This window comes from Bradyrhizobium sediminis (genome assembly GCF_018736085.1).
Taxonomy (GTDB): Bacteria; Pseudomonadota; Alphaproteobacteria; order Rhizobiales; family Xanthobacteraceae; genus Bradyrhizobium; species Bradyrhizobium sediminis.
In genome coordinates, this window is record NZ_CP076134.1 from 2,013,534 (window position 1) to 2,070,800 (window position 57,267).

50 protein-coding genes and 1 pseudogene (2 of these 51 running past the window's edge) are annotated in these 57,267 nt (G+C 61.5%); 30 read left to right on the forward strand and 21 right to left on the reverse strand.

Going from position 1 to position 57,267, the window contains the following annotated elements:
- The 11 genes from KMZ29_RS09605 to wecB all read left to right on the forward strand — a co-directional run.
- Window positions 1-488, forward strand: partial view of a hypothetical protein gene (locus KMZ29_RS09605; RefSeq protein WP_215623474.1) — the 3' end only. It extends 1,096 nt beyond the left edge of the window; the window shows 488 of its 1,584 coding nt (coding positions 1,097-1,584); its start codon lies off the left edge, out of view; it ends in the stop codon at window positions 486-488.
- A gap of 127 nt (window positions 489-615) precedes the next feature.
- A complete protein-coding gene (locus tag KMZ29_RS09610; RefSeq protein ID WP_215623475.1) occupies window positions 616-1,401 on the forward strand; it encodes a class I SAM-dependent methyltransferase in 786 nt (261 codons plus the stop codon).
- Between the two features lie 87 nt (window positions 1,402-1,488).
- Window positions 1,489-2,622: a DegT/DnrJ/EryC1/StrS family aminotransferase gene (locus tag KMZ29_RS09615; protein ID WP_215623476.1), complete on the forward strand. Its 1,134-nt coding sequence runs from the start codon at window positions 1,489-1,491 to the stop codon at window positions 2,620-2,622.
- Window positions 2,612-3,688: a thiamine pyrophosphate-dependent dehydrogenase E1 component subunit alpha gene (locus KMZ29_RS09620; RefSeq protein WP_215623477.1), complete on the forward strand. Its 1,077-nt coding sequence runs from the start codon at window positions 2,612-2,614 to the stop codon at window positions 3,686-3,688. The genes KMZ29_RS09615 and KMZ29_RS09620 overlap by 11 nt, the downstream gene beginning before the upstream one ends.
- An 8-nt stretch (window positions 3,689-3,696) precedes the next feature.
- Window positions 3,697-4,665 (forward strand): alpha-ketoacid dehydrogenase subunit beta, encoded by a 969-nt coding sequence (locus KMZ29_RS09625; RefSeq protein ID WP_249779877.1) that lies wholly within the window; start codon window positions 3,697-3,699, stop codon window positions 4,663-4,665.
- Window positions 4,666-4,679: 14 nt separating this feature from the next.
- Window positions 4,680-5,420: a sugar transferase gene (locus KMZ29_RS09630; protein WP_215623479.1), complete on the forward strand. Its 741-nt coding sequence runs from the start codon at window positions 4,680-4,682 to the stop codon at window positions 5,418-5,420.
- A 247-nt stretch (window positions 5,421-5,667) separates the two neighbouring features.
- Entirely contained in the window at window positions 5,668-6,972 is a 1,305-nt protein-coding gene (locus KMZ29_RS09635; RefSeq protein ID WP_215623480.1) for a nucleotide sugar dehydrogenase, read from the forward strand.
- 2 nt (window positions 6,973-6,974) lie between these two features.
- Window positions 6,975-8,036, forward strand: coding sequence for a Gfo/Idh/MocA family protein (locus tag KMZ29_RS09640; protein ID WP_305855088.1), 1,062 nt, complete (start codon window positions 6,975-6,977; stop codon window positions 8,034-8,036).
- A 1-nt stretch (window position 8,037) separates the two neighbouring features.
- Window positions 8,038-8,619, forward strand: coding sequence for an acyltransferase (locus KMZ29_RS09645; RefSeq protein WP_215623482.1), 582 nt, complete (start codon window positions 8,038-8,040; stop codon window positions 8,617-8,619).
- Complete coding sequence (locus KMZ29_RS09650; protein ID WP_305855089.1) at window positions 8,616-9,725, forward strand: DegT/DnrJ/EryC1/StrS family aminotransferase; 1,110 nt, start codon at window positions 8,616-8,618, stop codon at window positions 9,723-9,725. The genes KMZ29_RS09645 and KMZ29_RS09650 overlap by 4 nt, the downstream gene beginning before the upstream one ends.
- A 305-nt stretch (window positions 9,726-10,030) precedes the next feature.
- A complete protein-coding gene (gene wecB / locus KMZ29_RS09655; RefSeq protein ID WP_215623483.1) occupies window positions 10,031-11,104 on the forward strand; it encodes a non-hydrolyzing UDP-N-acetylglucosamine 2-epimerase in 1,074 nt (357 codons plus the stop codon).
- A gap of 59 nt (window positions 11,105-11,163) precedes the next feature.
- Here the strand turns inward: wecB and KMZ29_RS09660 are convergent, their stop codons facing one another.
- Together KMZ29_RS09660 and hisH are read right to left on the reverse strand one after the other, a co-directional pair.
- Complete coding sequence (locus KMZ29_RS09660; RefSeq protein WP_215623484.1) at window positions 11,164-11,925, reverse strand: AglZ/HisF2 family acetamidino modification protein; 762 nt, start codon at window positions 11,923-11,925, stop codon at window positions 11,164-11,166.
- The gene (hisH, locus tag KMZ29_RS09665) at window positions 11,919-12,557 is read right to left on the reverse strand and encodes an imidazole glycerol phosphate synthase subunit HisH (RefSeq protein WP_249779878.1); all 639 of its coding nucleotides are present in this window, start codon (window positions 12,555-12,557) and stop codon (window positions 11,919-11,921) included. The genes KMZ29_RS09660 and hisH overlap by 7 nt, the downstream gene beginning before the upstream one ends.
- A 196-nt stretch (window positions 12,558-12,753) precedes the next feature.
- Here hisH and KMZ29_RS09670 point away from each other — a divergent pair, with 196 nt between their 5' ends.
- Window positions 12,754-14,004 (forward strand): O-antigen ligase family protein, encoded by a 1,251-nt coding sequence (locus tag KMZ29_RS09670; protein WP_215623485.1) that lies wholly within the window; start codon window positions 12,754-12,756, stop codon window positions 14,002-14,004.
- A 129-nt stretch (window positions 14,005-14,133) separates the two neighbouring features.
- Here the strand turns inward: KMZ29_RS09670 and KMZ29_RS09675 are convergent, their stop codons facing one another.
- From KMZ29_RS09675 to KMZ29_RS09710, 8 genes are all read right to left on the reverse strand, one after another.
- Window positions 14,134-15,762, reverse strand: coding sequence for a glycosyltransferase family protein (locus KMZ29_RS09675; RefSeq protein ID WP_215623486.1), 1,629 nt, complete (start codon window positions 15,760-15,762; stop codon window positions 14,134-14,136).
- Between the two features lie 313 nt (window positions 15,763-16,075).
- Complete coding sequence (locus KMZ29_RS09680; protein WP_215623487.1) at window positions 16,076-17,305, reverse strand: phenylacetate--CoA ligase family protein; 1,230 nt, start codon at window positions 17,303-17,305, stop codon at window positions 16,076-16,078.
- 61 nt (window positions 17,306-17,366) lie between these two features.
- The gene (locus tag KMZ29_RS09685) at window positions 17,367-18,209 is read right to left on the reverse strand and encodes an ABC transporter ATP-binding protein (protein ID WP_215623488.1); all 843 of its coding nucleotides are present in this window, start codon (window positions 18,207-18,209) and stop codon (window positions 17,367-17,369) included.
- Window positions 18,210-18,326: 117 nt separating this feature from the next.
- Complete coding sequence (locus tag KMZ29_RS09690) at window positions 18,327-19,619, reverse strand: ABC transporter substrate-binding protein (RefSeq protein ID WP_215623489.1); 1,293 nt, start codon at window positions 19,617-19,619, stop codon at window positions 18,327-18,329.
- 57 nt (window positions 19,620-19,676) lie between these two features.
- Window positions 19,677-20,750: a branched-chain amino acid ABC transporter permease gene (locus tag KMZ29_RS09695; protein ID WP_215623490.1), complete on the reverse strand. Its 1,074-nt coding sequence runs from the start codon at window positions 20,748-20,750 to the stop codon at window positions 19,677-19,679.
- 6 nt (window positions 20,751-20,756) lie between these two features.
- Window positions 20,757-21,650, reverse strand: coding sequence for a branched-chain amino acid ABC transporter permease (locus KMZ29_RS09700; protein ID WP_215605790.1), 894 nt, complete (start codon window positions 21,648-21,650; stop codon window positions 20,757-20,759).
- Window positions 21,647-23,578, reverse strand: coding sequence for a long-chain fatty acid--CoA ligase (locus KMZ29_RS09705; RefSeq protein WP_215623491.1), 1,932 nt, complete (start codon window positions 23,576-23,578; stop codon window positions 21,647-21,649). Before KMZ29_RS09705 ends, KMZ29_RS09700 begins: the two co-directional genes overlap by 4 nt.
- Window positions 23,575-24,396 (reverse strand): ABC transporter ATP-binding protein, encoded by an 822-nt coding sequence (locus KMZ29_RS09710; protein WP_215623492.1) that lies wholly within the window; start codon window positions 24,394-24,396, stop codon window positions 23,575-23,577. The genes KMZ29_RS09705 and KMZ29_RS09710 overlap by 4 nt, the downstream gene beginning before the upstream one ends.
- Window positions 24,397-24,794: 398 nt before the next feature.
- On the opposite strand from KMZ29_RS09710, the gene KMZ29_RS09715 reads away from it, so the two are divergent.
- The 4 genes from KMZ29_RS09715 (at window position 24,795) to KMZ29_RS09730 (ending at window position 28,845) form a co-directional block, all read left to right on the forward strand.
- Entirely contained in the window at window positions 24,795-25,469 is a 675-nt protein-coding gene (locus tag KMZ29_RS09715; protein WP_215623493.1) for a Crp/Fnr family transcriptional regulator, read from the forward strand.
- A gap of 226 nt (window positions 25,470-25,695) precedes the next feature.
- Complete coding sequence (gene gmd / locus KMZ29_RS09720) at window positions 25,696-26,796, forward strand: GDP-mannose 4,6-dehydratase (protein WP_215623494.1); 1,101 nt, start codon at window positions 25,696-25,698, stop codon at window positions 26,794-26,796.
- A complete protein-coding gene (gene fcl / locus KMZ29_RS09725) occupies window positions 26,777-27,721 on the forward strand; it encodes a GDP-L-fucose synthase (protein ID WP_305855091.1) in 945 nt (314 codons plus the stop codon). The genes gmd and fcl overlap by 20 nt, the downstream gene beginning before the upstream one ends.
- A gap of 146 nt (window positions 27,722-27,867) precedes the next feature.
- Complete coding sequence (locus KMZ29_RS09730) at window positions 27,868-28,845, forward strand: Bug family tripartite tricarboxylate transporter substrate binding protein (RefSeq protein WP_215623495.1); 978 nt, start codon at window positions 27,868-27,870, stop codon at window positions 28,843-28,845.
- A 15-nt stretch (window positions 28,846-28,860) separates the two neighbouring features.
- Here the strand turns inward: KMZ29_RS09730 and KMZ29_RS09735 are convergent, their stop codons facing one another.
- On the reverse strand, window positions 28,861-29,709 hold the full coding sequence (locus KMZ29_RS09735) for a uroporphyrinogen-III synthase (RefSeq protein ID WP_215623496.1): 849 nt from the start codon (window positions 29,707-29,709) through the stop codon (window positions 28,861-28,863).
- A 139-nt stretch (window positions 29,710-29,848) separates the two neighbouring features.
- On the opposite strand from KMZ29_RS09735, the gene purU reads away from it, so the two are divergent.
- Window positions 29,849-30,712, forward strand: a complete 864-nt coding sequence (gene purU, locus KMZ29_RS09740; protein ID WP_215623497.1) for a formyltetrahydrofolate deformylase — start codon at window positions 29,849-29,851, stop codon at window positions 30,710-30,712.
- Between the two features lie 104 nt (window positions 30,713-30,816).
- Here the strand turns inward: purU and KMZ29_RS09745 are convergent, their stop codons facing one another.
- Together KMZ29_RS09745 and KMZ29_RS09750 are read right to left on the reverse strand one after the other, a co-directional pair.
- Entirely contained in the window at window positions 30,817-31,296 is a 480-nt protein-coding gene (locus KMZ29_RS09745) for an NAD-dependent epimerase/dehydratase family protein (RefSeq protein WP_215623498.1), read from the reverse strand.
- 825 nt (window positions 31,297-32,121) lie between these two features.
- A protein-coding gene (locus KMZ29_RS09750; RefSeq protein WP_215620298.1) for an IS3 family transposase occupies window positions 32,122-33,290 on the reverse strand; the annotation gives its coding sequence in 2 pieces (ribosomal slippage) (window positions 32,122-33,002 and window positions 33,002-33,290; 1,170 coding nt in all).
- 214 nt (window positions 33,291-33,504) lie between these two features.
- Here KMZ29_RS09750 and KMZ29_RS09755 point away from each other — a divergent pair.
- Window positions 33,505-33,939, forward strand: coding sequence for an arsenate reductase/protein-tyrosine-phosphatase family protein (locus KMZ29_RS09755; RefSeq protein WP_215623499.1), 435 nt, complete (start codon window positions 33,505-33,507; stop codon window positions 33,937-33,939).
- 449 nt (window positions 33,940-34,388) lie between these two features.
- Here KMZ29_RS09755 and KMZ29_RS26695 read toward each other — a convergent pair whose 3' ends face one another.
- Entirely contained in the window at window positions 34,389-34,670 is a 282-nt protein-coding gene (locus KMZ29_RS26695; RefSeq protein WP_249779879.1) for a hypothetical protein, read from the reverse strand.
- Between the two features lie 377 nt (window positions 34,671-35,047).
- Here KMZ29_RS26695 and KMZ29_RS09760 point away from each other — a divergent pair, with 377 nt between their 5' ends.
- The 6 genes from KMZ29_RS09760 (at window position 35,048) to KMZ29_RS09785 (ending at window position 40,934) form a co-directional block, all read left to right on the forward strand.
- The gene (locus KMZ29_RS09760; protein ID WP_215623500.1) at window positions 35,048-36,241 is read left to right on the forward strand and encodes an ABC transporter substrate-binding protein; all 1,194 of its coding nucleotides are present in this window, start codon (window positions 35,048-35,050) and stop codon (window positions 36,239-36,241) included.
- Between the two features lie 127 nt (window positions 36,242-36,368).
- Window positions 36,369-37,238: a branched-chain amino acid ABC transporter permease gene (locus tag KMZ29_RS09765; RefSeq protein WP_215623501.1), complete on the forward strand. Its 870-nt coding sequence runs from the start codon at window positions 36,369-36,371 to the stop codon at window positions 37,236-37,238.
- 7 nt (window positions 37,239-37,245) lie between these two features.
- On the forward strand, window positions 37,246-38,277 hold the full coding sequence (locus tag KMZ29_RS09770; protein ID WP_215623502.1) for a branched-chain amino acid ABC transporter permease: 1,032 nt from the start codon (window positions 37,246-37,248) through the stop codon (window positions 38,275-38,277).
- Window positions 38,274-39,026: an ABC transporter ATP-binding protein gene (locus KMZ29_RS09775; RefSeq protein WP_215623503.1), complete on the forward strand. Its 753-nt coding sequence runs from the start codon at window positions 38,274-38,276 to the stop codon at window positions 39,024-39,026. The genes KMZ29_RS09770 and KMZ29_RS09775 overlap by 4 nt, the downstream gene beginning before the upstream one ends.
- Window positions 39,019-39,735, forward strand: coding sequence for an ABC transporter ATP-binding protein (locus KMZ29_RS09780; RefSeq protein ID WP_215623504.1), 717 nt, complete (start codon window positions 39,019-39,021; stop codon window positions 39,733-39,735). The genes KMZ29_RS09775 and KMZ29_RS09780 overlap by 8 nt, the downstream gene beginning before the upstream one ends.
- Window positions 39,736-39,815: 80 nt before the next feature.
- Window positions 39,816-40,934, forward strand: a complete 1,119-nt coding sequence (locus tag KMZ29_RS09785) for a cobalamin-independent methionine synthase II family protein (protein WP_215623505.1) — start codon at window positions 39,816-39,818, stop codon at window positions 40,932-40,934.
- Between the two features lie 74 nt (window positions 40,935-41,008).
- On the opposite strand, the gene KMZ29_RS09790 is transcribed toward KMZ29_RS09785, so the two are convergent.
- Both KMZ29_RS09790 and KMZ29_RS09795 read right to left on the reverse strand, forming a co-directional pair.
- Window positions 41,009-42,478, reverse strand: coding sequence for a glycosyltransferase (locus KMZ29_RS09790; RefSeq protein ID WP_215623506.1), 1,470 nt, complete (start codon window positions 42,476-42,478; stop codon window positions 41,009-41,011).
- 195 nt (window positions 42,479-42,673) lie between these two features.
- Complete coding sequence (locus KMZ29_RS09795) at window positions 42,674-44,389, reverse strand: caspase family protein (protein ID WP_215623507.1); 1,716 nt, start codon at window positions 44,387-44,389, stop codon at window positions 42,674-42,676.
- 161 nt (window positions 44,390-44,550) lie between these two features.
- Between KMZ29_RS09795 and KMZ29_RS09800 the strand changes: the two genes are divergently transcribed.
- The 3 genes from KMZ29_RS09800 to ahcY all read left to right on the forward strand — a co-directional run bounded on the left by KMZ29_RS09800 (window position 44,551) and on the right by ahcY (window position 48,736).
- The gene (locus KMZ29_RS09800; protein ID WP_215623508.1) at window positions 44,551-45,906 is read left to right on the forward strand and encodes a hypothetical protein; all 1,356 of its coding nucleotides are present in this window, start codon (window positions 44,551-44,553) and stop codon (window positions 45,904-45,906) included.
- A 59-nt stretch (window positions 45,907-45,965) separates the two neighbouring features.
- A complete protein-coding gene (gene metK, locus KMZ29_RS09805; RefSeq protein WP_215623509.1) occupies window positions 45,966-47,228 on the forward strand; it encodes a methionine adenosyltransferase in 1,263 nt (420 codons plus the stop codon).
- Between the two features lie 77 nt (window positions 47,229-47,305).
- Complete coding sequence (ahcY, locus tag KMZ29_RS09810; protein WP_215623510.1) at window positions 47,306-48,736, forward strand: adenosylhomocysteinase; 1,431 nt, start codon at window positions 47,306-47,308, stop codon at window positions 48,734-48,736.
- Between the two features lie 220 nt (window positions 48,737-48,956).
- On the opposite strand, the pseudogene KMZ29_RS09815 reads toward ahcY, so the two are convergent.
- A pseudogene (locus KMZ29_RS09815) lies at window positions 48,957-50,069 on the reverse strand (IS4 family transposase); the annotation flags it as partial.
- Window positions 50,070-50,221: 152 nt separating this feature from the next.
- Here KMZ29_RS09815 and KMZ29_RS09820 point away from each other — a divergent pair.
- Window positions 50,222-51,682 carry a flavin-containing monooxygenase gene (locus tag KMZ29_RS09820; RefSeq protein WP_215623511.1) on the forward strand — a complete coding sequence of 487 codons (1,461 nt, stop codon included), beginning with the start codon at window positions 50,222-50,224 and terminating at the stop codon, window positions 51,680-51,682.
- Window positions 51,683-51,845: 163 nt separating this feature from the next.
- Window positions 51,846-52,001, forward strand: coding sequence for a hypothetical protein (locus KMZ29_RS09825; protein ID WP_215605812.1), 156 nt, complete (start codon window positions 51,846-51,848; stop codon window positions 51,999-52,001).
- A gap of 113 nt (window positions 52,002-52,114) precedes the next feature.
- On the opposite strand, the gene KMZ29_RS09830 is transcribed toward KMZ29_RS09825, so the two are convergent.
- The 3 genes from KMZ29_RS09830 to galE form a co-directional block, all read right to left on the reverse strand.
- Window positions 52,115-52,819 carry a fumarylacetoacetate hydrolase family protein gene (locus KMZ29_RS09830; RefSeq protein WP_215623512.1) on the reverse strand — a complete coding sequence of 235 codons (705 nt, stop codon included), beginning with the start codon at window positions 52,817-52,819 and terminating at the stop codon, window positions 52,115-52,117.
- A gap of 45 nt (window positions 52,820-52,864) precedes the next feature.
- Window positions 52,865-54,673, reverse strand: coding sequence for an ABC transporter ATP-binding protein (locus KMZ29_RS09835; protein WP_215623513.1), 1,809 nt, complete (start codon window positions 54,671-54,673; stop codon window positions 52,865-52,867).
- 127 nt (window positions 54,674-54,800) lie between these two features.
- The gene (galE, locus tag KMZ29_RS09840; protein ID WP_215623514.1) at window positions 54,801-55,814 is read right to left on the reverse strand and encodes a UDP-glucose 4-epimerase GalE; all 1,014 of its coding nucleotides are present in this window, start codon (window positions 55,812-55,814) and stop codon (window positions 54,801-54,803) included.
- An 85-nt stretch (window positions 55,815-55,899) separates the two neighbouring features.
- Here galE and KMZ29_RS09845 point away from each other — a divergent pair, with 85 nt between their 5' ends.
- A complete protein-coding gene (locus tag KMZ29_RS09845; protein WP_215623515.1) occupies window positions 55,900-56,991 on the forward strand; it encodes a glycosyltransferase family 4 protein in 1,092 nt (363 codons plus the stop codon).
- Here KMZ29_RS09845 and KMZ29_RS09850 read toward each other — a convergent pair.
- Window positions 56,973-57,267: the 3' portion of an HAD family hydrolase gene (locus KMZ29_RS09850; protein WP_215623516.1), read on the reverse strand. It continues 248 nt past the right edge of the window; the window shows 295 of its 543 coding nt (coding positions 249-543); its start codon lies beyond the right edge, outside the window; the stop codon is at window positions 56,973-56,975. The genes KMZ29_RS09845 and KMZ29_RS09850 overlap by 19 nt on opposite strands.

Below are 57,267 nucleotides of genomic sequence, written 5' to 3' on the forward strand. Positions count from 1 at the left end.
GCGCGGCGGTGGTGCCTCTGCAAACAGGCGGATGGTTCGTCCATCACGAACAGATGCAGGGGCCGATCGGAATTGGAGGAATTCCGCGGATCGCAAGGCTGCTAGGTGTGCCGGTCGTTGACGCGCCCAATCTGATCGGACGAACCTATGGTCCAGTTTACTACGGTCATGAGGTGTCGCCGACCATCAGCGCGTCGACCAGCTTTATATTTGCGAATTATGCATATTTTGGTCCGCTGGCGATTGCGATGAATATCGCTCTGATACTTCTGCTCGACATAGCCTTGTTTGCCTTCGTGAGGGTCAATGCGTTCCTGCTGGTCCCCCTGCTGGGAGCACTTACGCCGGTTTCCTTCAAGTTTCTTGAGGCGGAGTACCTGACTGTTTGGCTGACGCACGGATATGGCGTAATGATCCTACTCGCACTTGCGCTCACTTTTTTTCTCAAGTATTGCCCGCACAATGCGGCGGTGGAGGCAAAAGCATAGCGTCGCTTCAGCAGGAGCGTCCAAGTGATCTGTAGCTGACGGCTTCCTGGTTAATGTATATGCTAATCTGCCTTGCAGGTCCCTGCAAAGGCTTTCTAGTACCTTGATCAAGCCAAAGGCAGTCATCTTGTCCGACACCGCGACCGAGCATTTTCTCAAAGTGACCGAACTGCCCGGGGAAGAGGTTTCCCAGGAGCAACTCGAGCGGCTTTGTCATCGATACTATTGGGCCGCCGAATATGTGCGCGGTCGGGATGTCCTGGAGGTGGCGTGCGGCGCAGGGCCGGGCCTGCGTTACCTCGCCGGGCGTGCGCGAAGCCTCAAGGCGGGCGACTTTTCTCCAGAGGTGCTTGCGCGCGCGCAGCGTCACATTGGGGCAGACGTCGAGCTGCGCGTTTTCGACGCGCAGGACATACCGTATCCGGACGCAAGCGTTGATACGGTAATCATCTTCGAGGCACTGTATTATGTACCGTCCGCGGAAAAGTTCATCGCGGAAGCTAAGCGGGTTCTGCGGCCGGGCGGTGTGCTGCTGATCTCGAACGCAAACAAGGATCTGTACGATTTCAATCCCAGCCCGCACAGTACCGTCTACCATGGGGTCGTGGAGCTGCGGCAATTGCTCGAACAAGCGGGATTTAAGCCTGCGTTTTTCGGATATCTCAAGGTCGATCAGGTGTCATTACGGCAGCGAATCCTGCGGCCGATCAAGAAAATCGCCGTCGATCTTAACCTGATGCCGAAAACGATGGCGGGCAAGAAGCTGCTGAAGCGGCTGGTCTTCGGCCAGATGGTTCCAATGCCGGACACTGTTACTGAAGGTCTCGTTTCATATGCGCCCCCAGAGCCGATCGAGGCCAGCGCCCCGGACCATATTCATAAGGTTTTCTATTGCGCCGCCAGGCTGCCCTGACTAAAACCTACCCGCGCCATAGCGCGGGATTTTGCAGGTTTTTTCTGATTTTGGGCTCACCTTGAATTGGAATAGACGGAGACAATGATGGTTACGCCGGCCCCGGCAATCGCCACGCGACAGGTTCCTTTCTTCAATTATCCGGCGCTGTTCGAACAGGATCGCACCAAGCTGACGCAAATCTTCCTCGATGTGTGCGGCCGCGGCGCCTACATCATGCAGCGGGACCTGAAGGAATTCGAGGCGGCGCTGGCCGCCTTTACCGGCGCCAGGCATGCCATCGGTGTGGCCGACGGCACCAATGCCATCCTGCTCGGGCTGCGCGCGCTGGAGTTGCCGGCGGGGTCCGAGGTGATCATGGCCTCGCATACCTATGTGGCCACCGCCAACGCCGCGTATTTTGCTGGCCTCGTTCCGGTGCCGGTCGATTGTGGTCCCGACCACATGATCGATCCGGCCTCGATCCGGGAAGCGATCACGCCGCGGACGCGCGTCATTATGCCGACCCAGCTCAATGGACGTTGCGCGGATATGGACGCTATTCGCGCCATTGCCAACGAGCACAAGCTGATCGTCGCGGAAGACGCGGCGCAGGCCCTCGGCGCACGCTTCAACGGCACCCATGCCGGCCTGTTCGGCGCGTTCGGAACGATCAGTTTCTATCCCGCCAAGGTGCTGGGCTGCTTCGGCGATGGCGGCGCGGTCCTGACCAATGACGACAAGATCGCAGCCTACGTCCGAATGGCCGCCGATCACGGCCGCAACGAGGACGGCGAATTCGTGATGTGGGGCACCAACTCGCGGCTCGACAATCTTCAGGCCGCGATCCTCAACCATAAGCTGGCGTCGTATGGCGACGTAATGAAGCGCCGCCGCTGGATCGCCGCGCGATACGATGCACTGTTGAAGGGCCTTCCGGAATTGCAGCTTCCCCCGGCGCCCGATTCCGACAGCCGGCATTTCGACATCTACCAGAATTACGAAATCGAGGCGGACCGCCGTGACGCGCTGAAGAACTATCTCAAGGATCAGGGAATAGGGTCGATCATCCAGTGGGCCGGGCAGCCGCTGCATCGGATCAAGGCGCTGGGGCTCTCTCGCTCGCTGCCAAAAACCGATCGGATGTTTGAGCGCTGCCTCATGATTCCGATTCATGTCGCGATGAGTGATGCGGATGTCGATCACGTCGCCAACTCGATCCGCTCGTTTTATGGCCACTGAAGAGTGCGGCTACGCGACTGGCTTTCGCGACACACTTGGCGCTCTCGCCAATCCGAAAGCCTTCACCGGCGCGATCGACCTTGCCCAGGTCGAAAGCGGCTGGGCGGTCTCCAAATTGCGCGAAATGATCCGCATTCGTGTCGCAGAGGAATTTGTCGGTGAGTTGTCCGAAAGCGGGGAGGCGCGTTGTCCATGCCACCTCGGCATCGGCCAGGAAGCCGTCGCGGTCGGCGTCTCCGCGCATCTCAAATCTTCCGACCGGGTGTTCGGCGCGCACCGCAGCCACTCGCATTATCTCGCACTGGGCGGTGGGCTGACCGAATTGTTCGGGGAGGTTCTCGGCAAGGAAATCGGTTCGTCTAAGGGAATGGGCGGGTCGATGCATCTGTACGGACCCGAGGTCGGCTTTCATGGGTCGGTGCCGATCGTCGGTGCGACGATACCTATCGCCACCGGTGCCGGTCTGGCCTGCAAGATGGATGGCGCAGGCGGTATCGCAGTAAGCTACTTTGGCGATGGCGCGGCGGAAGAGGGTCTTCTGCACGAATCCCTCAACATGGCCTCCATCCTCAAGCTCCCGGTCATCTTCGTCTGCGAAAATAATTTGTTCTCGAGCCATCTCGATATTCACCTGCGCCAGCCTCAGAATACCATCGCGCGCTTCGCCACGGCGCATGCCATGCCGTCGCATACGGTCGATGGAAACGACGTCGTCGCGGTCGCGCGGGCGACCGAGCAGCTGGTCGCGCGAGCCCGGAAAGGCGAGGGACCGGGCTTCCTCGAAGCCGTCACCTATCGCTGGAGAGGGCATGTCGGCGCCAAGGAAGATATAGACGTCGGGGTCCGGCGCCATCCCGAGGAGCTTGTGGCGTGGAAGCATCGCGATCCCGTTCGCCGGCTTGCCGACTCGCTGATCGCACGCGGCGCGATGGCCGTCGACGGCGTTGCGAAGATCACCGAGGAGATGAGCGCGGACTGCACCGAAGCCATCGATCGCGCGCGAAAGGCGCCATATCCGCCGGTCTCGAATCTGCTCGATTTCGTTTACCAGCGGGGCGGCAAATGAACGCCCGGATGACTTACGCGGAAGGCATCCGCGCCGGATTTGGGTATCTGTTCAAGACCTATCCGAACGTGTTCGCGATTGGCCAGGGACTGTGGAGTCCCTGGTATGTCGGGGCCTCAATGACCGATCTCGACAAGGAGTTCGGCCGCGAGCGCGTCATCGACAGCCAGGTCAGCGAGCTCTCGACGACGGGCGCGGCGGTCGGCGCCTCGCTGTTCGGCTACCGCCCGATCGTGATTCATCCCAGGATCGACTTCATGCTGCTGGCGGTCGACCAGATCGTCAATCAGGCGGCTAAATGGCACCACATGCTGGGCGGGCAGGTCAGCCCGTCGCTCGTGATCCGCGCCATCATCAATCGCGGCGGCGAGCAGGGGGCCCAGCATAGCCAGGCGCTGCATTCCTGGTTTGCCCATATTCCAGGACTGCGGGTTGTGATGCCGGCCACCGCAACGGACGCACGCGACCTGCTGATCGCGGCGACGCTGAGCAACGACCCGGTACTCTATATCGACGATCGCTGGCTCTACGACTGGGACGACGAGGCCACACCGATTGTCGAACTCGATCTCGCCCGACAGGGGCCGCTGGTGCGGCGGCAGGGTACCGACCTGACGATCGCTGCGGCAAGCTTCTCCGTGCGCCTTGCCATGCAGGCCGCCGAAGAACTGGCGAAGCAGGGCATCTCCGCGGAGGTCGTGGACGTGCGCGTGCTAAACCCAATAGATCCTGCGCCGATCGTCGAATCCGTCCGCAAGACCGGACGTCTTCTCGCCGTCGATGGTGGCTGGCGAACCTGCGGCTTCGCGGGAGAACTGCTGGCGCTGGCGTCTGAAAGTCTGCCGAGCTCGACCTGGAAATCGCCGCCGCGGCGCGTGACGCTGGTCGATGCGCCTGCGCCGACATCGAAGCCGCTCGAAGACGCTTACTACACCAAAGCGTCCGATGTCGTCGCCGCCGCCCAATCCCTGATCTGATGAGGCGGAACGGCATGAAGCGCATCTTTGATATCGTGGTCTCCGCCGTCGGTTTGCTCGGCACCAGCGTGGTCCTTTTGCCGACGATGTTCCTGATCTGGCGGCAGGACGGGTTCTCGCCGTTTTATATTGCGCCGCGGACTGGCATGAACGAACGTCCGTTCCGGATGGTCAAGCTGCGATCGATGATCAAGAACGCCGACAAGTCCGGCGTCGATTCCACCTCAGCCGGCGATAACCGCATTACCGCCGTCGGCCGCTTCGTTCGCAAGTACAAGCTCGACGAGATGACGCAGCTGTGGAATGTGCTGAAGGGCGACATGAGTCTTGTCGGTCCGCGCCCCAACGTCAAGCGCGAGACCGATCTCTATACGCGGGAAGAAAAGAAGCTGCTCAGTGTTCGTCCCGGCATCACCGATTTCGCGTCGATCGTGTTTTCCGACGAAGCCAATATCCTGGATGGCAAGCCGGACCCCGACATCGCGTACAATCAGCTGATCCGGCCCGGCAAGTCGCGGCTGGGCCTGTTCTATGTCGAGAATTCCAGCATCTGGGTGGATATTCAATTGATCTGGCTGACGGCCGTATCGTCGGCCTCGCGCAGCTCAGCGTTGCGCGGCGTCGCGCGAATTCTCCAACGGATGAACGCGCCTGCGGATCTTGTCGATCTCGCCCGGCGCGACAAGCCATTGATTCCGGCGCCACCGCCGGGCGCGACGCAGATCGTCACCAGCCGGGACGCGGTCGCGATCTAGAGAAAAGCAGACGTGAGACCGCAACCGTTCCGATCCTTTGGCTGGCCGATCCGCGCCTGAATCCGGCAGCGGTCGGTCCCTGGCATATTAACCCGGCCAAGGCCGGTATATTTGTTGACCTCTGCGCTTCGGTCCATATACAGAACGTCACGGTCTGACCTCCGAACCCGGCTGTGCAAGGAAATATATTCGTGCGATCAAGCTTTTGGATGGCATCAGCGTCCGTCAGAACATCACGAGCCGGCATATGAAATCGAACTTGATTGACAAGCTTAAGTCCAGAAAGGCCGTCATCGGTATCGTCGGCCTGGGCTATGTCGGACTGCCGCTGACGCTCAGATATTGCGAGATCGGATACAAGGTCATCGGCTTCGACATCGATCAAAACAAGATCGACATTCTCAAGCGCGGCGAGTCCTACATCGAACATATTCCGGCCGGTAGCATCAAGAAGGCGGTCGCCGCCAGCTTTGAACCGACCGCCGACTTTTCGCGAGCGGCCGAGGTCGATGCCCTGATCCTTTGCGTGCCGACGCCGCTCAATAAATACCGCGAACCGGACTTGAGTTTCGTGCTCGACACGGTCGAATCGCTGGTTCCATATCTGCATTCGGACATGGTGGTTTCGTTGGAAAGCACCACCTATCCTGGCACCACGGACGAAGAGTTGAAGCCGCGCATCGAAGCGCGAGGGCTCACAGTCGGCCGCGACATCTTTCTGGTGTTTTCGCCCGAGCGCGAGGACCCAGGAAACCAGAAGTTTTCCACGCAGACAATTCCAAAGGTGTGCGGCGGACATACTCCGGATTGCCTGCAAGCCGGTCTTGCGCTTTATGGAAACGTCATCGACAAGGTTGTTCCGGTCAGTTCGACGCGCGCGGCCGAGCTGACTAAGCTTCTCGAGAACATTCACCGGTCAGTGAATATCGGCCTCGTCAACGAGATGAAAATCGTCGCCGACAAGATGGGCATCGACATCCATGAAGTCATCCGGGCCGCGGCGACCAAGCCGTTCGGCTTCGTCCCGTATTATCCGGGACCAGGGATCGGCGGCCACTGCATTCCGATCGACCCGTTTTATCTCACGTGGAAAGCGCGCGAATACGGAATGCACACGCGGTTTATCGAGCTTGCCGGCGAGATCAATTCGTCGATGCCCGACTACGTAGTCTCCAAGGTCGCGGACGGATTGAACTCAAGGAAGAAGTCAATCAACGGCAGCAAGATCCTCATTCTAGGGATCGCGTACAAGAAGAATGTTGACGACATGCGGGAGTCTCCGTCGGTATTTCTGATGGAGCGCCTGCGCGATCTCGGAGCATCAATCTCCTACAGCGATCCGCATATTCCGGTGTTTCCAAAAATGCGGCAGCATCAATTCTCACTGTCCAGCGTCCCACTCACTGCCGAAAACATCGCCGGCTTCGATTGCGTGTTGCTGGCAACCGATCATGACAAGTTTGATTACGAAATCATCAGGACAAGCGCGCAATTGCTGGTCGATTGCCGCGGCAAATTCCAGGAAACCGCCAGCCACATTGTCAAGGCATGAATATGCGCCAGTATCCCCCGAACATCACCTCACGGAAAATACGCTTTGCGCTCGTCGGGTGTGGGCGGATTGCGCAGAACCATTTTATGGCTCTCAAGAAGCATGAAGATCGCGCCGAGTTAGTGAGCGTTTGCGACATCGATGCCAAGGCGCTGGCCACCGCCGCTGAAACGACCGGCGCGAAGCCTTACCACAATTTGCGAGAGCTCCTTGAGAAGTCAGATGCTGACATAGTCGCGTTGACGACGCCGAGCGGTCTGCACGCCGAGCACACCGTGGAAATCGCGGCGACCGGTCGTCATGTCATGACCGAAAAGCCGATGGCGACGCGATGGCATGACGCCCTGCGGATGGTGAAAGCTTGCGACGAGGCCGGCGTTCGGCTGTTTGTGGTCAAGCAGAACCGTCGCAATTCGACGCTTCAGCTTCTGAAGCGGGCGATGGACAGGGGACGCTTTGGCCGCATTTACATGGTCAACATCAACGTGTTCTGGACCCGCCCGCAGGACTACTATGACAGCGCGAAATGGCGCGGGACATGGGAATTCGACGGCGGGGCTTTGATGAATCAGGCCAGCCATTACATTGATTTGTTGGATTGGCTGATCGGCCCGATCGAGAGCGTGCAGGCCTATACCGCGACCCTGGCCCGCAACATCGAGGTCGAGGATTCCGGTGTCGTTGGTGTGCGATGGCGCTCCGGCGCGCTTGGATCGGTCAACGTTACGATGCTTTCCTATCCGAAGAACTTCGAAGGCAGCATCACGATCCTAGGCGAGAAGGGCACTGTTCGAGTCGGCGGGGTTGCGGTGAACGAGATTCAGCATTGGGAATTCGCCGAGTCCGATGCTGATGACGAAAAGGTCAAATCGGCGAGCTATGAAACTACGTCGGTGTACGGACACGGGCACCCGCTCTATTATGATAACGTCATCGAGGTGCTTCGCGGTGAAGCAGAGCCAGCCACTGATGGCCGCGACGGCCTTAAATCGCTCGAGGTCCTGATCGCAGCCTACCTATCGGCCCGCGACGGCCGGCGCGTGCCTTTGCCGTTGGAATACTGACATGGCCGTCAGCATTCACCCCACAGCTATCGTTGACGAAGGTGCCCGAATTGGGGACGGAAGCCGGATCTGGCACTGGGTTCATGTTTGCGGGAAAGCTCAGATTGGCAAGGGCTGCTCGCTCGGACAGAATGTCTTTGTTGGCAACGACGTTATCATCGGCAACAACGTCAAGATCCAGAACAATGTGTCTGTCTATGATGCGGTCCGCATCGAGGACGACGTGTTTTGCGGCCCGAGCATGGTTTTCACCAACGTCTATAATCCGCGGTCTGCAATCACCCGCAAGGACGAGTACCGGGAAACGTTCGTTCGCAAGGGTGCGACGCTGGGTGCGAATTGCACGATAATCTGCGGCTGCACCATCGGGGAGAATGCGTTTGTCGCCGCAGGCGCGGTAATTAATCGTGATGTGATGCCGTTCGCCTTGATGGCTGGAGTACCGGCGCGCCGGCTCGGATGGATGTGTAGCTGTGGCCGTCAGCTTCCGAAAATCACGGGTGACGTGGCCTGTGACGCATGCGGTCGCTGCTACACGATCAGCAAGCAAAGCTGCACCCTTCTGTCCGAGGCAACGAGATGACGATCCAATTCATCGATCTCAAGTCGCAGTACCGCGCCATGCGGGAGCCGATTGACGATCGGATCCAGAAGGTCCTGAATCACGCTCAATTCATCATGGGGCCGGAAGTTCGGGAGATGGAGGGCCGGCTCGAGGCCTATGTCAGTGCGCGTCACTGCATCAGTGTCGCCTCGGGTACCGAAGCCTTGCTCATCGCACTCATGGCCATCGGCATCGGTCAAGGCGACGAAGTGGTCACGACACCCTTTACCTTTGCCGCTACAGCTGAGGTGATCGCGCTTCTCGGCGCCGTGCCGGTATTCGTCGATATCGAGGATGACACCTGCAATATCGATCCGAAGCTAATCGAAGCCGCTATCACGCCACGTACCAGGGCGATAATGCCCGTCTCACTGTACGGTCAGGCTGCCGACATGGATGAGATTAATGCCATCGCGCTTCGGCACAATATTCCGGTGATCGAGGATGCCGCGCAGAGTTTTGGCGCTGAGTATAAGGGCCGCAAGAGTGGCAACCTGTCCACGATTGGCTGTACGAGCTTTTTCCCGAGCAAACCGCTGGGATGTTACGGCGATGGCGGTGCCATCTTCGTGTCTGATGATGCTCTCGGCAAAGCGATGCGTGAAATTCGCGTTCACGGCCAAGAAAAGCGGTACCACCATACGCGCATCGGCGTGGGTGGTCGGATGGACACCCTGCAGTGTGCGGTCGTGCTGGCGAAGCTCGACAACTTCGCTTGGGAAGTTGAACAGCGGATAGTGCTCGGCGAACGGTACAGGACGATGCTGTCAGGAATCCCTGGCGTTCAGCTGCCGGTGGTGCGCAGAGATCGCAACTGCGTCTGGGCGCAATTCACAATTCAGACCGATCAACGTGATCAGCTGATATCGTCACTCGGCAAGGCCGGTGTTCCGACTGCGGTTCACTATCCCGTCCCGCTGCATCAGCAGCCGGTTTACGGTCCGCTTTGCCGCATTGTGGGATCACTGGAGATTTCGGAACGTATAGCAAAGCGGGTCGTCAGTCTTCCCATGCATCCCTATATGGACAATGACACCATGCAGCTGATCGTAAGCGCGCTCAAAAGCGCGGTGAGTGGTAGCTGAATCTGCCGGTGACAAAAGACACCAACGCGATCAGGGGACGGCGATGTGGGATCTGGTCGGGCAAACCTTTACCGATCCAGGCGTGCTACATACTTGTGGACCTCGCGTTGATGCTCGGGATACTCGGCCGCCGCGTGTATTGATGTGTATTTGCGGTGTGAGCTTGCCGAAATCGACGGGCAAGATGAGCTGCACGACCCGTAATCGAAATTAGGAGGTCGATCATCCTACCTCCGCGCTTGCTTCCAGCGGTTGATCGGCCGCTGCATGGTCCGGCATGTGGTTTCTGAGTTTTTGGAGTTTCGATGAAGATCGTTACAATCATTGGAGCGAGGCCGCAATTCATCAAGGCGGCGGCGCTGTCGCGCGCAATAAAAGATCGCTTTGCCGGTCGCGTCGAAGAAATCCTGATTCACACAGGGCAGCATCACGACGATAACATGTCGAAGGTGTTCTTCGACGAACTTGATATCCCCGATCCTCGCCATCATCTTGGAATCTCCGGCGGTCGACACGGAGAAATGACCGGCCGAATGCTGGGGGCGATCGAGGCCAAGCTGATCGAGGAAAAGCCGGACTGGGTTCTGATCTACGGCGACACCAATAGCACGCTGGCCGGCGCACTAGCGGCAGTTAAACTTCATATTCCGCTCGCGCACGTCGAAGCGGGGCTGCGCTCCTTCAATATGCGGATGCCGGAAGAGGTCAATCGTATCGTTTCCGACCGGTTTTCTACGCTGTTGTTCTGTCCGACCGCTACAGCGGTCGTCAATCTGGCTGCCGAAGGCATCACGAAGGGCGTTCACAATGTTGGTGACGTCATGTACGATGTTGCCCTGTTTTACAAGACGCTGGCCCGCCAGCAGACGAACATTCTTGCCAGACTTGGGCTTGAAGAAGGGCGCTACCTGCTCGCTACTTGCCATAGGGCTGAAAATACTGACGATCCACAAAGGCTGTCGCAGATCATGCAGGTGATGGTCGAGCTTGCGCGGGACTTTCCGGTTGTTTTTCCGCTCCATCCGCGGACGCGTGATTTGCTGGTGACGCACGGCCTGTCTGACAAGCTCGCATCGCTTAAGGTCACGTTGCCTCTGCCATTCCTCGATATGGTAGCGCTCGAGCAGTCGGCGCACCTTATCTTGACCGACTCCGGCGGCGTTCAGAAGGAGGCATACTTCTTCGGCGTTCCCTGCGTAACGATGCGCGACGAGACGGAATGGATCGAAACCGTTTCACTCGGTTGGAATAAGATCGCCGGCGCAGACAAGAATAAAATTCTGGCTGCCGTCCGAAATTTTGTCAGGCCTGCCGTGGCTCAAGAGACGCTGTACGGTACCGGCGACGCCAGCGGTGCTATCATTCAGGCTATGCTCTGAAGCTACGTCGCTTCCGACTGCTGTAGTAATGCAGGCTGAAGCGACGAATGTAGCGTCATTCACGGCAGAAATTTGGTAAGTTCTTCCTGTGACGGATAGCTGATGAGCACGGCGCGATGTTTTCCGTGAAACACGAACATGCTTCCCGCGGCAACTGCGGATACCCCGGCTTCTAATACGACACGCCGCATGTCTTCGATCGAACCTGCGCCACCGCATGCGATGATTGGGACGTCAACCGACGCCGCTATTCTCTTGAGCAGTTCGATGTCATATCCGCTCGCCGTGCCATCCCGGTCGATCGAATTTATAAGAATTTCACCGACGCCGAGCTTCGCGAGTTCCGCCGCATAGCGGACTGGATCTTCCTTAGTGTTCGACCGGCCGCCGTCGATCCAGACTTCATGCCTGCCAAGAAGCGTGCGCCGGGTATCGATGGCGGCGACGATGCTTGAGCTTCCGAATTTGTCGCAGCTTTCTGCTACCAGCCGCCGGTCGAGGAATGCGGCACTGTTCAGTGAGATTTTCTCGACGCCAAGTCGGTGGAGGCGCTTTATTTGGTCGATCGATCTGATGCCGCCGCCGTAGGTCAGCGGCATGAAACATTCGCCAGCGATATCGCCGATCAGTTCAAAATTGGGCTCACGCTTGTCCGGGGTTGCGCCGATGTCGAGCAGCAGAATTTCGTCGACTTCCTTGTCGTTGAAGATCCGGACCGCGTTAACGGGATCACCCACGTATTTGGGCGTCTTGAACTTGACTGTCTTATAGAGGCCATACTCGCGCAGCAGCAGGCACGGAATGACGCGGGTCTTCAGCATGAGACGAAGTGCTCGCTGAAATTCTTGTAGATCTGAAGGCCAAATTTGTGACTCTTCTCAGGATGAAATTGCATGGCGAGCACGTTTTGGTGGCCCATGACGCTGACAAACGGATAGCCGTAGTCAGTCGTCGCCAGCGCATCGGCCGGTGACGACGGCAGCATATGGTAGGAATGAACGAAATAGAACCGCATCGGCTCGGGCAGATCTGCGAAGATGCCAATGCCGGGGCGCGTCGGCTTGATCGTGTTCCAGCCCATATGCGGAATGCGCAACTTCTGATCCTTTGCGGTCTTGAACCGAACGATCTGGGCGTCGATCCAGCCGAAACCAGCGAGCTTGCCTTCTTCGCTCGATTTCGCGACCAATTGTGCGCCGAGGCATACGCCAAGGATCGGCTTGTGTTGTTCGGTCACCAGTTCGTTGAGCAGGTCGAAAAGCTCCAACCGATGCAAATTCGAGATCGCCTCGTCGAATGAGCCGACCCCGGGCAACACCAGCTTGTCGGCCGCGCGCAAAATGTCAGGTGCGCGCGTGATCACCGCCTTGGCACCGACCTTGCGAAGCATGTTGAACACGGATCCGACTGTGCCGATATCGTAATCAACAACAGCGATCATCTTGAGTAGCACATCTTGGTCACCATCACCTTATGGATACCGTAATATTCCAGATCTCACACGGTATCGATCGGCTGATCCTAATACATGGGACACTTGGCGATTGCCATCCAGAATTTACGACTCCAGATCAAAATTGATGCTGTATCGCCAATAGGTTACTTGCTATTTCGATGGCACTTGCTACCCTTCGAGAAATGATGAAGAAATGAATGAAACCAGGCTGTCATTCCATATCCCAGCAAAATGGCGCGACGTCGAACGCTGGCGGACGACCGCTGACGTTTTTGCGACATTAGCTGCAGTCACGCTGCCATGGTCTACTTCGCTCCCCGCCATTTTTATTGTGCTCTGGCTCGTGGCTCTGACCCCTACACTAGAAGTTCCTCATGTCCTGGAAATGCTTAGGCGGCCGGTTTGCGCGTTACCTATCGCCTTCGCAGCACTGGCCCTGATTGGAACCTTATGGTCGGAAGTAGCATGGGCGGCGCGGATACATTCGGCGAGTTCAAGTGTGAAATTTTTCGTTTTGCCGCTTCTTTTTTACCACTTCGAGAGGTCAACGCGTGGGGCATGGCTTCTGGCAGGTTTCATTGGGTCCTGTTTTTTGCTGGAGATATTGTCTTGGATAGTCACTGTTAAACCCAACCTCAGCTTGAAGCGAGACGCCGTGTATGGCGTACCGGTCAAAAATTGGATTGATCAAGGTCAGGAGTTTGTGTTTTGCGCCGTTGTGCTTGTTTGGGCCGCTCTTCGCTTGCTCAGAAGCCGGAAACCCATCTTGGCGATTGGATTCATGGCGCTGGCGACAAGTTTTTTTCTCAACATGGCCTTTGTAAACGTTTCGCGCACAGCCTTGGTTTGTTTGCCAATTATGCTCCTGATGTTAATTCTGCTTGAGTTGAATCTTCGAGAAATGCTTCTTACGATAACTGCTTCGATCGTTCTTGTTGCCGTGGTATGGATTTCGTCACCTCTTGTGCGTACAAAGGCCGAGGCAATTTTTACGGATTTTATCAGTTATCGGGATTCCCGCGCGTCAACTTCAGGAGGGCAGCGGCTTGAATTTTGGCGAAAATCTTTGGGATTCGTTGCCATCGCTCCAATCATCGGTCACGGGACGGGTTCTACTTTGTCCCTATTTGAGCAAGCTGCAGTCAATCAAACGGGCGTTTCAGCTGAAGTGGTTGCAAACCCACACAATCAAACATTGTATTCCGCAATACAATGGGGCTCGGTCGGAGTTTTGATTCTCTTTGCCATGTGGCTCGCGCATTTGCTGCTATTTCGTGGCGAGGAATTTGCCGCACGGGTGGGATTTTTGGTCGTTTTACAGAATATTGTAGGTTCGTTATTCAATTCACACCTTTTAGACTTTCATGAGGGATGGATGTACGTCTTGGGCGTTGGTGTCGCTGGTGGCATCCTGATGAAAAAACGGCACGATGAGACCCGATGAATCGACCGCTGCATCTGAGCCGCCGTTGAAGGAGCGGCGCTCAATTTTGTTAGGATAGGAAATTTACTATTGGCGAGCGCGGCTCATCTGACTAAGCCCACACGCAAGGCATGATCTCGCGCGTCTCGGTTAGCCGGGCGTTTTGCACCACGGCAGAGGCAAGAGTGGGAGGTCGGAAAGATTCCATTCGCATATCCGTTCCGGGCCGCTGCGCTTGAGTACCAACTTCACCGGCTCGGCTTGGCCGACCACGAGGTGCAGACCCACCAGCGTTGCAATGATTGGATAAGCCCGCTTGTGAAACCGCAAGTCGCTCATGCGATCAAGCAGAATTGCGCCCGCGAGAATGATCAAGGGGTCGGTGAAAACGAAATATTCCGATTTGAGGTTGCGGCGTACGCCGAGCGCGTCGATGCCAACGGCGGCCAACAGAAGCACGAGGGCCTGTAACGCGGTCTGTCGTTCACCGCGGCGCCACGCGAAGACGATGCCGGGAGCAACTAGCCAGATCAGAAATACCGTGGGTCGCGGCGAGGAATGCAGCACGAACGTATAGCGTGCGAGAACGGATGCTACGCTCTTGAACAGCAACACCAATTTTCCAGAAAAGCCGGAATCGTTTGCGATATGGGCCGTCTCGGCATCCGCAAAAATCAGCATCTTTTCCAAGGGATTTACGACCGCGATGACGTTGCTGGTATTGTATTCAAGCTTGAGCACGAGACATGCAATGAGCGCCCCCGCGGCAACGGCAAACATAGAGGCGAGTGTTTCAGCTGCGCTGACACGCCAGATCGTCGCGAATATAACCATGCATGCGCCGACCAGGGTTAGTAGCGCCGCCTGATACATGCCGAACTTGCCGAGAAACAACGGATGGAATTGGGCCGCGTCGAGCAGAATGCGATCGAACCCGATGGCAATGAGCGGAAAGGCGGCCCACGCCGCCACGGCTGCTGCAAGTGCGGCGACGGCAGCGGAAAGCCATGCCGATGCCGGGTCGCGCCAGAATGCGATGCTGGCGCTGCTTACGGTGCCAAATGGCAGGATAAGGAGCGGCAGCGTGGCTACGAGTAGGAAAGCTTGCACCTTGTTCTCCAGCCCGAGAACGCAGAGGCCAGCGGCGAGCGCCATCCCGAACGGGCGCACGACGTTGGCGCGTCGCCCAATCACGATCAGGATCAGGAGCGCAAACAACACCGGACAGGCTGCGAGAAGCTCGCTACGCAGAATGCGCGAGTGAACCGCGATGCCGCCGGAAAACGCAAATGCGAATGTCGCGATCAGCGCTATGCGCCAGTCTCGAATTATCAGGCGAATGAGGCCAGCAAAGATCAGAACGCACCCTGTCGCTGTTAGCCAGGCGAGCACGCGTCCGGCGCGAACGGCGCTGGTCATTGCGACATCAAACGCGGCGGGGCTGGAGGCTGGTGGAATGTTTGAAAGCGTGTAGGCATCGAGCAGATCGAGCCCATGCAGCAACTTGAACCAAAGCTGTACTGAAAGAATGGTGATGTAGGCCGTGTGATCGAAATATTGTTGCGGCTTGCCGTCGTTCAAAATGAAGGCATTATAGATCACCATGAAATCCATGTCGGCGTTGCGCCAGTAGACCAACGCGTAGCCAAACATGACAAATGATGCCGCAAGACCGGCAACGATGGTCGCTAATCCTTTTCGCCAGCCAAGATACGTAACCCGGTCGAACGCGTCCGGCGCTGGCTCAGGCGTAGAATTTGTGGTGCGAAGCTGGTCCATGCTGGCTATATTTTAGCCCAGCCCGGGGTTCAAAGCGACCGGCGCCTGTCGAAAGATGCGTACAGATTGGCTTAGGAGGCAGCGAATTGTGTAGTTCCGCCGCGGTCTACCGGCTGCAATCTCGCAAGTGGAGCGAATTATTAGCCAGGATGTGACGGAGACTTGAGGGCGCATAGCGTCCGCCGTTTGCCGCGAACACGGGACGGACGTTTGGTGTAAGGGAAATCAAACCGGATCGTGACTTTCAACAAGGGGAGCGGAGAGAGTGTTGCGTGGGAGATCGGGCAAGTCATTTGGAATCGTACGCTGTTCGTCACAACCGGCGTTCGTCTGAGATGATCTTGCCATCGTTAGGAAGCGACCCCGGAGAGACCAGGTCGACAACCCCGCTGAGTTTGGCGATGGTGCGCAATGTCGAAGCTATGGCCTGGCGCAGGTCGCGGTTTGCGTTCCTTGCCTCGGCCTTGAGCGTCATCACATCGGTCTCACCCTCGCGCGTCACGACGAGACGCAGCCGCCCCAACTCGGGATGACGCTTGCCGATCTCCGCGACCTGCTCGGGCCGCACGAACATGCCCTTGATCTTGGTGGTCTGGTCGGCGCGGCCCATCCAGCCCTTGATGCGCATGTTGCTTCGTCCACACGGGCTCAGGCCGGGCAGCGCCGCCGTGAGGTCGCCGATGGCCAGACGAATCCAGGGGTGATGCGGATCGAGCGAGGTGACGACGATTTCCCCGACCTCGCCCTCGGCGACCGGATCGCCGGTGCCGGGCCGCACGATTTCCATGATCAGGTCCTCGTTGACCACCATGCCGTCATGGGATGAGGTCTCGAACGCAATCAGGCCGAGATCGGCGGTGCCGAACGCCTGGTAGGCATCGATCCCGCGGGATTTGATCTCGTCCTGGAGCGACTTCGGAAACGCCGCGCCCGACACCAGCGCGCGCTTGATCGAGGAGACGTCGCGCCCGGCGCTGTCGGCCGCGTCGAGCAGGATCTTGAGGAAATCCGGGGTGCCGCTGTAGCCGACCGGGCGATAGGCCTCGATCAGCTCGAATTGCGCTTCGGTGTTGCCGGGACCGGCTGGAATCACGGCGCAGCCGAGGGCGCGCGCCGAGGCGTCGAAGATGAAACCGCCGGGCGTCAGGTGATAGCTGAAGGTGTTGAGCACGATGTCGCCCGGCCGGAAGCCCGCGGCGAACAGCGCCCGGGCGCCGCGCCAGGGGTCGGCTTGGGTACCCTCGGGCTCGAAAATCGGACCGGGCGATGTAAACAGCCTCCCAAACGAGCCAGGAAGGCCCGGGACAAGGCCGCCGAACGGCGGGGCGGATTTGTGCAGGGCAGGGAGGTCGGCTTTGCGCAGCAGCGGCAGGCGGGCCAGCGCCGCACGGCTGGTGATCCCGGCCGGATCGATGCCCCGGAGGCGTTCGGCATAGGCCGGCGCCGCCATTGCCTTGCGCAGCACCTCCGGCAGCCGCGCAAACAGGTCAGCCTCGCGCGCGGCGGGCGGCCGGGTTTCGAGGGCGTCGTAGTGGTCGGTCATGTACCGTCTCGCCTTGTCTCGCTTGCCTCGCCCCGCTTGCGGGGAGGGGAAGAAGAGGTCCTTACAGCCACCGCTTCCGCCGCTTGAAGCTTTTCAGGTTCTTGAAACTCTTGCGCTGGTCGCCGGCGCCGCCGAGGTAGAATTCCTTGACGTCCTCATTGTCGCGCAATTCGGTGGCCGAGCCGTCGAGCACCACCTTGCCCTGTTCCATGATGTAGCCGTGGCTTGCCACCGACAGCGCGGCGCGCGCGTTCTGCTCCACCAGCAGGATGGTGACGCCGAGATCGCGATTGATCTTGCCGATGATGCCGAACACTTCCTTGACCAGCAGCGGCGACAGTCCCATCGACGGCTCGTCCATCAAGATCATCTTCGGGCGCGCCATGAGTGCGCGGCCGATCGCCAGCATCTGCTGCTCGCCGCCGGAGAGATAACCGGCCAGCCCGGTGCGCTCCTTCAGGCGCGGAAAATAGTCGAACACCCTGTCGATGTCGGCGCCGATCTCGTTGTCGGTTCGGGTGAAGGCGCCGAGCCGCAAATTCTCCAGCGACGTCATGTCGGCGATGATGCGGCGGCCCTCCATCACCTGGAAGATGCCGCGGCGCACGATCTTGTCGGGATCGATGCCGTTGATGCGCTCGCCGTCGAACAGGATTTCGCCGCGGGTGACTTCGCCGTCTTCGGTTTTGAGCAGTCCCGAGATCGCCTTCAGCGTCGTCGACTTGCCGGCCCCGTTGGCGCCGAGCAGCGCCACGATCGCGCCCTGCGGCACCTCGAGGCTCAGGCCCCGCAGCACCAGGATGACGTTGTCGTAGACCACCTCGATGTTGCGCACGCTGAGCAGCGGCGCGATGGCCTGCGCCGCCGCTGCTGCAGGGCGATCGATTTCAGTCGCTTCGGTCATGGTCGATCCTGACGTCGTCGTAGAACCCACGCTTCGTACCACCCACTGCCGTCATCCCCCGCTTTCGCGGGGGACGACAGCCTGAGTGCGTTGGGCCGCCTCTCGGCGACCGCTAGCTTACCAGCCGAGCCATTCGGGCTTGCGCGGCAGGTCGATGGTCTTGACCTTCTCGAGCTTGATCACGCCGTTCTTGGCGAGCTCGTTGAGCGGCGCGTCGGTCGCACCGGCGATCTTCATGCGATACAGATCGACCTTGAGCGTGCCGCGGTGATCCTTGTCGGTAAAGGTCGACGGGTTGCAGACGCCTTCCATGCCGGCCGGCACCCAATCCTTCTTCTGGTAGAAGCCCTTCTTGACGTTCTCGCCGGTCGCGCCGCCGTTCTTGGCGGCCCATTCGACGGCTTCCTTCGTGTAGAGCGCACTGCAGACGCCCGCGATGTAGTGCACCGGCCGATAGGCCGTTCCGGCCGCATCCGACATCTTGGAGATTTCCATCAGGGTTTTCATGCCGGGTGCGTTGCCACCCCAGGCCACCGCTGTGCGCAGCGGAAACACCACGCCGTTGGCGGCGGCGCCGGCGGCCTTGGCGGCGTTCTCGTCCATGCCCCAGACGTTGCCGAGGAACTGGACGTCGACGCCCGCAGCCTTGCAGGCGTTCAGGACCGAGATGTTCGAGCCCGCGGTGTTGCCGAGATAGGCGTAGTTCGCGCCGGAGCTCTTCAGGGTCAGGCACTGCGCGCTGTAGTCGCCGGGCGTCAACGCGAACACGATCGGCGGCAGCAGTTCGAAGCCGAGTTCGGCCGCGATCGCTTCACCCGCAGCCTTCGGGGCGTTCGGATACGGATGGTTGGCGCCCATATGGACGAATTTCGGCTTGCCGGGCTTGCCCTTGGCCTTCCAGTCCTCGGCGGCCCAGGTCAGCATGCCGCGAACCGCGTCTGAATAACTCGGGCCGTAGAAGAAATTGTAGGGAGCGGGCTTGGCCTTGCCGCCTGCACCGGTTGGGTCGGACAGCGCGGCGGCGTAGGACGCCGAGATGTCGGGAATCTTGTCTTCGGCGAGGAAGCCAGTGAGGGCTTCGGTGTCGGCGGTACCCCATCCGAGAATGGCGGCGACCTTGTCGGCGCCCGACCATTTCTTGTACTGGGCGATCGCGCGCGGCACCTGATAGCCGTAATCGACGGTATCGAGGTTGACCTTGGTCTTGTTGATGCCGCCGGTCTTGTTGATCCAGGCGTAAGTGTCGACGATTCCTTGTCCGTAGGGCGTTCCGACGTCGGACGTCGGGCCGGAATAATCGACCAGATTACCAAGCGGTATCGGCGTCTGGGCCATGGCGGGCGTGACGGCGGACATGCCGCCAAGCATCGCCGCCAAGGCGGCGCTGTTGAGAAGAGCTTTCATGTTCATAAGCATAATCCTCCGGTTTTCTTCTCGAGGTCTTCTTGTTGTCTGCCCGTTCCGACCTCAATGCGAGAACGGGTAGAGTTTCCAGTAAGCCTTGATCTGGCGCCAACGATGCGCGAGTCCATCCGGCTCGAAGACCAGAAAGACAATAATGATGAGTCCGATGGCCATCTCGCGCAAGAATGCGATGTTATTCTTGAGTCCGAGGAACTGATCGATCGGACTGTCACGCAACGCGACGCTCAGCCACTCCATCGATTCCGGCAGCAGCACCATGAAGGCGGTGCCCATCAGCGTGCCCATGATCGAGCCGAGACCGCCGATGATGATCATGGCCAGGAATATGATCGAGCGGTCGATGCCGAAGCCTTCGTTGGAGACCACCTGATTGTAGTGTGCGTAGAGCGCGCCCCCGACGCCGGCGAAGAATGCAGCGAGGCCGAACGACAGCGTGCGATATTTCGTCAGGTTGATGCCCATGATCTCGGCGGACAGATAGTGGTCGCGCACCGCCACCAGTGCGCGGCCGTCGCGCGAGCGGATCAGGTTCGTGACCAGCAGATAACAGACGACGACATAGGCGAGTACGACGTAGAAATATTTCTTATCGCCGCGCAGCGAATAGCCGAAGATCGAGAATGGCTCGGCGCTGGCCGGAACGCTGCCGCCGGTGAACCATTCCGCCCGCGCAAAGAAATCCAGCAGGATGTACTGCGCGGCCAGTGTAGCGATCGCGAGATAAAGCCCCTTCAGTCGCGCGGCGGGGAGGCCGAAGACCAGCCCGACAGCCGCCGTCACGACACCCGCGAGCGGAATGCAGAAGAAGACGGGGATCGCTAGCCGGTTTGACAGGTAGGCCGACGTGAACGCCCCGAAGCCGAAGAAGGCGGCATGGCCGATCGATATCTGGCCGGTGAAGCCGACGACGATGTTGAGGCCGAGCGCGGCGATGCCGAAGATGCCGATCTGGATCAGCAGGCTGAGGCTGTATTCGTTGAGGACGTGCGGCGCAAAGCAGATCAGGACGATGCCGGCGATCATCGCATTGCGGCTGGTCCTGGTCGGAAACACGGTGGTGTCCGCCGCATAGGTGGTGCGGAAATCGCCGGCGGGGATGAAGGTCTGGCTTGCCATAATGGATTATACCCGCTCGATGTCTTTGGTGCCGAACAGGCCATACGGCTTGATCATCAGGATGATGATCAGCGCATAGAACGGCGCGATCTCGTAGAGATTGCCCCAATGCAGATATTCGCTGTCTAGGAAGTGCGCGAAGTTTTCCAAGAGACCGATGATGATGCCACCGAGCACCGCGCCGCCGACGCTGTCGAGACCGCCGAGGATTGCCGCGGGAAATACCTTGATGCCGTAGGCTGACAGACCCGCGGACACGCCGTTGACCACGGCGACCACGACGCCGGCCACCGCGGACACCGTCGCCGAGATCGCCCATGCCATGGCGAACACGCTCTTGACCGAAATGCCGAGCGACTGCGCCACCTGCTGGTTGAATGCGGTGGCGCGCATGGCGAGACCGTATTTGGACAAGCGGAAGAACCACGCCATCCCGATCATCATCGCCACCGAGACTGCCAAGCTCATCAAATAGACCGTCTGCACCTGTAGTCCGAGGATATTGACGTTCTGGGTCTCGAATACTTTCGGGAACGGCTGCAGATTGACGCCGAACATCCATTTCATCAGCGCCGAGAACACTGTGGACAGCGCGATCGTCACCATGATCACCGAAATGATCGGCTCCCCGATCATGGGACGCAGGATCACTACCTGGATCGCGATGCCGAACACGAACATGAAGACCAGCGTGATCGGCATGCCGAGCCAGAACGGCACCTGGTATTTGGTCAGCAGCACCCAGCATACCCAGGCGCCGACCAGCAGCAGTTCGCCCTGCGCGAAGTTCACGACTTGCGTGGCCTTGTAGATTAGAACGAACGACATCGCGACCACGCCATACAGCGTGCCGACCACGAGGCCGTTGACCAGAAGTTGGATCAGAAGCTGGGTGTTCATTCCGCGGCCTCCGCGACGGGGGCGTCGTTGGCAAGATCGACGACCTTGAGCGTGGTGCGGATGCGCTGGGTGCTGCCGTCCTGGAAGCGGATCACAGTATCGACCGGGATGGCGCTCTTGCCGCCATAGATCGCATCGATGATGGTGGCGTATTTCTCGTTGATGACGCTGCGGCGGACCTTGCGGGTACGGGTGAGTTCGCCGTCGTCGGCGTCGAGTTCCTTGTACAGCAGCAGGAAGCGGGAAATCCGCTGCGCCGGCGGCAGCGTGGCGTTGACGGTCTCGACCTCCCCGCGCAACAGCTCGTACACCTCGGGGCGCGAGGCGAGGTCGGTGTAGGTGGTGAACGAGATCCGGCTCTTCTCCGCCCATTTCGAGATGATCGAGAAGCGGATGCAGATCATGGCCGCCAGCGCGTCGCGGCCGGCGCCCAGCACCACCGCCTCAGCGATATAGGGCGAGAATTTCAACTTGTTCTCGATGTATTGCGGCGAGAACCGTTCTCCGCGCGCGGTTTCCGCCAGATCCTTGATGCGGTCGATCACCACGAGCTGCTTGTCGGCGTTGAAGTAGCCGGCATCGCCGGAATGCATCCAGCCGTCCTTGATGTCTTCGGCGGAGGCTTCCGGGTTCTTGTAGTAGCCGAGGAACATGTTGGGGTGACGCACCACGATTTCGCCGACACCGTGGATATCCGGATTGTCGATGAGGATTTCGATGTTGTCGGCCATCGCCACGCCCGTGGTGTCGGGGTCGACCTTGTCGATCGGATGCAGGGTGTAGGCGCCGAGCATTTCGGTCTGGCCATACAGCGTGCGCAGCGGCACGCCCATGGCCTGGAAGAACTTGAAGGTGTCGGGACCGAGCGCGGCGCCGCCGGTCGCCGCCGAGCGCAACCGGGTGAAGCCGAGGCGGTCGCGCAGCGCACGGAACAGAATCATGTCGGCGACCGCCGAATGCTTGCCCTGCGCCAGCGCCGCCAGCCCCGTCTTCATGCCGAGCTCATAGAGGCGCTGCTTGAGCGGGGAGGAGTCCATGACGCCGGCGCGCACGTCGGCCGCGATGGATTCCCATAGCCGCGGCGCAAACAGCACGAAGGTCGGCGCGATCTCGCGGAAATCGTTCATCATGGTTTCGGGCTGCTCGACGAAGTTGATCTTCATTCGGCACAGCAGGCCTTTGCCGAGCACGTAGACCTGTTCCATGATCCAGGGCAGCGGCAGCACCGAGACATATTCGTCGTCCGGCCCTTTGGGGTCGAACGAAAGATAGGTCGCGCAATGCCGCAGCACCCGCCCCGAGGCGAGCATCGCCAGTTTCGGATGCGCCGTGGTGCCCGACGTGGTGCAGAGGATCGAAACGTCCTCGCCGCGGGTGGCGTCGACCAGGCGGTCGTAGAGGCTGGGCTCGCGCGCGGCGCGGGCGCGCCCCATCTCGGCGAGCTTGTCGGCTTCCATCAGCCGGGGGTCGTCATATTTCCGCATGCCGCGCGGATCGGAATAGACGATGTGCTTGAGTTGAGGTGCGCGGTCGGCCAGCGCCAACAGCTTGTCGACCTGCTCCTCGTCCTCGGCGAACACCAGCTTGGCTTCGCCGTAGCTCAGGAGATAGGTGGCTTCCTCGTCCAGCACGTCGCGATACAGGCCGAGACTCATGGCGCCGATGGCGTGAGTGGCGATTTCGGCCGACACCCAGTCCGGCCGGTTGTCGCCGATGATGCCGATGACGTCGCCGCGGCCGAGGCCGAGTTCGACCATGCCGAGCGCGAGATCGTGCACCCGGGTCTGGTAGGCGTTCCAGGTGAATACCTTCCAGAGCCCAAAATCCTTCTCGCGCAGCGCGATCTCGCCGCCATGCTCTCTTGCGTTGAGGCGCAGCAGTTTCGGATAGGTATCGGCCTGGGCGGCGCGGCCGGCGTAATCCATCATGCTGCGCACTCCGGGGCGGCGGGCTTGTCGTCGGGATCGACCAGAACCTCGTCCTCTTCGCCGAGATAGGCGCGCTTGACGTGGGGATCGGCGAGCACCGCGGCGGGATCGCCTTCCGCGATCTTGCGGCCGAAATCCAGCACCATGACGCGGTGGGAGATATCCATCACCACGCCCATGTCGTGCTCGATCATTATGACCGTCATGCCGAACTCTTCGTTGAGATCGACGATATAGCGGGCCATGTCCTCCTTTTCCTCGAAGTTCATGCCGGCCATCGGCTCATCCAGCAGGATCAGCTGCGGCTCCAGCGCCATCGCGCGCGCGAGCTCCACCCGCTTGCGCAGCCCGTAGGGCAGGGTGCCGGCGGTGGCCTTGCGCACCGACTGCAGGTCGAGGAAATCGATGATCTCCTCGACCTTGCGGCGATGCTCGAGCTCTTCGCGCCGCGCGCCGGTCAGCCAGTAGAGCGATCCCGTGATGAAGTTATTCTTCAAGAGGTGGTGCCGCCCGACCATGATGTTGTCGAGCACGCTCATATGATGAAACAGCGCCAGATTCTGGAAGGTGCGGCCGATGCCGAGCCGGGGCCGCGCGTTGGTGTTGAGGGTGGTGATATCCTGGCCGCGATAGAACAGCTGGCCTTCGGTCGGCTTGTAGCGGCCCGAGATGCAGTTGACGATCGAGGTCTTGCCGGCGCCGTTGGGGCCGATGATCGAAAACAGTTCGCCGGCCTTGACGCCAAAGCTGACCTCGGTCAGCGCACGGACGCCACCGAAGCGCAGTGACACCCCGCGCACTTCCAAAGCGTGTTCCACGCATTCCTCCGAGACACGGCGCTTGATGCGCTCTTTCTCTATCGTTTGCGACAACGGCCGCGATCCTATATCGGCCGCCATGGGTAGGCCACCCGACTAAGGGACGGCCCCTGCGCCAAGGATGCCCGCATCCGCTGGATCCGAGCATTTCCGTTGCGCCGGGCGCACCGGACGTAACGCCGCACCCAATCTCCGATTGGTCCAGCCGCGCTACGCGAGGTGGCCCTCAATAGGGTAAAGCGCTAGCTTGAAATGTCTTCTGCCTGACAATTCGTCGGCAAATTTCGCCAGCGGCCACGATTGGCGTTTTGTTGCGAGGCGTTGGCGCAGGGGCGCAAGTTTTCTATTGCAGCGCAACATAAGTATTGCAGGACGCCTGGGGTGACGGTTCGACGATCATGATTGCAGCAGATTACCTGAAGCGCATTGCGGCCTGGTCGCGCGAACTGAACGAGCGGGAGTTGGAGATCGCGCGGGCCGGCATCGTCGAGAAGTCATACCGCGCGGACGAATTCATCTTTATGCGCGGCGACCAGTTCGAGTACTGGACCGGCGTGGTCACCGGCCTTGCCAGAATGGGCATCGTGTCCCGCGGCGGCAAGGCCACCAGCTTTGCCGGCCTGACCTCCGGTGCATGGTTCGGCGAGGGCTCCGTGCTCAAGAAGGAGCCCCGGCGCTACGATGTGGTGGCGCTGCGCGACACCCGGCTGGCGATGATGGACCGCAGCACCTTCTTCTGGCTGTTCGAGAACAGCGTGGGGTTCAATCGGTTCCTGGTCGGGCAGCTCAACGAACGTCTCGGGCAATTTATTGGCCTGCTCGAATATGGCCGGACGCTGGATGCAACGGCGCGCCTCGCGCGGAGCATCGCCTCGCTTTTCAATCCCATTCTCTACCCGGACCTCACCATGCATCTGGAGATCACCCAGGAAGAAATCGGGGCGCTGTCCGGTATTTCCCGGCAGAATGCGAACCAGTGCCTGAAGCGGCTGGAGAAGGAAGGTCTGCTGAGGCTCGAATACGGCGGTGTCACCATCGTCGACCTCGAGCGGCTGCGCCGTTACAGCGAGTAGCCGGGCCATTTCGGCAATAAATCCGCGGTCCGCCGGCCCGGCACCGATGTGCCGCCAGACGGCTAAGGGACTGATTCCAAACGGCTTTGAGGTTAGACACCGTGGCGGCCGGATGCTATGGCCTGCACCACTGGCGTAACGCCTCTTGCGCGCCGGATTTGGCCGGGCGAATGGGGGCAAGGATGGGGTTCCGCCGGGTCGGGGCGGCCTCGCGTTAGGAGAAGATATGGCGGTTCAGGATTCGGCGGTTCAGGACTCGAAACGGCGCGTGGCGCTGATTACCGGCGTCACCGGCCAGGATGGCGCCTATCTCGCCGAATATCTGCTCGGCCTCGGCTACACCGTGCACGGCATCAAGCGGCGATCATCCTCGTTCAACACCGCGCGCATCGACCACCTCTACGAGGATCCGCACGCCGGCAATGTGCCGTTCCTGCTGCATTACGGCGACATGACGGATTCCACCAATTTGATCCGGCTAATGCAGCAGATCCGGCCGACCGAGATCTACAATCTCGCGGCGCAGAGCCATGTCGGCGTCAGCTTCGAGAGTCCGGAATATACCGCCAATGCCGATGCGATCGGCGTGCTGCGCCTGCTCGAAGCGATCCGGATTCTCGGCATGGAAAAGGAGACGCGGTTCTATCAGGCGTCCACCTCGGAGCTGTACGGCCTGGTCCAGGAGGTTCCGCAGAAGGAAACCACGCCGTTCTACCCGCGCTCGCCCTACGGCGTCGCCAAGCTGTACGGTTACTGGATCACGGTGAACTACCGCGAGGCCTACGGCATGTTCGCCTCGAACGGCATCCTGTTCAATCATGAAAGCCCGATCCGCGGCGAGACCTTCGTGACGCGCAAGATCACGCGCGGCGTCGCCCGGATCGAGACCGGCCTGGAAGAAGCGCTTTATCTCGGAAATCTCGAGGCCAAGCGCGACTGGGGCCATGCCAGGGATTATATCGAGGGCATGTACCGGATATTGCAGGCCGAGGCGCCCGACGACTTCGTGCTGGCGACCGGAGAGACCCACTCGGTGCGCGAATTCATCGAACTGGCTTTCGCCGAAATCGGCCGCACCATCGAATGGCGCGGCAAGGGCGTCGATGAAACCGGCGTCGACCGCAAATCCGGCAAGACCGTCGTGCGTATCGATCCGACGTACTTTCGTCGCACGGAAGTCGATCTCCTGATCGGTGACGCCAGCAAGGCGCGCGAGAAGCTGGGCTGGAAGCCGAAGACGATGTTCGCAGAGCTCGTCAAGGAAATGGTGGCGGGCGACCTTGCGATTGCCCGGCGGGAGGTTGCCAATGGCAAAAACCCCGTTTGAGCTGAAGGGCAAGACCGTCTTCGTCGCCGGGCATCGCGGGATGGTCGGCGGCGCGCTGGTGCGCAGGCTCGAACAGGAAAACGTCCGGCTGCTGACGATCGGGCGCAGCGAGGTCGATCTGCGCGATCAGGCTGCGGTGTTCGGCTGGTTCGCGAAGCAGCGACCGCAGGCTGTGTTCCTGGCGGCGGCGAAGGTCGGCGGTATCGTCGCCAACAACACGCTGCGCGCCGAATTCATCTACGACAATCTGATTATCGCGGCCAATGTGATCCACGCCGCGCATATCAATGGAGCCGAGAAGCTGATGTTTCTCGGCTCGTCCTGCATCTATCCAAAGCTGGCGCCGCAGCCGCTGCGCGAAGATTCCATGCTGACGGGGCCGCTGGAGCCGACCAACGAGCCCTATGCCATCGCCAAGATCGCCGGCATCAAGATGGTCGAAGCCTATCGCAGCCAGTATGGCTCCGACTTCATCAATGTGATGCCGACCAATCTGTACGGGCGTGGCGACAATTATCACCCGGAATACAGCCACGTCGTCGCCGCATTGATCCGCCGGTTTCACGAAGCGAAGGTTGCCGGCGTCGGCAATGTGGTGGTCTGGGGCACCGGCACGCCACGGCGGGAATTCCTCTATGTCGACGATATGGCGGATGCCTGCGTCCACCTGATGAAGAGCTATTCCGGCGACGAACTGGTCAATATCGGCACCGGCGAGGACATCACCATCGCCGAATTCGCGCGCGCGGTGGCCGCCACGGTCGGATACACCGGCCAGATCAGCTTCGACGCCTCGAAACCCGACGGCACGCCGCGCAAGCTGCTCGACGTCAGCCGCCTCACCAAACTGGGCTGGCGCGCCCGCACTACGCTCGAGGACGGCATCCGGCTCGCCTATCAGGCGTATCTGAGCGAGTCGAAATGATCGACCGTCCGGGCCAAGCGTCGTTTATCCAGCTTGTAAGATGCGCCCGGGCGCATGTACGCTCGTGCCACAAGGCATAAAGAGCGCGGCCGCATTGTTCCAAAGGGACTGCTGAGCCGCCGGCCAGGTCTGTTCGGGGAGGCGTCATGAGATTACCGCGTCGTCAATTTTTGCATCTGGCCGCCGGGGCTACCCTGCTGCCGGCCGTTTCTGGAACCGCATGGGCGCAAAGCTATCCATCGCGCCCGATTCGCCTGATCGTCGGTTATCCTCCCGGCGGTTCGGCAGACCTGACCGCGCGTCTGATGGGGCAATGGCTTTCGGAGCGGCTCGGTCAGTCATTCGTCATTGAGAACCGGGCGGGCGCCGGCACCAATATCGCCACCGAGGCGGTCGTGCGCGCGGCGCCCGACGGGTACACCCTTCTGCTCGTGGCGCCGGCAAACGCCATCAACGCCACACTTTACGAAAAACTCAATTTCAATTTCCTTCGCGATGTCGAACCGATCGCAGGTATCATCCGTTTTCCGAACGCGGTGGTGGTGAACCCATCCGTTCCCGTCAAATCGATCCCCGAACTGATTGCTTATGCCAAGGCCAATCCCGGCAAGCTCAACATGGCGTCGTCCGGCAATGGCTCGACCATTCATATGTCGGGCGAACTGTTCAAGATGCTCACCGGCATCAACATGGTCCACGTGCCCTATCGCGGCGGAGCGTTGGCGCTCACCGACCTGATCGCCGGGCAGGTGCAGGTCATGTTCGACAACGTTCCGACCTGCGCCGAGCACATCAAGTCAGGCAAGCTGCGCGGCCTCGCGGTCACCAGCACGACGCGGTCGGACGTGTTGCCGGACCTGCCCACGGTGGCCGATTTCCTGCCCGGTTACGAAGCCAGCGCCTGGTATGGCCTCGCCGCGCCGAAGGGCACCTCTCCCGAAATCGTCGCGACGCTGAACAAGGCCGTTAACGCGATCCTCGCCGATCCCGCAGCGAAGGCCAGGTTCACCGAAATCGGCGCCATCCTGCTGCCAGGCTCGGCCGCCGATTTTGGAAAACTGGTGGCGGACGAAACCGAAAAATGGGGCAAGGTGGTGAAGTTCGCGGGCGCCAGAGTGGAGTAGGTCGCCGGTGGCCCGTCAGCGGGGACCAGCTGCATTGCGCGGCGGTGTCTTTCCGAGCGCCGCCGCCATCGCCGAGATCAGCGGCTTCATGAAGAAGGCATCGTTGGCGGGCGAGATGTCGGCGTGCAAGCCCCGGGATTTGAGTTCGTCGGAAACTACCGGTCCGACGGAAGCGATCGGCGTCCGTGCCAGCCCCTCGCGCAATCGCGCTTCATATCCGTGCGCCTGCGCGACCTCGACGAGCCGGCGAACCTGGCCCGAGCTGGTCAGCGCGATCGCATCCACCCGGTCCTGCGCCATTTCGTCGATCGCGGTGACGATGTTGGCGTCGGCGGCCTGTGCGTCATAGACGTAGGGCAGCACGGTATCGACGTCGGCGCCCTGCGCCTCGATCGCGCCGATCAGCGCTCCGTGGTCCTTGTCCGGATAGAGCTGCAGGCCGACGCGATGGCCGTTGAGATCGACGCGCGACAGCATCTCGGCGATACCTTCCGAGGTCGGCTTCTCCGTCGTCACCTGCGGCTCCAGTCCGATCTCGCGCAGCGCCCGGCCGGGCTTCGGGCCGCGCGCGAATTTGCGGGCCTTGCCGAGCGCCGCAATGAATTCCTGCTCGACGCCGATCCGCCGGACGACCTTCATCAGCCGGCGCAGGCCTTCGCCGGTCATCAGCACCATGTCGTCGCACGGCTTGTCGATAAAGCGGCGAATCCAGGCCTCGACAGGCGCGGAATCCGGCGCGTCATGGATGGTAAACATCGGGCATTGCAGCACGTCCGCGCCCTGTTCGGCCAGCAGGCGTGAAAACTGCGCCTCTTCGCGGGTTTCCAGGATGAGAATTCGATAGCCGTTCAGCCTGTCAGCCATGATCCGCTCTAACGCCGGTCGCCTGTTGTTTGTTCATCATGGCGCTTCGACCGGGATTGGCGCAAGGGCTCTGCCGGTGATAGAGCAGGGCCCGCCAATCGCGTCCCGTCCTCGTCCCGTGAAGTGACCAAGTCCGCCCATGCCCGATCATCAGTTCGTCTTGACCCTGTCCTGCCCGGATCGTCCCGGCATCGTTTCGGCGGTATCGACGTTCCTTGCCCATAACGGGCAGAACATCCTCGACGCCCAGCAGTTCAATGACGTCGAGACCGGTCATTTCTTCATGCGGGTGGTATTCAATGCCGCCGATCTCGCGGTCAATCTTCAGGCGTTGCAGACCGGTTTTGGCGCCATCGCCGAGCGCTTCGGCATGGACTGGCTGATGCGCGACCGCGCCGCCCGCCGCCGGGTCATGCTGCTGGTCTCGAAATCCGACCATTGCCTCGCCGACATCCTGTATCGCTGGCGCACCGGCGAGCTCGAGATGATCCCGACCGCGATCGTCTCCAACCATCCGCGCGAAACCTACAGCAATCTCGATTTCGGCGAGATTCCGTTTCACTATCTGCCGGTGACCAAGGAGACCAAGCGCGAGCAGGAGGCGGCGATCTGGAAGCTGGTCGGCGACACCGGAACCGACCTCGTGGTGCTGGCACGCTACATGCAGATCCTGTCGGACGAGATGTCGGCGAAGCTGTCGGGACGCTGCATCAACATCCACCATTCGTTTCTGCCGGGGTTCAAGGGCGCGCGCCCCTACCATCAGGCGCACGAGCGCGGCGTCAAGCTGATCGGCGCCACCGCGCATTACGTCACCAGCGCGCTCGATGAAGGCCCGATCATTGACCAGGACGTCGAGCGCATCAGCCATCGCGATACGCCCGAGGATCTGGTTCGCAAGGGACGCGACATCGAGCGCCGTGTGCTGGCGCGCGCCGTGCGTCACCATCTGGAGGATCGCGTGATCCTCAACGGCCGCAAAACCGTGGTGTTCATGGACTGATCGGGGCGGCGCTAAAACGCGCTAGTCGAAAACGAGATTGAAGGCTCGCGGATTCCAGCCGAAGTCGCGGACCGCAGGCGTGGAGTCGAAAGTCATGTCCTTCATCATGCGGGTGCCCATCGCGACATTGGCGCCCGGAAACAGCGACTTCGCCAGCATGAAACCGGCCCGCCACAGCAGGGGGGTACCCAGATCGTGCGCCGCGGCAGCCGCAAGGCGTCGAAGATCCGGCCAATCATCTCGCGGTAGGTGAGTGTCTCCGCGCCCGGCAGCGAATAGAACTTGTTGACCGCCGCGGGACTCGCGGCGGCGGCGATTGCTCCGATCGCCAGATCCTCCGCATGCACCGGCTGCCGCAGACCGGGCGCCCCGCCGACCAGCGGCATGAATCCGAACCGGCGGATCAGCCGCGACAACGGCGTGATGTTGGTGTCGCGGCCAGGAGTGTAGATCAAGGTCGGCCGCAATATCGTCCAGCCGACATTGTTCTGCTCGCATGCGGCCGCGATCTTTCGTTCGGCGCCAGCGAGTTTCCTTATCATCTCGCGCTCGGCTTCAACTTCCGTGTCCTGTTTCGTGATCATGCTGGTCGAACTGAACGCGACAACTCGTTTCAAGGATGGGTTGAACAGCCGGGGAAGGGCGCTTGCCAGGAGAAGCATCAGCCGTGCCAAGAGCGTTGTAAACTCCGGAAGCCTCGGCGTGTTCGGCTTCTCCGGATTGCCACGGAGCCAGTCGACGCCGGGCGCATCCCGTTACGGTCTCGACAGGACAAATGTCCGCAAGTCATCACGCAGGAGATGCTCGACGATACTTCACGGTCGATATCAGCACGTTTCCCGACGGCCGGTATCTGGACCGCAACGACGAGCTTCAGGACATCACCGTTGCCGGAGGCTTCCCGTCTTGTTGAACGTTGCCTTCAGGTGACTCCTTGCGGTTTCCAACGACACATGACCGGGCCAATTGTGCATGATCAGTCGCTATGCCATTATTTGTGCGCACTTGAGCGATCCGCAGACAATAATTTTGCTCTAACATCCGATCTTCGTGCAGGTATGGAATGAAGTTTCCCACCACGCTTAGGCTGGTTGCTGAACGCTTGCTATCGCTTCTATCTGAAAGCAACGTTAGGCTTCGCGCTCAATAGTTCTTTGGCGCTTTTTTGAAAGGCTGGGTCTTTTGTATGACTTTTTGGCATTCGGATTTGACCATGCACAACAACCTCAGAAAGGATATTGGTGTCCCAACACCCCTCGCAGTTGCAACTATTACCATGGCCTACATGGAGGAAATGTTCGCGGAAGCTTGCGGGCTACTTCGTTCCCACTTCGCCTGATCCATCGTCCGATAGACGGCCTCAAAAATCTCAGGGAGAGATTGATCTTCCCCCGAAAAAGTGGACGGGTTTAAGCGGCTTTTAGCTCCATCTCGATCGGGGCGATATACCCGATGGCGGAATGGAGCCGGGTTCGGTTGTAGAAGCCCTCGATGAAGGTGAAGATATCGCGCTGGGCCTCGGCGCGAGTCTTGTAGTTGCGATGATGAACGAGCTCGGTCTTCAGGGTATGGAAGAAGCTCTCCATCGGGGCATTGTCGTAGCAATCGGCCTTGCGGCTCATCGATGCGGTGATGCCGGCGGCCGTGAGAGTGTTGCGATAGGCGTGTGAGGCATACTGCACGCCGCGATCGGAGTGGTGGATCAATCCGGCCTGCGGGCGTTGCTGCTGGATGGCCATCGTCAGCGCCGCGGAAGCGAGTTCGACCTGCATATGATCCCGCATGGCCCAGCCGACGATCTTTCGGCTGAAGAGATCCATGACGGCCGCCAGGTACAGCCACCCCTCCGCGGTCGGGATATAGGTGATATCGGCGAGCCAGACCCGGTTCGGGGCTGGGGCCGTGAAGTCGCGCGCGATCAGGTTCGGTGCGATCGGCAGGTCGTGACGGCTGTCGGTGGTGCGCACACGGCGCGGCGGTGCCATGATGGCGCGGATACCGTGCCGACGCATCATCCGCTCGATCCGGCCGCGGCTGGCGCCACGGCCCTGCCTCCGCAGGACGGTATGGACGCGGGGACTGCCGTAGCGCCCGCTGCTGTCTTGATGGACTTGCCGGATTGCAGCCAGGAGCGTGGCATTGGATTTTGTTCGCTCACTCACCGGGCGATCACGCCAGGCGTAATAGCCGGCTGGCGAGACCTCGAGCACGGCACACATCAACCGCACCGGATAGGTGTCGCGGTGGTCCTCGATGAAACGGAAGCTCATGTCCGGGTTCCGGCAAAGATCGCGATCGACTTTTTTAAAATGTCGCGCTCCATACGCAGCCGTTCGTTCTCCTGGCGCAACCGGGCGATCTCCGAGGCCTGGTCCGCCGACATCGGCGTCGCCTGCGTGGTGGGGCGCCACGCCGCCGATGTCGGCCCCTGCCGGAACTTGTCCACCCAGCGCCGCAGCACCGAGTCGCGCAGACCGAGTTCCTTGGCCACCGACGTGACCGAGCGACGGCTCGACGCCACCAGCTCGACCGCTTGGCGCTTGTACTCTTCGGTAAATGACCGACGTTGACGTTCCATTCGACACCTCCGGGCTCAACGAGCCTACTACAGGTGTCCACTCATTCGGAGGAGGTTCAGATTCCCCAAAACACCCTTAGGCCTTGTTGCCATCATCCGGCTCGCAACCACTTCCGAGCAAGAGTGAGAGTGATTCTAGATGAGTCGGTGCAGACGCACGGGTAATGTTTGAGGGCCCTTGACAAGGTGTGAAGACTGCGAGGAAACCGAACGTATGCAAATCAAGCGGGTTCTTTTCCTCTGCTCTGGCAATTACTACCGGAGCCGTTTTGCGGAGGAGCTATTCAATTATCGGGCAAGGGTAGCCAACCTGAATTGGATGGCATCCTCGCGCGCTTTAGCGCTGGAGCGAGGAGCAGGAAACGTCGGGCCGATCTCACCATTCGCGATTGAGGCTCTGAAGGCGCGCAACATCGTCCCTACCGATCCTGCTCGCCTTCCGGTGTCATGCCGCATAACGGACCTGGAGGAGGCTGATCTCGTGGTGGCAATGAAGGAAGCCGAGCATCGGCCGATCATCAAGGCGAAATTTTCGACGTGGGCTGATCGCGTTACCTACTGGCATGTCCACGACATTGATGTAGCGAACCCGAAGGATGCGCTCAAACTGACAGAAATACACGTATCAAAGTTGATCGAGAAACTTTGAGCATCAATATAGAAATATTTGGGCGGCCCCTCGACCTGCTTTCCGGTTTTAGCGCTAGCTCTTCCCTGTGTGGCACGCCAATTTAGCCCGGCGGCTCGAGCCGGCGGGTTTATCGTTAGTAGCCCCACCATCCTGCGGGCGCGATCTCTCCAGGCACACGATGCCAATCGCTACACGCAGTGTAATAGCATCACGATTTGGGTCCACGGTATAATTGCAACATTAGATCCGACCGAGCAACAGACCGGTTTTCCCTGCAGCTTTGGTGTAACGCCTTGCAATCAATCAAGCAATCTAGATCCACCCAGCGCACTCGTCCCCAGCAAATCTCGAATCGCCAACCCGTAGGAAGCGACGCCGCATTCATAGTAGATCGATGCGGATGCGCACAATTGTTAAGCGGCTTTTCGCCGCCCGGCATCGTTGAAAATGAGCGTTCGGTTGCGCGGCTAGTGGGTGGGTTCCAAAGATGACGCGTCGGATTTGCCCGCGTCCTCTCTTTCCGCGGCGGGCGTCAGGCGCTTGCGTTCCCGCTCTCTCATGAACTCGTCGTATTCTGCGGTCCCGGGGCGAGGTGGGGCGTCCCGCGGCAAGCCGCCGGCCCATTGCGGGATGGCAGCGCCGGCTCCGGCCGCGAGCTTCTCGTTGATGCTTCCGCAGCCACCCAGGCCGCACGCCAAGAGCGCCACGACATGGACAACGGCAAGTTGGCGAGTGCTGATGAAGGCCATTTGGGGAGCGTCGTAACCTGATCGGGTGAGCTTTTGACGGGGCGTTCCGGATTCCCTACCCGATTCCACGACGTTGGGCGGCCGGACTTTGCTGGCTCAACATACCCATCAAATCGGTAAAATTGGCTTATTCAAGTTCAAGGATTGCTGGTGTTTTAATACCTCTTCGAAATAGGCCTGCTGACGGTGCAAAATGAACGGGAGCGTCCGGAATCGCGATTATCGTCGCGATTGACAATGCTGAGCCGCTGGGTCGCCATGCCGCGCCGGTATAAGACGTCATGCCGCGCCGACATATGGTTGCAAAATCTGGGTTATGGTACGTCAAAAACCAGAGGCTCGGTTCGAAGCACGAAACCGATCAGGGGAGAGCGTTCATGTTCATTCGCAGTCAGATGTTGTCGCAGGCCGCAGCCGGCATTGCCGTTGCGGGCGCATTTGGTTTGGTGACGGTTTGGGCGCCGGCGCAGGCGCAGGAGAGCGTGAAGGTCGGCCTGATCCTGCCGATGACCGGCGGCCAGGCGTCGACCGGCAAGCAGATCGACAATGCGGTCAAGCTCTACATGCAGCAGAAGGGCGACACCGTCGCCGGCAAGAAGATCGAGATCATCCTGAAGGACGACGGTGCGGTTCCCGATAACACCAAGCGCATCGCCCAGGAGCTGATCGTCAACGACAAGGTCAGTTTCATCGCCGGCTTCGGCGTTACCCCGGCAGCGCTTGCGGTGGCGCCGCTGGCGACGCAGGCCAAGATCCCGGAAATCGTGATGGCGGCGGGCACCTCGATCATCACCGAGCGCTCGCCCTACATCGTGCGCACCAGCTTCACGCTGGCGCAGTCCTCCACCATCATCGGCGACTGGGCCGCCAAGAACGGCATCAAGAAGGTCGCGACGCTGACCTCCGACTACGCGCCCGGCAACGACGCGCTGACCTTCTTCAAGCAGAATTTCACCGCCGGCGGCGGCCAGATCGTCGAAGAGGTCAAGGTGCCCCTGGCCAATCCCGACTTCGCACCGTTCCTGCAGCGGATGAAGGATTCCAAGCCCGACGCCGTGTTCGTGTTCGTGCCGGCCGGGCAGGGCGGCAACTTCATGAAGCAATATGCCGAGCGCGGCCTCGACAAAACGGGCATCAAGGTGATCGGCCCCGGCGACGTGATGGACGATGATCTCCTGAACGGCATGGGCGACGCCGCGCTCGGCGCCGTCACCGCGCATCATTACTCCGCCGCGCATCCATCCGCGATGAACAAGGAGTTCGTCGCCGCCTACAAGAAGGCATACGGCAATCGTCCGGGCTTCATGGCGGTGAGCGGTTATGACGGCATCCACATGATCTATGAGGCGTTGAAAAAGACCGGCGGCAAGACCGACGGCGACGCGCTGGTCGCAGCCATGAAGGGGATGAAGTGGGAAAGCCCGCGCGGCCCGATCTCGATCGATCCGGAAACCCGCGACATCGTGCAGAACATTTACATCCGCAAGGTCGAGAAGGTCGGTGGCGAACTCTACAGCGTCGAATTCGCCACGTTTGAAGCCGTCAAGGATTCCGGCAAGACCAAGAAATGACCGCTGGTCATCCCGGGGCGCGCGTCAGCGCGAACCCGGGATATCGACATTGTTGCACGAGATTCCGGGTTCAGCGCCACGCGCTGCCCCGGAGTGACTAAGTCCAGAGTTTTCCGGCACGCATCCAATGACCACGCTGTTTACCATTCTGTTCGACGGCGTCGCCTATGGCATGCTGCTGTTCGTGCTGGCCTGCGGGCTGGCGGTGACGCTTGGCCTGATGAATTTTGTCAATCTCGCGCATGGCGCATTCGCCATGACGGGCGGCTACGTCTGCGCGGTGCTGGTCAATCAATCCGGCTGGCCGTTCTTTGCGGCGCTGCCGCTGGCCTTTGTCGTCAGCGCGGCGATCGGCGTGGCGCTGGAGCGCTCGCTCTATCGTCACCTCTACACCCGAAGCCACCTCGACCAGGTGCTGTTCTCGGTCGGCCTCGTCTTCATGTCGGTGGCGGCGGTCGACTACATCATGGGATCGTCGCGGATCTTCATCAAACTTCCCGCGGCCCTCGAAGGCCAGATCGATTTCTTTGGCGTTGGCGTCGGCCGCTATCGGCTGATGATCATCGTGATCTGCGGCCTCCTGACCGCCGGCCTCCAGCTGGTGCTGGCGCGCACCCGGTTCGGCAGCCGGCTGCGGGCGGCGGTGGACGATCCGCGCGCGGCCAGCGGGCTCGGCATCAACGTGCCGCAGGTATTTGCCTTTACCTTTGCATTCGGCTGCGGTCTCGCCGGTCTCGGCGGCGCGCTCAGCGCGGAGATCCTCGGGCTCGACCCGTATTTTCCGCTGAAGTTCATGATCTACTTCCTGATCGTGGTGACCGTCGGCGGCTCCTCCAGCATCACCGGGCCGTTTCTGGCCTCGCTGCTGCTCGGGATCGGCGACGTCGCCGGCAAGTATTACGTGCCCAAGATGGGGCCGTTCGTGATCTACACCATCATGATCGTGATCCTGATCTGGCGCCCGAACGGCCTGTTCGGCCGCACGGCTGCGCGATGATGCCGACATGACCGCGCAAGCCGACGTTGGATATCATGCCAGGCAGCACGCGCGCTGGCGCCTGAGCGAGGTCGCGTTCTGGATTCTCGCGCTGGCCAGCGCCTTCCTGTTTCCATCGCGCTATCTGATCATGACCGACATCCTGCGGCTGGCGCTGTTTACGCTGTCGCTCGATCTGATCCTCGGCTACGCCGGCATCGTTTCGCTCGGCCATGCCGCGTTCTTCGGTGTCGGCGCCTATTCCGCCGGGCTGCTGGCGCTGCACGGCATCATCACCGAGCCCGTGCTCGCGCTGGTTGCCGCCGGCCTCGTCGCCACCGTGGTCGGCTTCCTCACCAGCTTCCTCGTGATCAGGGGCGTCGACCTGACCCGCCTGATGGTGACGCTGGGGATCGCGCTGTTGCTGGAAGCGCTGGCGGAGCGCTTTTCCAACATCACCGGCGGCACCGACGGGCTGCAGGGCATCGAGATGCAGCCGATCCTCGGCCTGTTCGCGTTCGACATGTTCGGCAAGGTCGGCTTCTTCTACAGCCTTGCGGTGTTGTTCATCCTGTTCCTGCTGGCGCGCCGCGTCGTGCATTCGCCGTTCGGGCTGTCGCTGCGCGCGATCAGGAACAATCCGCTGCGGGCGGCCGCGATCGGCATCCCCGTCAACCGCCGCCTGATCGCGGTCTACACGCTGTCGGCGTTCTATGCCGGGATCGCCGGCGCGCTGTTCACCCAGACCACGGCGCTGGCCTCGCTCGACGTGTTCGCGTTCGAGCGCTCCGCCGACCTGATGCTGGTGCTGGTGATCGGCGGCACCGGCTATCTCTACGGCGGACTGATCGGCGCCGTGGTGTTCAAGATGCTGCAGGAAGTATTCTCGACCCTGACGCCGCAATACTGGCAGTTCTGGATCGGTCTCGTGCTGGTGGTGATCGTGCTGGTCGGCCGGGCGCGCATGCATCGCTGGGCGCTGTGGCTGCCGAACCTGGCGATCCGGCAATTCGCCGGCCGCAAGGCCGTCGTCGCCGTTCCCGAAAGCGACGCGTCATGACGGTTGCGCTGGAAACCAGAGGGCTGGAAAAGCAGTTCGGCGCGCTCCGGGTCACCCGCGAGCTGTCGCTCAAGGTCGAGCAGGGCGCCCGCCACGCGCTGATCGGTCCCAACGGCGCCGGCAAGACCACGGTGATCAACCTTTTGACCGGGGTGCTCAAGCCCGATGCCGGCCGCATCCTGCTCGAGGGCAACGACATCACCGATTTGCCGGTGCATGCCCGCGTGCTGCGCGGGTTGTCGCGCACCTTCCAGATCAATCAGCTCTATGCCGATCTGACGCCGCTCGAGACCATCGGTCTGGCGGTGTCGGAACGGCTCGGCCGCGGCGGCGATTGGTGGCGCCGGATGGGCACCCGCGACGACGTCAATGCCGAGATCGCGGAAACCCTGGCGCGGTTCCGGCTGCTCGACGTGATGAACGACCTGACGGCGACCTTGCCGTATGGCAAGCAGCGCCTGCTCGAGATCGCGGTCGCGATCGCCGCCAAGCCGCGGGTGTTGTTGCTCGACGAGCCCGCCGCCGGCGTTCCAGCAAGCGAGCGGCAGGATATCCTCGCCGCCGTCGCAGCGCTGCCGCGCAACGTCACCGTGCTCCTGATCGAGCACGACATGGATCTGGTGTTCTCGTTCGCCGACCGCATTTCGGTGCTGGTCAGCGGCGGATTGCTGGTGGAAGGCCCGCCGGACCAGGTGGCGCGCGACCCCGCAGTCAAGGCGGTCTATCTCGGCGAGGCGGCCGATGCCTGATCTGCTCGCCATCGAAAGCCTGCGCGCCGGCTATGGCGAAGCCGTGGTGCTGCCCGATATGTCGCTGCGGCTCGAGGAGGGCCAGGCGCTGGCGCTATTGGGGCGCAACGGCACCGGCAAGACCACGCTGATCAATTCGATTGTCGGGGTCACCCGCCGTTTCGGCGGCACCATTGCGCTGGGCGGGGTGGACATCACCGGGATGCGGCCGGACCAGCGGGCCCGGGCGGGCATCGGCTGGGTGCCGCAGGAGCGCAATATCTTCCGTTCGCTCACGGTGGAAGAGAACATGACCGCGGTGGCGCAGCCGGGCCCGTGGACGGTCGCCAAGGTTTACGAGATGTTTCCGCGGCTGAAGGAGCGCCGCAACAATTTCGGCAACGAGCTCTCCGGTGGCGAGCAGCAGATGCTGGCGATCGGACGCGCGCTGACCCTCAATCCGAAGGTGCTGCTGCTGGACGAGCCGACCGAGGGCCTGGCGCCGATCATTGTCGAGGAGCTCTTGAAGGCGCTCGGCACCATTACCCGCGCCGGCGGCATTTGCTCCATCATTGTCGAGCAGCACGCGCAAAAGATTCTAGGGCTTGCCGACCGCGTTGTGATATTGGAGCGCGGCACGATCGTCCATGATGCGGCAAGCAGCACGCTGAAGGCCGATCCTGCGGTACTGGAACGCTTCCTCGGCGTCTCCGGCGCCGCCGCACACTAGTTCGTTCCTGACACGTTTCCGTCACGCGAGCCGGCATCCAATGCGCTTGAAAACGCTTAAAATTTTCGGGAGTTGAGACCATGCAGCGAACCAAAGCCCCTTTCCGCGCCGACGAGGTCGGCAGTCTGTTGCGGCCGCCGCGCATCAAGGAGGCGCGCGCCAGACTGGAGAAGGGCGAGATCTCGGCCGACGACCTGCGCAAGGCCGAGGACATGGAAATTGAAAAGGTCGTGCACAAGCAGGCCTCGATCGGCCTGAAGCTTGCGACCGACGGTGAATTCCGCCGCTCCTGGTGGCATTTCGACTTTCTCGCCAAGCTCACCGGCTGCGAACTTTTTCACCCCGAGACGGGCATCCAGTTCGCGGGCGTCGAGACGCGGCATGACGCGGTGCGGGTGATCGGCAAGCTGGACTTCCCGGACAATCATCCGATGCTGGACCACTTTCGCTTCCTGAAGAAGCAGTGCGACACCGCGCATGTGATGCCGAAGATGACGATTCCGTCGCCGGCGGTGCTGCACTTCCGCGGCGGCCGCAAGTCGATCTCGAAGGATGTCTATCCCGATCTCGACGCGTTCTTCGAGGATCTCGGCAAGACCTACCGCAAGGCGGTCAAGGCGTTCTACGATGCCGGCTGCCGCTACCTCCAATTCGACGACACGGTCTGGGCCTATCTCTGCTCGCAGGATGAATTGCGCAAAGCCCGCGAGCGCGGCGACAATCCTGACGGCCTGCAGGAGATCTACGCCCGTATCATCAACTATGCGATCGCAGAGCGCCCGGCCGATATGACCATCACCACCCATGTCTGCCGCGGCAATTTCCGCTCGACCTGGATTTCGTCCGGCGGTTACGAGCCGGTGGCGGAGACTATGCTGGCTGGCACCAACTACGACGGCTACTTCCTCGAATACGACTCCGAACGCGCCGGCGGCTTCGAGCCGCTGCGCTATCTGCCGAAAGGCAACAAGATCGTGGTGGTCGGCGTCATCACTTCGAAATCGGGCGAATTGGAAAAGAAGGATGACATCAAGCGGCGGCTGGAAGAGGCGAGCAAGTTCGTCCCGCTCGATCAGCTCGCGGTATCGCCGCAATGCGGCTTCGCCTCGACCGAAGAGGGCAACCTCCTCACCGAGGAAGAGCAGTGGGCAAAACTGAAGCTCGCGGTCGATGTCGCAAACGAGGTGTGGGGCAAGTAGCTTCGCGCTCGCCCGGCTCGGCCCGGCCATGAACGGGGCATGCCGCGGAGCCGGCATGCCCGAACCGGCAGCAGTCAAATCGCCTTGAGCTTGCGATAGGCGAACCAGACCATCTTCAGGAGCAGCCAGCCATCGCGAAAGCGCGAGATCTGGGTTTCGCCGAAGGTGCGCGCCTTGTAGTGGATGGGCGTCTCGACAATCTTCAGGTTCTGCTTGGCGGCGCCGAAAATCAGGTCGAAATCGCCGAACGGATCGAAGTTGCCGAAATAGCCGCGCTCCCGCGCCAGCACCTCGTAGTCCTTGCGCAGCAGGACCTTGGTTCCGCACAGCGTGTCGGTCAGGCGGGTATTGACGAGATAGCTGAACAGATAGGCGAAGCAGCGGTTGGCGATGAAATTCAGCGGGCGCATCGCCTCGTTTTCCATCGGGTAGACCAGCCGGGTGCCGTTGACGAATTCGGCTTTGCCGCTCTCGATCACCGCGTGGTATTTGGGCAGCGCTTCCGGCGGCATCGTCAGATCGGCGTCGAGGATCATCAGCACGTCGCCGGTCGCGGCGGCAAAACCCTTGCGGACGGCGTCGCCCTTGCCCTTGCCGTCCTGCTTCAGCACCTTGATGTCCCAGCTGTCCCTGTAGGCGTCGCGGACGCGCTCGCACTCCTCGAACGTGCCGTCGCTGGAGTTTCCTTCGACGAAGAGGATTTCCTGGGCGGAGCCGAATTTCGGCATGCGCCGGATCGCGTTTTCGATGTTGCCCTTCTCGTTGCGGCAGGGAATGAGGATGCTGGCGGAGAATTTCCGGTCCGGAAACGACCGGACCGGGCGCCCGACCAGATAGGTTCGCAGGCACAACTGCCGGATGCCCGGCAGCGGCGCGATGAAGCGATTGATAAACGGGCCGAGCCCGAGCCAGCGCCGCGGCAGCAATTGCCGCTGCTCCTGGCTGATCACCTCGAAATCGGCGAGGTCCATCAGGTTCATGAAGTCGGCGGTGGCGATGTAGTTGATCTTGGGCTGCTTGCTGCGCAGGCCCATCGTCTCGGCGAGTTTCAGGACCGGCTCCCACAAATGGGAGTAATAGGCGATGATGATGCGCGTCGACGGCGAGCACAAATTCTGTATAAGCCGTAACGTACCGTCGATGTCCTCAAACAGGCCGATGGTATCGGCCATCACGATGTATTCGAACGGGCCTTCGATCGCGGCCAGCGTCGCCGGATCTTCGAAGTCGCCGTGGACGAAATTCAAGCCCGGATGCAGCGCGCGCGCCTTCTCGATCGCCTTGGCGCTGAAATCGATGCCTACGCCATAGGACGGCTCGAGCGCGGCCAGCAAATCTCCCCGGCTGCAGCCGAGTTCCAGTACCCGCTTTCCCGGCGGAATCAGGAACCGCATGAACTTGCGGTCGTCGTCATGATAAGCGGCGTTGAATTCGCGCCAGCGATCCAGCTCCTCGCTGTTGGTCTCGAAGTGGTCGAGCAGGTCGCGCTTGCGCTGGCTGGAAAGCTCGACTGAAGCCGTGGGGACGGATCGTGCGGGATTCATGACGGCCTCGGATGAAGTCAAAGTTTGGGGCGCTTGATCGGGGAAGGCGATCGGACAAGCCGCCGCGTTTCGCAAAAAACGCGGCCGCTTTCAATCGATGTCGTGCGTTTTAGACTGAACCGGTCTCAAACTGTACCGGAATTGGTCCCGCGGGACCCAAAATCCGGCCGGAACCGCGCCGCCGGCCAACCCTCGCTACTTCTCAGCCAGATAGACCTCGCCGAGCAGGGAGGAATTCGACCACGGCACCTGTTTGGCTTTGGTCGCGGCGACAACCTCGGCGCGCACGCGCGTCAGCATCTGCTGCACCTCAAGCCCTGATGTGCCGATGTGGCGCGACAGCGCCGCCGAGAACGGGCTGTTGGTGCCTTCGCCGTCGAGCGCGACCTGACCGGGGGCGGTCGCAAACGCGATCAGCGTTCCCGCGCCCAGCGTTGCGCCGGCACCGAGCGCAGCTGGCGCCGCCAGTCCCGATCCGGCTCCGATGGCGCGGTTGGCTCCCGCAGAGGCAACCTGCGGCTCAAGCGGATTGTTGCGGCAGGCGTCCAGGATCAGGATGTTGGTGCGGACCTGGTCGTCGAGGCCGGCGAGAATCGTATCCATGTCGATCATGGCGTCCGTCATGCTGGTGCCGGCCTGCAGCCTGACATCGACCGGCACGAGGTAATTGCGGCCGTCGATCTGGACGCCATGGCCGGCGTAGTAGACGACGGCGACCTGCGCGCGCGCCGCCTCGCGCAGGAAATCGCGGGTCGTCTTCTGCATTGCCGCGCGGTCGAGATCGATGCCTTCGGAGACGGTGAAGCCGATTTCGCGCAGGCTCTTCGCAATCGAACGCGCATCGTTGGGCGGATTGGGCAGTGCCTTGACGTGGGCATAGGCGCCGTTGCCGATCACCAGCGCGACGCGCCGGCCGGCGAATCCAACCCCGGCCGCTGCCGGCGGCGGCGCCGACGCCGCCTTCGGTTCGGTTGCGGAGGGGGTCCCCGGCGCTGCGCGCGGCGTAGGCAGGGTGGGCGCGACCGGGTCCGACAGCAGCGAGAGGCGGACCTTCGCGGTGGCCTGATTGGCTTTGCTTCCGGCATCGACGGCGACGCCTTCCAGCGTTGCCCTGAAGTCTTCCCGGGCGTGCTCATAGTCGCCCTTCGCCTCATAGGCGAGGCCGCGCTGGACATAGGCCGATATCAGCACGCTGCCCGGCGGCGTCATGACGTTGACCGGCGCCTTGGCCTTCGCGAGCCGGATCGCCTCGGTACCGTCGGCGATGGCGCGGTCGAAGTCGCCCTTGGCGCGCCAGATCACGGTACGGTTGTTAAGCGGGGAGGGCAGCGTTGGATTGATCCGGATCGCCTCGTTGATGTCGGCGAGCGCGCCGTCGAGGTCGCCGAGTGCCTGTTTGGCGGAGCCGCGGTTCTGGTAGGTGAACGCGTCCTTCGGACCGAGCCTGATCGCCGAATCGTAATCGGCGATGGCTTTGGCGTAATCGCCCCTGGAGCGAAAGGCGTTGCCGCGGTTGTGATAGATGATGCCGCTCGGCGGGCCGATCCGCAGCGCGTCGTTGAAATCGGCAATCGCGATGTCGTGCTCGCCCTTGTCGTAAAAGGCCGAGCCGCGCAGATTGTAGAGCGCGATATCGGGTTTCAGGCGCAGCGCCTCGGTGGCATCGGCGATCACCTGCGCATAGTTGCCCTTCTTGTTCCAGCCCACCGCGCGCCAGAAATAGATCGTCGCCAGTTTCTCGCCGGAGAACACTTTCAGCGCCACGATCTTGTTGCAGGCGTCGATCTGCTGGTCGGCCGGGGTGGTAGCGGTGGTGCAGAGCGGCCCGAGCTGCGAGCGCGCTTGGGCGAGGGCGGGCGCCGACCACGGCATCATTGCGGCCAAGGCGAGCATCAGAATCCAACGGCGCATGAAATCCCCGGGCATCGAGCAGCTTGCGCCGGTTTGTTGCCGGGATTGGTCCGGGGGTTTTGGTCCGGGGGTTCAAGGCGCTCATTCCCCCGGTGGGCAGAAGGTGGTAGGAAGCACCCGCAATCCGCCGCTGCCCACCAGTCCGGCCCAAATCCAGCCCGATGAAGAACGACCAGATTCTCAGCCAGATTTCCGAGTTCTGCCGGCAGGCCGACATGGCGGAATCGACCTTCGGCCGCCGCGCCGTCAATGACGGCAAGCTGGTGCACCGCTTGCGCGAGGGCAAGCGCATCACCATCGACACCCTCGACCGGATCCAGGCCTATATCGCAGCCGCCATGCCCGGCGGGGTGCCGCCGCCGCGCGGCCTCGAAGTCCCGCCCGAGAAGCGCGATCCCAGAGGCAATTTCCGGTTCTTCGAGAACCGGCAGAAGTACCTGCTGTTCGTCCATACCTGCAGCGAGAAGCGGGTGATCGCGGACCGGGTGGGACTGGAACTTTCCAGCATCCACCCCCGGCCGCCGGCGCTAAGGGTGTTCGACGCCGGCGTCGGCGACGGCACCGTGCTGGCGCGGGTGATGCGGTCGATGCACGGCCGCTTCCCCCATATGCCGTTCTATATTGCCGGTAAGGAGCTCAGCCTCGAGGATGTCCGGCTGACCCTCGACAAGGTGCCGGATCGGCTGTTCGAGCACCCGGCGACCGTTTTTGTGCTGACAAACATGTATTACGCCGAGGCGCCCTGGCTGACCCCGGCCTCGCCCGCGGCCGCCGCCGGGATGCTCTGGCACGAGGTGGCGCTGCGGGGCGCCTCCTCGGGCGAATTCGAGGCACAGATCGCCGAGCTGGGGCCGTTCCTGGAGCAGAACTGGCGGGCCAATGTCAGCCCGCGCTCGGGGATGCCGGTCTATGAGCGGCCGGTCGCCATCGTGCTGTACCGGGAGGACCACCGGTTTCTGCTTGATTCGATCATCCCCCGCGCCGGCCGCTCCGAGGCCAATTTCGACCTGATTATCGCCTCCCAGCCCTACCGGGCCAAATCCTCGGTTAATTTCCGGGCCAAGCGGATCATCGCACCGCTGGCCCGGGCGCTGCGGGCCGGGGGGCGGTTGATCGGAATTCACTCCCACGGCCAGGATCCCGGGATCGAGATCATCCAGGCGGTCTGGCCCGGAGAAAATCCTTTCGCGGTGAGCCGTCATGAGCTATTGCGCGCGGTGAAATACGAGCTGGGGTCTGCGGCCCGCGATCTTAACTTTAATGCGTACGCCGATAACCGCTCGATCTTCCGATATGATATGGAAGCGCTGCCCAACGAGGTCACCGGCTCGATCGGAACCTCGACGGCCTTTGCAGCGTGGAATGCGGCGGTGTATGTCGCCCAGATCGAAGACGACCGGTTGACGGAAATGACTCAAAGCGGCCGTTACCTCGATGCCACCAGGGAAGTTCTGCGCAAGCATAACGGGCTCTGGTTCTACGACGAATCCTACGTCATCTCGCGCCGTCGCGACTGACATTTCAGGACACATTTCGAACGACCGCCGATGTCAGGCGGAAACAAGGGGTTCTCTTGATGCGCGCGTCTTATCTGTTCACCTCCGAGTCGGTTTCCGAAGGTCATCCGGACAAGGTCTCGGATCAAATCTCCGATGCGATCCTCGACGCCTTCATCGAGAAGGACGTCAAGCTCGGTATTGCCGATGACAGTCTCGTCAATACCCGGCTCGGCTGCGAGACGCTCTGCACCACCAACAAGATCGTGATCGCCGGCGAAGGCCGTGGCCAGCTGTTCCGTACCATCCACGGCCAGTCGGTGGTCGACCGCGAGCTGATCACGCAGATCGCGCGCGATGTCGTCAAGGACATCGGATATGACCAGAACGGCTTCTCGTATCATGGCGCCGATGTCGAGGTGCTGCTGCACGGCCAGTCGCCCGACATCGCCATGGGCGTCGACGCCAAGAAAAAGAAGAGCGGCGAAGAAGAGGGCGCCGGCGACCAGGGCATGATGTTCGGATATGCCTGCACCGAGAGCGAGGTCTACCAGAAGGGCTCGTACATGCCCGCGCCGATCTACTTCGCGCACAAGATCCTGAAGGTGTTGTCGGAGAAGCGGCGCAACGGCCAACTCGCCGACCTGCAGCCCGACGCCAAGAGCCAGGTCACGGTGAAATACGTCAACGGCAAACCGGTCGGCTGCACCAAGGTCGTGGTCTCGACCCAGCACAATGAGCGAAGCCGCAACAACAAGAAATATTCGCCGGGCCTGATCAAGGAGATGATCTCGACCGCGGTGGAGTCGGCGCTGCCGAAGGGCTGGATGCCGGCGAAGTCGTCCGACTTCCTGGTCAACCCGACCGGCAATTTCGTGGTCGGCGGTCCCGACGGCGACTGCGGCCTGACCGGCCGCAAGATCATCGTCGATACCTATGGCGGTTACGCCCCGCATGGCGGCGGCGCCTTCTCGGGCAAGGACCCGACCAAGGTCGACCGCTCCGCCGCCTATGCCGCGCGCTACCTCGCCAAGAACGTGGTTGCCGCCGGCCTTGCCGACCGCTGCACCATTCAGGTGGCCTATGCGATCGGCGTCGCCGATCCGATGTCGCTCCTGGTCGATACCCACGGTACCGGCAAGGTCGATGAGAAGAAGCTCGAGAAGATCCTGCCGGAGCTGTTCCGCCTGACGCCGACCAACATCCGCCGCACGCTGAAGCTCAACCGTCCGATCTACCGCCGCACCGCGGCCTACGGTCATTTCGGCCGCTCGCCGGAAAGGGATGGCGGGTTCTCCTGGGAAAAGACCGATCTTGCCGACGCGCTGAAGGGCGCGGTCTGACTTTCTCCGTAATTGTCTTGCGTATTCCGGAAAGCACCAATGCTTTTCGGAATATGCTTTTTTAAGGGATCCATCATATGACCGCCGCCGCCAAGAAGCCCGCCTTTACCGACTACATCGTCAAGGACATCTCGCTCGCCGAATTCGGCCGCAAGGAAATCTCGCTGGCCGAGACCGAGATGCCCGGCCTGATGGCGACGCGCGAGGAATATGGCCCGAAGCAGCCGCTGAAGGGCGCGCGCATCGCCGGCTCCCTGCACATGACGATCCAGACCGCGGTCCTGATCGAGACGCTGGCGGCGCTCGGCGCCGACATCCGCTGGGTCTCCTGCAACATCTATTCGACGCAGGACCATGCCGCGGCCGCGATCGCGGCGGCCGGCATTCCCGTGTTCGCGGTGAAGGGCGAGAGCCTCGTCGAGTACTGGGACTACACCGCCAAGCTGTTCGACTGGCACGGCGGCGGCACGCCCAACATGATCCTCGATGACGGCGGCGACGCCACCATGCTGGTGCATCACGGCCTGCGCGCCGAGAACGGTGACGTGAAGTTTCTCGACAAGCCGGGTTCGGAAGAAGAGGAAGTATTCTTCGCGCTGATCAAGAAGCTGTTGAAGGAAAAGCCGAAGGGCTGGTTCGCGGAGATCGCCAAGAACATCAAGGGCGTCTCGGAAGAGACCACCACGGGCGTGCACCGGCTCTACAACATGGAGAAGGAAGGCAAGCTCCTGTTCCCGGCGATCAACGTCAACGACAGTGTCACCAAGTCGAAGTTCGACAATCTCTACGGCTGCCGTGAATCGCTGGTCGACGGCATCCGCCGCGGCACCGACGTGATGATGTCGGGCAAGGTGGCGATGGTCGCGGGCTTCGGCGACGTCGGCAAGGGCTCGGCCGCCTCGCTGCGCCAGGCCGGCTGCCGCGTCATGGTCTCCGAAGTCGACCCGATCTGCGCGCTGCAGGCGGCGATGGAAGGCTATGAAGTCGTCACCATGGAAGACGCCGCACCCCGCGCCGACATCTTCGTCACCGCGACCGGCAACAAGGACATCATCACCATCGAGCACATGCGCGCGATGAAAGACCGCGCCATCGTGTGCAACATCGGCCACTTCGACAACGAGATCCAGATCGCAGGGCTTCGCAACCTGAAATGGACCAACGTCAAGCCGCAGGTCGACGAGATCGAATTCCCCGACAAGCACCGCATCATCCTGCTTTCGGAAGGCCGCCTCGTGAACCTCGGCAATGCCATGGGGCACCCGTCATTCGTGATGTCGGCTTCCTTCACCAACCAGACGCTGGCGCAGATCGAGCTGTTCGCCAACAACAAGGACGGCAAGTACGCGAAGAAGGTCTACGTGCTGCCGAAGTCGCTGGACGAGAAGGTGGCGCGGCTGCACCTCGCCAAGATCGGCGTCAAGCTGACCGAGCTGCGTCCCGACCAGGCCGAGTATATCGGCGTGAAGCCGCAGGGCCCGTTCAAGGCGGATCATTACCGGTATTGAAACTTCACACGTCATTTCGGGGCCGCTTTCCCGTGGCCCGGAATGACGCCGAGCGAAGCTATCGATTTTCGTCATGGCCGGGACGAGCCCACGGCTGTCCGGCACGGGTTATGCTTCATGCCGCCTTCTCCAATGTGACGCAACCGCGGGCGGTGCGACGACGTCGCGCCGTCCGGGTAGCGGAGGGCTCGAAATCGAATTTGGCCTGGTGTGGTGTTGGGCCTGGCGGGGAGGCTTTTTGAAGAAGTCCTGCAATCGGCCGCCGATGCATAAGATTGGCACGGATCAGCCTGGTGAAGGCGAGCGGGCTTTTGACGATCTTGTTGGCGTCGTGAGCCAGGCGCAGCAACAGGAAGGCAATCAGGGCGACCGTGATCTGAATGCGAACCGCATTTTCGGATGTGCCGAGGAAGTGAGTGATCTTCAAGGTCTGTTTGACCCATCGAAAGAACAGCTCGATCGCCCAGCGACGCTTGTACAAATCGGCGATTTCCTCTGCGCTGGCGGTCAGATCGTTGGTGAAGATGCGCAGCACCTTGCCGGTCTCTATCGTGACCTGGACTTCGCGGACCAGGCCCGACATTGGATTGCAGCGGGAGGCGGCGAGCCGCTTCGGAAGATATCCGGTCCGATCGCTCAGGACCGGCGATCCCACCGCAACCGGCCGATCCTCGACGACCTCAAAGGGCGTGTTGCGCTTCAGCCGCGTTACGATACGGCAGCCGGCCTGATCGAGCGTCGCCCACCACCCGTAATCGTAATAGCCGAGATCGAAAACATAGGTCGCCCCCGCCTCGATCGGCATCGCTTTGGCCGCCGTGATGTCATTGACGTTGCAAGGCGTCACCATCAGGTAGAGCGGCTGGTCGGCATCGGGATCGTAGATGATGTGGGCCTTGGCGCCGCAAACGCCGGCCGAAAATGTCGCCCAATGGCCGCTCAGGCTGCTCAGCCGCACGCTGGTCGAATCGATCAGGCGAACGCAATCGCCGATCTTCCTGCGATAGCCGTTCTGCAACTGAGCGATCAGCGCCGAGAGCAGGTCGGCAAACACTTCCACAGGGCGCGAAGCGTTCGCGGTCGACAAGGCCGACTTCGAGATCGTGCAGCCGCCAAGGTGATAAAGCTTACCGGCGTGGCTTCTCAGGCCGGCTTCGATCTCCCGAAGGCCGCGCGCCCCGCAAAACTGTGCGTACAGCATTGCGATCAGATGCGGACGGCTCTTCGTCACCCGATCGTCCCAATCGGCATTGTGCCGGTCCACAAGACGATCAAACGTCGCCCACGGAATCTGCTTCAGAAGGCAGTGAAAAACGATATTCTGGTGCGGCACGGCGTTGATCCTCTTGCTGTTCAGATGATTCGCAACCAACTGAACCCAAGCAGAATCAATGCCGTGCACTTCATCAAGCAGAAAACGTGCCGGACAGCCGTGGGACGAGCCCGGCCATGACGAAAATAAACTGATGCGCCGGGGAGGCAGCCTTGCCAAACGAACATTTCGACGTGCTGATCGTCGGCGCCGGACTGTCCGGCATCGGCGCGGGCTATCACCTGCAGCAGAAGTGCCCGGGCAAGAGCTTTGTCATTCTCGAGGGCCGCGACTGCATCGGCGGCACCTGGGACCTGTTCCGCTATCCCGGCATCCGCTCCGACAGCGACATGTTCACGCTGGGCTATTCGTTCAAGCCATGGACCGAGGCGAAGGCGATCGCCGACGGGCCGCAAATCCTGAAGTATGTCCGCGAGACCGCGGCCGAGAACGGTATCGACAAGAAGATCCGCTACCATCACCGGGTCAAGCGGGCGTCGTGGTCGACGCCGGAGGCGCGCTGGACGGTGGAAGCCGAACGCACGTCGGGCGAGGGCGCCACCGAAATCGTGCGCTTCACCTGCAATTTCCTGTTCATGTGCTCCGGCTACTACAAATACGAGGACGGCTACACGCCGGAATTTTCAGGCCGCGAGAATTTCGCCGGCCGCATCGTGCATCCGCAGAAATGGCCCGAAGATCTCGACTACGCCGGCAAGCGCGTGGTGGTGATCGGCTCGGGCGCGACCGCGGTGACGCTGGTGCCGGAGATGGCCAAGAAAGCGGGTCACGTCACCATGCTGCAGCGCTCGCCGACCTATGTGGTGTCGCGCCCGGCGCAGGACCCGGTCGCCAACAAATTGCGGCGCAACCTGCCCTCGAAACTCGCCTATCACCTGATCCGCTGGCGCAACGTGCTGTGGGGGATGTATTTCTTCCAGCTCTCGCGGCGCAAGCCCGATCGGGTCAAGCAGTTGATCCTCGGCGGCGTCAAGATGGCGCTCGGTCCGAACTACGACATCGCCACGCATTTCACGCCGCGCTACAATCCCTGGGACCAGCGGCTCTGCCTGGTGCCGGACGGCGACCTGTTCAACGCGATCAGGGAACAGCGCGCCTCCGTCGTCACCAGGGAGATCGACGGCTTCACCAGGAGCGGCATCAAGCTGAAGGACGGCAGCGAACTCGAAGCCGACATCATCGTGACCGCCACCGGCCTCGTGCTGCAGGTGCTCGGCGGCATGGAAGTCAGCGTCGACGGCCGCGCGGTCGATTTCTCGAAAACGCTGAACTACAAGGGCATGATGTATTCCGACGTGCCCAATCTGGCGTCGTCGTTCGGCTACACCAATGCGTCCTGGACGCTGAAATGCGACCTGACCTGCGAATATGTCTGCCGCCTGATCAATTACATGGACCGGCACGGCTACAAGCAGTGCATGCCGCACAATGTCGATCCCAGCATCACCGAACTGCCGTCGCTGGATTTCTCGTCCGGCTACGTGCAGCGCTCGATCGCGAAAATGCCCAAACAAGGCTCGAAGCGGCCGTGGCGGCTCTACCAGAACTACGCACTCGACATCGTTACGCTGCGCTACGGCAAGGTCGATGACGGCGTGATGCAGTATTCATAGGAGGCGCGGCAGGGGGCGGGGTCTGCGCGCCAGCGCCGCATGCGTTGTTTCGCGTATTCGCGCACCCAGGCGAATCGTTCATGGTGGTGACACGGTTAACACCGGATTAACCGGTGACTCCTAGGCTGGCGTGGCTGGGGCTCGAGACAGCGTGAGGAAGCCCATGGACGCCCAGAAAATTGCCGTCGATGCCATCGTGGCGCTGACCGACTGCGACCGCGAACAGGTCGCCGCCTTCATCCGCAGGCTCTACCTCACCGGCGTCAAGGACCCCAAGCGCCTGACCTTCAAGGGCCTGCAGGCGATGGCGCGGGGCTGAGTTGGCGTAGCCTGCTTCCGATCTTACGCTGCTGCCGCAATCGATTTCAGGCGCCAAAAAAGGCCCCGGACCGGGTCCGGAGCCCTGTTCGCGTTTTGGCGCAAACAGCCGGCTTATGCCGCCGGCTTGCCGATCGAAACCTTCAGCGTGCCGACGCCGTCGACGCCGCATTCGATCTTGTCGCCGGGGTTGAGCTGGGAGACGCCGGCCGGCGTTCCCGTCATGATGATGTCGCCGGCGGCGAGCGCGACCTGCTGCGAGAGCTGCCAGATGATCTCGGGCACGCTCCAGATCAGTTCGGTAAGATCGCCCTTCTGTTGTTCCTTGCCGTTGACCGTGAGCCAGATCCTGCCCTTGGCGGGATGGCCGATCTTGGCGGCCGGCTGCAGCGCGGAGCAGGGCGCGGAATAGTCGAAGGATTTGCCGACTTCCCACGGCCGTTCCTTCTTTCGCGAGGCGATCTGCAGGTCGCGGCGGGTGAGATCGATGCCGACCGCATAGCCGTAAACGTGATCGAGCGCCTTGTCGGCTGATATGTTGAGGCCGCCGCTCTTCATGGCGACGACCAGTTCGACCTCGTGGTGCAGATCCTTGGTCAGCGGCGGATAGGGGATGGTGGCGCCGTCCGGGACCAGCATGTCGGCGTGCTTGGCGAAGAAGAACGGCGGTGCCCGCTCGTCATTGCCCATCTCGCGGATGTGCTCGAGATAATTGCGGCCGACGCACCAGATGCGGCGAACCGGATAGGATTTCGACTCGCCGACGACGGGAAGCGAGGGCTGCGGGGGAGCGGGAATGACGTAGGCTGTTGCGTTCATGACGGTCTCGGCGGGGGGTTGAGGGCAGGAAGTCGGCAGATAGCTTTACGCGGTTGCGCTGATCGGCGCCAGCGTCAGCGGCCCCGCTTCGCGATGCTGCAGGCGGAAGAACGACGCATAACGCCCGCCGCGGCGCAACAGATCGTCATGCCGCCCGCGCTCGACGATCTCGCCGCCCTCGACCACCAGGATGGCGTCGGCGTGCATGATGGTGTGCAGGCGATGGGCAATGACGATGGTGGTGCGGTTCCGGCACAGATGTTCGATCGCCTCCTGGACCTGCTTTTCGGACTCCGAATCCAATGCTGCGGTCGCCTCGTCGAGCAAAACAATCGGCGCATTCTTGATCAGCGCGCGGGCCACCGCGATGCGCTGACGCTGGCCGCCGGACAGCTGCGTGCCGTGCTCGCCGACCGGGGTATTGTAGCCGAGCGGAAAGCCCATGATGAACTCGTGCGCGCAGGCGGCTTGGGCGGCAGCCGCAATCTCGTCCTGCGTTGCGCCTATCTTGCCGAAGGCGATGTTGGCGCCGATGGTGTCGCGGAACAGATAGACGTCCTGCCCGACATAGGCGGTCTGCTGGCGCAGCGATTTTCGCGATACGCCGGAAATGGCCTGTCCGTCGATCAGGACGGCGCCGTCATTCACTTCATAGAGCCGCAGCAGCAGCGCCAGCACGGTGGACTTGCCGCCGCCGGAGGGGCCGACCAGCGCCGTCATCTTGCCGGGCTCGGCGACAAAACTCATGCGGTTGAGCACGGGCTCGTCCGGACGGTAGGCGAACGTCACGTCGCAAAACTCGACCCGCGCGTCGATCAGCTTCAGCGCCGGCTTGTCGTCGTCGACGGGCTCGCTGGAGGGGCTGTCGACGATCTCCAGCAATTTGCGGGCGCCGATCAGGTTGCTGTTGAGTTCGATATTGAGCCGCGCCAGCCGCTTGGCCGGCTCATAGGCCATCAGGAACGCGGTCAGGAACGAAAAGAACTGGCCCGGTGTCGCGCCGATCGCGACCACGCTGTAGCCGCCGTACATCAGTCCGCCCGCGACCGCGAACCCGCCGAGCGTCTCCATCAGCGGGCTCGACCGGTTGGAGACCCGCGCCATCTTGTTGGCGTTGCGCTCGACCGCGGCGATCGAGGAGTCGATCCGCTCGCGCATGGTCTGTTCGAGCGTGAACGCTTTCACGGTGCGGATGCCCTGCAGCGATTCCTGCATGATTTCGAGAATGTCGGCGGTGCCGGTGAACTGGTTGTGCGCGAGGCCCTTGATCCGCTTCACCAGCTTGCGCAGCACCAGCATCGCCGGCGGCGCCACCGCGAAACCGAGCAGCGCCATGTAGGGGTCCTGCATCAGCATGACGGCGACGAGGCCGATCAGCAGCAGCAGGTCGCGGCCGAGCGCATTGATCAGGAGGTTGAGCACCTGCGTGACGGAAGCAGCGCCCGCGGTCAGCCGCGCCAGAAATTCCGACGAATGCCGCTCCGAGAAGAAGCCGACACTCTCGCTCATCAGCTTGGCGAACAGCCGGCGCTGGTTGTTGGCGAGAATGGCATTGGAGATCTTCGACAGGATCACCTGGTGACCGTAGGTCGCCGCACCCTTGAGGATGAAGATCAGGACGGTGACCCCCGACAGGATCGCGATGCCGCGCACATCCTTGTCGACATAGGCCTTGTTGATGACCTCGCCGAGGATATAGGCCGACAGCGCCGTCGCGCCGGCCGAGACCGCCATCAGCAGGAAGGCCAGCAGATAACGCCGCCAGTAGGTCAGGCCCTGCTCGTTGATCAGGCGGCGAATCAGGATCGCTGCGCCATAGGGATCGTCAGTGATTTTCTTCGGAAGTTCGGTCATCCGCGTTCCATTGACAGCGCTGGCAGGCTCCCGCCCGCGCGTCAGGGTTGGCTTGCGAAACGTCCGTCTCCTTGCCCGCTATATGCCGGTTTTTCAAGCCAAATCAGGGCTTGCGCCGCATGAGATTTTAGGCCGAGGCCGCGTGCTGCAGCTCGCCATGGCGCTCGCGCAACAGTTTCTCTTCCCACGCCAGCGCATGCCTGGCGATGGTCTCGAGATTGTCGTATTGCGGCGTCCAGTCCAGCATGCTTTTGATGCGGGTAGTGTCCGCGATCATGGTCATGATGTCGCCGGGCCGGCGCGGCGCATATTGAACCGCGAAATTGCGCCCGGAGACGCGCCGAACCGCCTCGATGGTTTCCAGCACGGAATAGCCGCGGCCATAGCCGCAATTCAGCGTCGCCGACTGGCCGCCGTCGCGCAAATACGACAGCGCCGCGCGATGCGCCTGCGCGAGGTCGCTGACGTGGATGAAATCCCGGATGCAACTGCCGTCCGGCGTCGGATAATCCGTGCCGAACACGTCGACCTTGGCGCGCTGTCCGGTGGCCGCCTCGACCGCGATCTTCAGGAGATGCGTGGCGCCGACGGTTGCAAGCCCGATGCGCGCTTTGGGGTCGGCGCCCGCGACATTGAAGTAGCGCAGCGCGACGTAGCTCATGCCGTGTGCGGTGGCGACGTCATGCAGCATGATTTCGCTCATCAGCTTCGAGAAGCCGTAAGGCGACAGCGGCCGGGTCGGGGCGCTTTCGGGAACCGGAACCTGATCCGGATTGCCATAGACCGCAGCGGTCGACGAAAAGATGAAGCGGTTGACGCCGCACTTCACTGCCGCGTTCAGCAGGCTGCGCGTGGTCATGGTGTTGTTGCGGTAATAGGCGAGCGGATCGCGCATCGAATCCGGCACCACCACGGAGCCGGCAAAATGAACGATGCTCTTGACGTCATGCGCCGATATCACGCCCTCGACGAGGTTTTCGTCGCCGGCGTCGCCGATGAACAGCGGCACGCCTTCGGGCACGAATGCGGAGAATCCGGTCGAGAGATTGTCGACCACGACGACGCTTTCGCCGGCTTCCGCCATCGCAAGAACCGTGTGACTTCCGATATAGCCGGCGCCGCCGGTGACAAGCACAGTCATGAGCTCACCCATCTCCCGATTTATCCGCGTGATGCTATCCGGGGCGCGGTGAAGAGTGGGTTTCGGCGCATGCGAACTGGTCACTATGCTTAATGTTGCGTATAGGAAATCTCGCGAAACGGAGCCCGACGTGGCAAACGAGAACATTTCCGCGGATAACCTGCAGCTGATCGTGCCAAATCTGCACAGGCGCTATTCCGGCGTCACCGCGACCAACCGCATGGTGGCGCCGAAACTGGCGAAAATGTTCCGCGCCGGCTGGCTCGGGCCCGATGCGCCCGACGGCATCGCGCGGATCGGGGCGGCGGACCTCGTGAAATTATGGCGCCGCCGCAGTTCCCTGATCTGGCATGCGCGGCGCAACAACGAGATGATCGTGGGCGTAGTGCTGCGGTCGCTCGGCTGGCCCCTGAAGCTCGTATTCACCTCGGCGGCGCAGCGCCACCATACCTGGATCACGCGCTGGTTGATCCGGCAAATGGACGCGATCATCGCCACCAATGATATCTCGGCGTCGTTTCTCAAAGTGCAGGCGACCGTCATTCCGCATGGCGTCGATACCGACGCTTACGCGCCGCCGCGCGATCGCGCCGCGGCGTTCGCTGAAGCCGGATTGCCGGGCCGCTACGTGATCGGCTGCTTCGGCCGGGTGCGCGCGCAAAAGGGCAGCGACGTGTTCGTGGACGCGATGTGCCGGCTGCTGCCGCGCTATCCCGATTTCACTGCGGTCATGGTCGGCGCGATCACGCCCGAGCAAACCGCCTTCGCGGACGATTTGCGAAAACGCATCGATGCCGCGGGCCTGCAATCGCGCATCGTCATAACAGGCGAGTTGCCGATCGAGGAGGTGCCGCGCTGGTACCAGCGGCTGACGATCTACGCCTTCACCTCGCGCAACGAGGGTTTTGGGTTGACCCTGATCGAGGCGATGTCGGCGGGCGCGGCGCTGGTGGCCTCGCGCGCGGGCGCGGCGGAGCTCGTGGTCGAGGATGGCGTTACCGGCGTGCTGACGCCGACTGATGATGTCGATGCGCTGGTGGCCGCGCTGGAGCCGCTGCTGCGCGATCCGGCTTCAGCCGCGGCGATGGGCGAGCGCGGGCGGGCGCGGGTGCTGGAGAAATTCAGCCTTGAGGCGGAGGCGAACCGGATCGCGGAAGTTTACCGCACGCTGGTCTGAGCCATCACGCCGGCCACGAAGGCGTCGAGGTCGCCGCCCTCGAACAGAAACCCCGGCAGGCCCGCGGCCTCCGCCGCCTCGATATCGGTCGGGCGGTCACCGATGACGAAGCTGCCTTCGTGCCGCACCGGCCAGTGCTCCATCAGGTCGTGGATCATGCCCGGCGCCGGTTTGCGCCAGTGATGATCTTCGAGATAGCCGGCGACCGTCCCGGCCGGATGGTGCGGGCAATACCTGATGTCGTCGACGACAGCGCCCTGCGCCGCCAGCTCGTCA

Bases quoted from the DNA above. Each gene is read 5' to 3' on its own strand.
- KMZ29_RS09735 (WP_215623496.1), bottom strand. From the start codon at position 29,709: ATGGCTGACAGGCTGAACGGCTATCGAATTCTCATCCTGGAAACCCGC.
- KMZ29_RS09780 (WP_215623504.1), top strand. From the start codon at position 39,019: ATGCCTGATCTGCTCGCCATCGAAAGCCTGCGCGCCGGCTATGGCGAA.
- KMZ29_RS09675 (WP_215623486.1), bottom strand. From the start codon at position 15,762: ATGGACCAGCTTCGCACCACAAATTCTACGCCTGAGCCAGCGCCGGAC.
- fcl (WP_305855091.1), top strand. From the start codon at position 26,777: ATGGCAAAAACCCCGTTTGAGCTGAAGGGCAAGACCGTCTTCGTCGCC.
- KMZ29_RS09685 (WP_215623488.1), bottom strand. From the start codon at position 18,209: ATGACCGAAGCGACTGAAATCGATCGCCCTGCAGCAGCGGCGGCGCAG.
- KMZ29_RS09845 (WP_215623515.1), top strand. From the start codon at position 55,900: ATGCTTAATGTTGCGTATAGGAAATCTCGCGAAACGGAGCCCGACGTG.
- KMZ29_RS09635 (WP_215623480.1), top strand. From the start codon at position 5,668: ATGAAATCGAACTTGATTGACAAGCTTAAGTCCAGAAAGGCCGTCATC.
- wecB (WP_215623483.1), top strand. From the start codon at position 10,031: ATGAAGATCGTTACAATCATTGGAGCGAGGCCGCAATTCATCAAGGCG.
- KMZ29_RS09715 (WP_215623493.1), top strand. From the start codon at position 24,795: ATGATTGCAGCAGATTACCTGAAGCGCATTGCGGCCTGGTCGCGCGAA.
- KMZ29_RS09700 (WP_215605790.1), bottom strand. From the start codon at position 21,650: ATGAACACCCAGCTTCTGATCCAACTTCTGGTCAACGGCCTCGTGGTC.
- KMZ29_RS09650 (WP_305855089.1), top strand. From the start codon at position 8,616: ATGACGATCCAATTCATCGATCTCAAGTCGCAGTACCGCGCCATGCGG.
- KMZ29_RS09690 (WP_215623489.1), bottom strand. From the start codon at position 19,619: ATGAACATGAAAGCTCTTCTCAACAGCGCCGCCTTGGCGGCGATGCTT.
- KMZ29_RS09785 (WP_215623505.1), top strand. From the start codon at position 39,816: ATGCAGCGAACCAAAGCCCCTTTCCGCGCCGACGAGGTCGGCAGTCTG.
- KMZ29_RS09620 (WP_215623477.1), top strand. From the start codon at position 2,612: ATGGCCACTGAAGAGTGCGGCTACGCGACTGGCTTTCGCGACACACTT.
- KMZ29_RS09800 (WP_215623508.1), top strand. From the start codon at position 44,551: ATGAAGAACGACCAGATTCTCAGCCAGATTTCCGAGTTCTGCCGGCAG.
- KMZ29_RS09640 (WP_305855088.1), top strand. From the start codon at position 6,975: ATGCGCCAGTATCCCCCGAACATCACCTCACGGAAAATACGCTTTGCG.
- ahcY (WP_215623510.1), top strand. From the start codon at position 47,306: ATGACCGCCGCCGCCAAGAAGCCCGCCTTTACCGACTACATCGTCAAG.
- KMZ29_RS09830 (WP_215623512.1), bottom strand. From the start codon at position 52,819: ATGAACGCAACAGCCTACGTCATTCCCGCTCCCCCGCAGCCCTCGCTT.
- KMZ29_RS09755 (WP_215623499.1), top strand. From the start codon at position 33,505: ATGCAAATCAAGCGGGTTCTTTTCCTCTGCTCTGGCAATTACTACCGG.
- KMZ29_RS09705 (WP_215623491.1), bottom strand. From the start codon at position 23,578: ATGATGGATTACGCCGGCCGCGCCGCCCAGGCCGATACCTATCCGAAA.
- KMZ29_RS09660 (WP_215623484.1), bottom strand. From the start codon at position 11,925: ATGCTGAAGACCCGCGTCATTCCGTGCCTGCTGCTGCGCGAGTATGGC.
- KMZ29_RS09825 (WP_215605812.1), top strand. From the start codon at position 51,846: ATGGACGCCCAGAAAATTGCCGTCGATGCCATCGTGGCGCTGACCGAC.
- KMZ29_RS09835 (WP_215623513.1), bottom strand. From the start codon at position 54,673: ATGACCGAACTTCCGAAGAAAATCACTGACGATCCCTATGGCGCAGCG.
- purU (WP_215623497.1), top strand. From the start codon at position 29,849: ATGCCCGATCATCAGTTCGTCTTGACCCTGTCCTGCCCGGATCGTCCC.
- KMZ29_RS09625 (WP_249779877.1), top strand. From the start codon at position 3,697: ATGACTTACGCGGAAGGCATCCGCGCCGGATTTGGGTATCTGTTCAAG.
- KMZ29_RS09770 (WP_215623502.1), top strand. From the start codon at position 37,246: ATGACCGCGCAAGCCGACGTTGGATATCATGCCAGGCAGCACGCGCGC.
- KMZ29_RS09680 (WP_215623487.1), bottom strand. From the start codon at position 17,305: ATGACCGACCACTACGACGCCCTCGAAACCCGGCCGCCCGCCGCGCGC.
- KMZ29_RS09790 (WP_215623506.1), bottom strand. From the start codon at position 42,478: ATGAATCCCGCACGATCCGTCCCCACGGCTTCAGTCGAGCTTTCCAGC.
- KMZ29_RS09745 (WP_215623498.1), bottom strand. From the start codon at position 31,296: ATGATCACGAAACAGGACACGGAAGTTGAAGCCGAGCGCGAGATGATA.
- KMZ29_RS26695 (WP_249779879.1), bottom strand. From the start codon at position 34,670: ATGGCCTTCATCAGCACTCGCCAACTTGCCGTTGTCCATGTCGTGGCG.
- KMZ29_RS09765 (WP_215623501.1), top strand. From the start codon at position 36,369: ATGACCACGCTGTTTACCATTCTGTTCGACGGCGTCGCCTATGGCATG.
- metK (WP_215623509.1), top strand. From the start codon at position 45,966: ATGCGCGCGTCTTATCTGTTCACCTCCGAGTCGGTTTCCGAAGGTCAT.
- KMZ29_RS09670 (WP_215623485.1), top strand. From the start codon at position 12,754: ATGAATGAAACCAGGCTGTCATTCCATATCCCAGCAAAATGGCGCGAC.
- KMZ29_RS09795 (WP_215623507.1), bottom strand. From the start codon at position 44,389: ATGCGCCGTTGGATTCTGATGCTCGCCTTGGCCGCAATGATGCCGTGG.
- gmd (WP_215623494.1), top strand. From the start codon at position 25,696: ATGGCGGTTCAGGATTCGGCGGTTCAGGACTCGAAACGGCGCGTGGCG.
- KMZ29_RS09645 (WP_215623482.1), top strand. From the start codon at position 8,038: ATGGCCGTCAGCATTCACCCCACAGCTATCGTTGACGAAGGTGCCCGA.
- KMZ29_RS09730 (WP_215623495.1), top strand. From the start codon at position 27,868: ATGAGATTACCGCGTCGTCAATTTTTGCATCTGGCCGCCGGGGCTACC.
- KMZ29_RS09775 (WP_215623503.1), top strand. From the start codon at position 38,274: ATGACGGTTGCGCTGGAAACCAGAGGGCTGGAAAAGCAGTTCGGCGCG.
- KMZ29_RS09615 (WP_215623476.1), top strand. From the start codon at position 1,489: ATGGTTACGCCGGCCCCGGCAATCGCCACGCGACAGGTTCCTTTCTTC.
- KMZ29_RS09760 (WP_215623500.1), top strand. From the start codon at position 35,048: ATGTTCATTCGCAGTCAGATGTTGTCGCAGGCCGCAGCCGGCATTGCC.
- KMZ29_RS09695 (WP_215623490.1), bottom strand. From the start codon at position 20,750: ATGGCAAGCCAGACCTTCATCCCCGCCGGCGATTTCCGCACCACCTAT.
- galE (WP_215623514.1), bottom strand. From the start codon at position 55,814: ATGACTGTGCTTGTCACCGGCGGCGCCGGCTATATCGGAAGTCACACG.
- KMZ29_RS09630 (WP_215623479.1), top strand. From the start codon at position 4,680: ATGAAGCGCATCTTTGATATCGTGGTCTCCGCCGTCGGTTTGCTCGGC.